Origin of the sequence: Bradyrhizobium sp. AUGA SZCCT0176, assembly GCF_018130145.1 — a bacterium.
Lineage (GTDB): Bacteria > Pseudomonadota > Alphaproteobacteria > Rhizobiales > Xanthobacteraceae > Bradyrhizobium.
On sequence record NZ_JAFCMB010000001.1, the window covers coordinates 908724 to 964798 of the forward strand.

At 63.6% G+C, this 56075-nt stretch carries 54 protein-coding genes (1 of these 54 only partly in view); 24 read left to right on the forward strand and 30 right to left on the reverse strand.

The features are described 5' to 3' along the window. Positions 1-76: 76 nt before the first annotated feature. The 5 genes from JQ600_RS04235 to JQ600_RS04255 all read left to right on the forward strand — a co-directional run bounded on the left by JQ600_RS04235 (position 77) and on the right by JQ600_RS04255 (position 8152). A complete protein-coding gene (locus JQ600_RS04235) occupies positions 77-1249 on the forward strand; it encodes a phosphoserine transaminase (protein WP_212207237.1) in 1173 nt (390 codons plus the stop codon). A 150-nt stretch (positions 1250-1399) separates the two neighbouring features. Beyond that, positions 1400-2989: a phosphoglycerate dehydrogenase gene (gene serA / locus JQ600_RS04240; protein WP_212269227.1), complete on the forward strand. Its 1590-nt coding sequence runs from the start codon at positions 1400-1402 to the stop codon at positions 2987-2989. A gap of 189 nt (positions 2990-3178) precedes the next feature. Then, positions 3179-5152, forward strand: coding sequence for a methyl-accepting chemotaxis protein (locus JQ600_RS04245; protein WP_212489698.1), 1974 nt, complete (start codon positions 3179-3181; stop codon positions 5150-5152). Between the two features lie 339 nt (positions 5153-5491). Continuing rightward, complete coding sequence (locus JQ600_RS04250; RefSeq protein ID WP_312011068.1) at positions 5492-7129, forward strand: mucoidy inhibitor MuiA family protein; 1638 nt, start codon at positions 5492-5494, stop codon at positions 7127-7129. Positions 7130-7315: 186 nt separating this feature from the next. Continuing rightward, on the forward strand, positions 7316-8152 hold the full coding sequence (locus JQ600_RS04255) for an enoyl-CoA hydratase-related protein (RefSeq protein ID WP_212489699.1): 837 nt from the start codon (positions 7316-7318) through the stop codon (positions 8150-8152). Positions 8153-8340: 188 nt separating this feature from the next. Here the strand turns inward: JQ600_RS04255 and JQ600_RS04260 are convergent, their stop codons facing one another. The 5 genes from JQ600_RS04260 to JQ600_RS36680 form a co-directional block, all read right to left on the reverse strand. Then, positions 8341-9696 carry an esterase-like activity of phytase family protein gene (locus tag JQ600_RS04260; RefSeq protein ID WP_212269224.1) on the reverse strand — a complete coding sequence of 452 codons (1356 nt, stop codon included), beginning with the start codon at positions 9694-9696 and terminating at the stop codon, positions 8341-8343. A gap of 141 nt (positions 9697-9837) precedes the next feature. Beyond that, positions 9838-10638, reverse strand: a complete 801-nt coding sequence (locus tag JQ600_RS04265) for a heme ABC transporter ATP-binding protein (protein ID WP_212390444.1) — start codon at positions 10636-10638, stop codon at positions 9838-9840. Further along, the gene (locus JQ600_RS04270) at positions 10635-11738 is read right to left on the reverse strand and encodes an iron ABC transporter permease (RefSeq protein ID WP_212390443.1); all 1104 of its coding nucleotides are present in this window, start codon (positions 11736-11738) and stop codon (positions 10635-10637) included. The genes JQ600_RS04265 and JQ600_RS04270 overlap by 4 nt, the downstream gene beginning before the upstream one ends. Beyond that, complete coding sequence (locus JQ600_RS04275) at positions 11735-12688, reverse strand: hemin ABC transporter substrate-binding protein (protein ID WP_212390442.1); 954 nt, start codon at positions 12686-12688, stop codon at positions 11735-11737. The genes JQ600_RS04270 and JQ600_RS04275 overlap by 4 nt, the downstream gene beginning before the upstream one ends. Positions 12689-12694: 6 nt before the next feature. Beyond that, positions 12695-12901, reverse strand: coding sequence for a hemin uptake protein HemP (locus tag JQ600_RS36680; protein ID WP_249133696.1), 207 nt, complete (start codon positions 12899-12901; stop codon positions 12695-12697). A gap of 261 nt (positions 12902-13162) precedes the next feature. Here JQ600_RS36680 and JQ600_RS04285 point away from each other — a divergent pair, with 261 nt between their 5' ends. The 6 genes from JQ600_RS04285 to JQ600_RS04310 all read left to right on the forward strand — a co-directional run bounded on the left by JQ600_RS04285 (position 13163) and on the right by JQ600_RS04310 (position 18659). Then, positions 13163-15538, forward strand: coding sequence for a TonB-dependent hemoglobin/transferrin/lactoferrin family receptor (locus JQ600_RS04285; RefSeq protein ID WP_212269220.1), 2376 nt, complete (start codon positions 13163-13165; stop codon positions 15536-15538). A gap of 146 nt (positions 15539-15684) precedes the next feature. Then, positions 15685-16020: an antibiotic biosynthesis monooxygenase gene (locus JQ600_RS04290; protein WP_212207247.1), complete on the forward strand. Its 336-nt coding sequence runs from the start codon at positions 15685-15687 to the stop codon at positions 16018-16020. Between the two features lie 13 nt (positions 16021-16033). Beyond that, positions 16034-16549, forward strand: a complete 516-nt coding sequence (gene hutX, locus JQ600_RS04295) for a heme utilization cystosolic carrier protein HutX (protein WP_212269219.1) — start codon at positions 16034-16036, stop codon at positions 16547-16549. A 32-nt stretch (positions 16550-16581) separates the two neighbouring features. Further along, on the forward strand, positions 16582-17376 hold the full coding sequence (exbB, locus tag JQ600_RS04300) for a tonB-system energizer ExbB (protein ID WP_212269218.1): 795 nt from the start codon (positions 16582-16584) through the stop codon (positions 17374-17376). A gap of 3 nt (positions 17377-17379) precedes the next feature. Next, the gene (gene exbD, locus JQ600_RS04305; protein WP_212269217.1) at positions 17380-17829 is read left to right on the forward strand and encodes a TonB system transport protein ExbD; all 450 of its coding nucleotides are present in this window, start codon (positions 17380-17382) and stop codon (positions 17827-17829) included. 5 nt (positions 17830-17834) lie between these two features. Beyond that, positions 17835-18659, forward strand: a complete 825-nt coding sequence (locus JQ600_RS04310; RefSeq protein ID WP_212390441.1) for an energy transducer TonB — start codon at positions 17835-17837, stop codon at positions 18657-18659. Positions 18660-18667: 8 nt separating this feature from the next. Here the strand turns inward: JQ600_RS04310 and JQ600_RS04315 are convergent, their stop codons facing one another. From JQ600_RS04315 to JQ600_RS04330, 4 genes are all read right to left on the reverse strand, one after another. Then, on the reverse strand, positions 18668-19570 hold the full coding sequence (locus tag JQ600_RS04315) for a carbohydrate ABC transporter permease (RefSeq protein ID WP_192737599.1): 903 nt from the start codon (positions 19568-19570) through the stop codon (positions 18668-18670). Beyond that, on the reverse strand, positions 19563-20528 hold the full coding sequence (locus JQ600_RS04320) for a carbohydrate ABC transporter permease (protein ID WP_192737598.1): 966 nt from the start codon (positions 20526-20528) through the stop codon (positions 19563-19565). The genes JQ600_RS04315 and JQ600_RS04320 overlap by 8 nt, the downstream gene beginning before the upstream one ends. 133 nt (positions 20529-20661) lie before the next feature. Further along, positions 20662-22002, reverse strand: a complete 1341-nt coding sequence (locus tag JQ600_RS04325; RefSeq protein ID WP_212269215.1) for an ABC transporter substrate-binding protein — start codon at positions 22000-22002, stop codon at positions 20662-20664. 158 nt (positions 22003-22160) lie between these two features. Next, positions 22161-23204 carry a C-terminal binding protein gene (locus JQ600_RS04330; protein WP_212390440.1) on the reverse strand — a complete coding sequence of 348 codons (1044 nt, stop codon included), beginning with the start codon at positions 23202-23204 and terminating at the stop codon, positions 22161-22163. Positions 23205-23446: 242 nt separating this feature from the next. On the opposite strand from JQ600_RS04330, the gene JQ600_RS04335 reads away from it, so the two are divergent. Together JQ600_RS04335 and JQ600_RS04340 are read left to right on the forward strand one after the other, a co-directional pair. Then, on the forward strand, positions 23447-25132 hold the full coding sequence (locus JQ600_RS04335; RefSeq protein WP_212390439.1) for a methyl-accepting chemotaxis protein: 1686 nt from the start codon (positions 23447-23449) through the stop codon (positions 25130-25132). Positions 25133-25268: 136 nt separating this feature from the next. Then, positions 25269-26615 carry an amidase gene (locus JQ600_RS04340; protein WP_212390438.1) on the forward strand — a complete coding sequence of 449 codons (1347 nt, stop codon included), beginning with the start codon at positions 25269-25271 and terminating at the stop codon, positions 26613-26615. A 100-nt stretch (positions 26616-26715) separates the two neighbouring features. Here the strand turns inward: JQ600_RS04340 and JQ600_RS04345 are convergent, their stop codons facing one another. Together JQ600_RS04345 and JQ600_RS04350 are read right to left on the reverse strand one after the other, a co-directional pair. Next, positions 26716-27693, reverse strand: coding sequence for a tripartite tricarboxylate transporter substrate binding protein (locus JQ600_RS04345; RefSeq protein WP_212390437.1), 978 nt, complete (start codon positions 27691-27693; stop codon positions 26716-26718). Between the two features lie 102 nt (positions 27694-27795). After that, the gene (locus JQ600_RS04350; protein WP_212269210.1) at positions 27796-28731 is read right to left on the reverse strand and encodes a DMT family transporter; all 936 of its coding nucleotides are present in this window, start codon (positions 28729-28731) and stop codon (positions 27796-27798) included. Positions 28732-28879: 148 nt separating this feature from the next. On the opposite strand from JQ600_RS04350, the gene JQ600_RS04355 reads away from it, so the two are divergent. Further along, complete coding sequence (locus JQ600_RS04355) at positions 28880-29302, forward strand: DUF1330 domain-containing protein (RefSeq protein ID WP_212390436.1); 423 nt, start codon at positions 28880-28882, stop codon at positions 29300-29302. 67 nt (positions 29303-29369) lie between these two features. On the opposite strand, the gene JQ600_RS04360 is transcribed toward JQ600_RS04355, so the two are convergent. The 10 genes from JQ600_RS04360 to JQ600_RS04405 all read right to left on the reverse strand — a co-directional run bounded on the left by JQ600_RS04360 (position 29370) and on the right by JQ600_RS04405 (position 38651). Further along, the gene (locus JQ600_RS04360; protein WP_212269208.1) at positions 29370-30347 is read right to left on the reverse strand and encodes a TRAP transporter substrate-binding protein; all 978 of its coding nucleotides are present in this window, start codon (positions 30345-30347) and stop codon (positions 29370-29372) included. A gap of 41 nt (positions 30348-30388) precedes the next feature. Continuing rightward, positions 30389-31696: a TRAP transporter large permease gene (locus JQ600_RS04365; RefSeq protein WP_212269207.1), complete on the reverse strand. Its 1308-nt coding sequence runs from the start codon at positions 31694-31696 to the stop codon at positions 30389-30391. A gap of 1 nt (position 31697) precedes the next feature. After that, the gene (locus JQ600_RS04370) at positions 31698-32243 is read right to left on the reverse strand and encodes a TRAP transporter small permease (protein ID WP_212269206.1); all 546 of its coding nucleotides are present in this window, start codon (positions 32241-32243) and stop codon (positions 31698-31700) included. A gap of 201 nt (positions 32244-32444) precedes the next feature. Continuing rightward, positions 32445-32741 carry an antibiotic biosynthesis monooxygenase gene (locus JQ600_RS04375; protein WP_192737587.1) on the reverse strand — a complete coding sequence of 99 codons (297 nt, stop codon included), beginning with the start codon at positions 32739-32741 and terminating at the stop codon, positions 32445-32447. 201 nt (positions 32742-32942) lie between these two features. Further along, a complete protein-coding gene (locus tag JQ600_RS04380; protein WP_212269205.1) occupies positions 32943-33938 on the reverse strand; it encodes an ABC transporter substrate-binding protein in 996 nt (331 codons plus the stop codon). Positions 33939-33978: 40 nt separating this feature from the next. Further along, positions 33979-35196 carry an alpha-hydroxy acid oxidase gene (locus JQ600_RS04385; protein WP_312011067.1) on the reverse strand — a complete coding sequence of 406 codons (1218 nt, stop codon included), beginning with the start codon at positions 35194-35196 and terminating at the stop codon, positions 33979-33981. A 42-nt stretch (positions 35197-35238) separates the two neighbouring features. Next, the gene (locus JQ600_RS04390; RefSeq protein ID WP_212269204.1) at positions 35239-36039 is read right to left on the reverse strand and encodes an MlaD family protein; all 801 of its coding nucleotides are present in this window, start codon (positions 36037-36039) and stop codon (positions 35239-35241) included. Between the two features lie 76 nt (positions 36040-36115). Continuing rightward, positions 36116-37045: a DMT family transporter gene (locus JQ600_RS04395; protein ID WP_212390435.1), complete on the reverse strand. Its 930-nt coding sequence runs from the start codon at positions 37043-37045 to the stop codon at positions 36116-36118. 163 nt (positions 37046-37208) lie between these two features. Further along, entirely contained in the window at positions 37209-37592 is a 384-nt protein-coding gene (locus JQ600_RS04400) for a hypothetical protein (RefSeq protein WP_212390434.1), read from the reverse strand. A 9-nt stretch (positions 37593-37601) separates the two neighbouring features. Next, positions 37602-38651 (reverse strand): LysR family transcriptional regulator, encoded by a 1050-nt coding sequence (locus JQ600_RS04405; protein ID WP_212390433.1) that lies wholly within the window; start codon positions 38649-38651, stop codon positions 37602-37604. Positions 38652-38848: 197 nt separating this feature from the next. Here JQ600_RS04405 and JQ600_RS36685 point away from each other — a divergent pair, with 197 nt between their 5' ends. From JQ600_RS36685 to JQ600_RS04425, 4 genes are read left to right on the forward strand one after another with little or no spacing between them, the layout of a single operon-like run. Then, entirely contained in the window at positions 38849-39985 is a 1137-nt protein-coding gene (locus tag JQ600_RS36685; protein ID WP_249135659.1) for a GNAT family N-acetyltransferase, read from the forward strand. Further along, the gene (locus JQ600_RS04415; RefSeq protein WP_212034333.1) at positions 39982-40587 is read left to right on the forward strand and encodes an isochorismatase family protein; all 606 of its coding nucleotides are present in this window, start codon (positions 39982-39984) and stop codon (positions 40585-40587) included. The genes JQ600_RS36685 and JQ600_RS04415 overlap by 4 nt, the downstream gene beginning before the upstream one ends. Continuing rightward, entirely contained in the window at positions 40580-40783 is a 204-nt protein-coding gene (locus JQ600_RS04420; RefSeq protein WP_212269200.1) for a hypothetical protein, read from the forward strand. Before JQ600_RS04415 ends, JQ600_RS04420 begins: the two co-directional genes overlap by 8 nt. A gap of 17 nt (positions 40784-40800) precedes the next feature. Beyond that, entirely contained in the window at positions 40801-42000 is a 1200-nt protein-coding gene (locus tag JQ600_RS04425) for an MFS transporter (RefSeq protein ID WP_212390432.1), read from the forward strand. 4 nt (positions 42001-42004) lie between these two features. Here JQ600_RS04425 and ybaK read toward each other — a convergent pair whose 3' ends face one another. After that, positions 42005-42478 (reverse strand): Cys-tRNA(Pro) deacylase, encoded by a 474-nt coding sequence (ybaK, locus tag JQ600_RS04430; protein WP_212390431.1) that lies wholly within the window; start codon positions 42476-42478, stop codon positions 42005-42007. Between the two features lie 276 nt (positions 42479-42754). On the opposite strand from ybaK, the gene JQ600_RS04435 reads away from it, so the two are divergent. The 4 genes from JQ600_RS04435 (at position 42755) to JQ600_RS04450 (ending at position 47613) form a co-directional block, all read left to right on the forward strand. Then, positions 42755-44047 carry an adenylosuccinate synthase gene (locus tag JQ600_RS04435; RefSeq protein WP_192737578.1) on the forward strand — a complete coding sequence of 431 codons (1293 nt, stop codon included), beginning with the start codon at positions 42755-42757 and terminating at the stop codon, positions 44045-44047. Between the two features lie 37 nt (positions 44048-44084). Next, the gene (locus JQ600_RS04440) at positions 44085-45692 is read left to right on the forward strand and encodes a hypothetical protein (RefSeq protein ID WP_212489700.1); all 1608 of its coding nucleotides are present in this window, start codon (positions 44085-44087) and stop codon (positions 45690-45692) included. A 111-nt stretch (positions 45693-45803) separates the two neighbouring features. Beyond that, positions 45804-46226, forward strand: a complete 423-nt coding sequence (locus tag JQ600_RS04445; protein ID WP_212390429.1) for a DUF5413 family protein — start codon at positions 45804-45806, stop codon at positions 46224-46226. 847 nt (positions 46227-47073) lie between these two features. Beyond that, positions 47074-47613: a DUF4112 domain-containing protein gene (locus JQ600_RS04450; protein ID WP_212468609.1), complete on the forward strand. Its 540-nt coding sequence runs from the start codon at positions 47074-47076 to the stop codon at positions 47611-47613. Between the two features lie 206 nt (positions 47614-47819). On the opposite strand, the gene JQ600_RS04455 is transcribed toward JQ600_RS04450, so the two are convergent. From JQ600_RS04455 to msrA, 5 genes are all read right to left on the reverse strand, one after another. Next, the gene (locus JQ600_RS04455) at positions 47820-48104 is read right to left on the reverse strand and encodes a hypothetical protein (RefSeq protein ID WP_212262784.1); all 285 of its coding nucleotides are present in this window, start codon (positions 48102-48104) and stop codon (positions 47820-47822) included. Positions 48105-48339: 235 nt separating this feature from the next. Beyond that, the gene (locus JQ600_RS04460) at positions 48340-48504 is read right to left on the reverse strand and encodes a DUF3309 family protein (protein WP_212034340.1); all 165 of its coding nucleotides are present in this window, start codon (positions 48502-48504) and stop codon (positions 48340-48342) included. A 233-nt stretch (positions 48505-48737) separates the two neighbouring features. Beyond that, complete coding sequence (locus JQ600_RS04465) at positions 48738-49112, reverse strand: hypothetical protein (RefSeq protein WP_249135660.1); 375 nt, start codon at positions 49110-49112, stop codon at positions 48738-48740. Between the two features lie 244 nt (positions 49113-49356). Then, positions 49357-49761, reverse strand: a complete 405-nt coding sequence (gene msrB, locus JQ600_RS04470) for a peptide-methionine (R)-S-oxide reductase MsrB (RefSeq protein WP_212262783.1) — start codon at positions 49759-49761, stop codon at positions 49357-49359. A 24-nt stretch (positions 49762-49785) separates the two neighbouring features. Next, complete coding sequence (gene msrA / locus JQ600_RS04475; protein ID WP_212390427.1) at positions 49786-50505, reverse strand: peptide-methionine (S)-S-oxide reductase MsrA; 720 nt, start codon at positions 50503-50505, stop codon at positions 49786-49788. Positions 50506-50768: 263 nt separating this feature from the next. On the opposite strand from msrA, the gene JQ600_RS04480 reads away from it, so the two are divergent. Further along, a complete protein-coding gene (locus JQ600_RS04480; RefSeq protein WP_249135661.1) occupies positions 50769-52445 on the forward strand; it encodes a caspase family protein in 1677 nt (558 codons plus the stop codon). A gap of 119 nt (positions 52446-52564) precedes the next feature. On the opposite strand, the gene JQ600_RS04485 is transcribed toward JQ600_RS04480, so the two are convergent. Continuing rightward, complete coding sequence (locus tag JQ600_RS04485; protein ID WP_212262780.1) at positions 52565-53674, reverse strand: ATP-dependent RecD-like DNA helicase; 1110 nt, start codon at positions 53672-53674, stop codon at positions 52565-52567. 184 nt (positions 53675-53858) lie between these two features. Between JQ600_RS04485 and JQ600_RS04490 the strand changes: the two genes are divergently transcribed. Beyond that, the gene (locus JQ600_RS04490; RefSeq protein ID WP_212390425.1) at positions 53859-55070 is read left to right on the forward strand and encodes an LLM class flavin-dependent oxidoreductase; all 1212 of its coding nucleotides are present in this window, start codon (positions 53859-53861) and stop codon (positions 55068-55070) included. 27 nt (positions 55071-55097) lie between these two features. Here JQ600_RS04490 and JQ600_RS04495 read toward each other — a convergent pair whose 3' ends face one another. Together JQ600_RS04495 and JQ600_RS04500 are read right to left on the reverse strand one after the other, a co-directional pair. Further along, complete coding sequence (locus JQ600_RS04495) at positions 55098-55340, reverse strand: hypothetical protein (protein ID WP_212390424.1); 243 nt, start codon at positions 55338-55340, stop codon at positions 55098-55100. Between the two features lie 365 nt (positions 55341-55705). Further along, positions 55706-56075, reverse strand: the end of a protein-coding gene (locus JQ600_RS04500; RefSeq protein WP_212390423.1) for an ABC transporter substrate-binding protein. 614 nt of this gene lie beyond the right edge of the window; 370 of the gene's 984 nt are visible here — the last part of the coding sequence; the start codon falls outside the window, past its right edge; the stop codon is at positions 55706-55708.

The window sequence follows — 56075 nt, forward strand, 5'->3', positions numbered from 1 at the left end:
TCGGGCACGATTCCCCTAATCACCGCCGCGGGACACCTCCCCCCAACGGGAGGCTTGCTATCTGGAAGGATAGAATATGACCGTAGCGAAGCCCGCTTCGCGGCCAAATGTGCCGCATTTCTCCTCCGGCCCCTGTGCCAAGCGCCCCGGCTGGAACCCCGCAAATCTCAAGGACGCAGCGCTCGGCCGTTCGCATCGCGCGAAGGTCGGCAAGGCCAAGCTCAAGCTCGCGATCGAATTGACGCGCGAAGTGCTTGAAGTGCCGGCCGGTTACAAGATCGGCATCGTGCCGGCGTCCGATACCGGCGCGGTCGAAATGGCGCTGTGGTCGTTACTCGGCGCGCGCCCCGTCACCACCATCGCCTGGGAATCCTTCGGCGAAGGCTGGGTCAGCGATATCGTCAAGGAACTGAAGCTCAAGGACGTCACCAAGCTGCACGCCGGCTATGGTGAAATCCCCGATCTTTCCAAGGCCGATCCCGCCTCCGACATCGTCTTCACCTGGAACGGCACCACTTCCGGCGTGCGCGTGCCCAATGCCGACTGGATCAAGGCCGACCGCGAAGGCCTCACCATCTGCGACGCAACGTCCGCCGCTTTCGCGCAGCCGCTCGATTTCGCAAAGCTCGATGTGGTGACGTTCTCCTGGCAGAAGGCGCTGGGCGGCGAGGCCGCGCACGGCATGCTGATCCTCTCGCCGCGTGCGGTGGAGCGGCTGGAGACCTACAAGCCGGCGTGGCCGCTGCCAAAAATCTTCCGCCTGACCAAGGGCGGCAAGCTCAATGAAGGCATCTTCGAAGGCGAGACCATCAACACGCCGTCGATGCTGTGCGTCGAGGATTATCTCGATGCGCTGAACTGGGCGAAATCGATCGGTGGCCTCAAGGCCCTGATCGCGCGCGCTGATGCCAACACCAAGGCGCTGGCCGACTGGAAGGCCAGGACGCCGTGGATCGACTTCCTGGCCAAGGATCCGGCGATCCGCTCCAACACTTCGGTGTGCCTGAAGTTCGTCGATCCCGCGATCACCTCGCTGACGGCGGACGCGCAGGCCGACTTCTCCAAGAAGCTGGTCGCGCTGGTGGAGAAGGAAGGCGCCGGCTACGACTTCGCCTACTACCGCGATGCGCCGGCGGGCCTGCGGATCTGGTGCGGCGCCACCGTGGAAGCGTCCGACGTCGCGCTGCTGACGCAGTGGATCGACTGGGCGTTCGCCGAGACCAAGGCCGCGTTGCCGAAGGCTGCTTAAGCTAGCGTCGTCTCACATCGTCATGGCCGGGCTTGACCCGGCCATCCATCGAAAAAGAAGATGGACCCGCGGATCTCAAGCGCGAAGACGCGCTTCGTGCTTTAGCCCGCGGGTGACGACATCAGTACATCGCCCATAGGGATCACACCAATGTCCAAACCCAAAGTCCTCATCTCCGACGCGCTGTCGCCCGCCGCCGTTCAGATCTTCAAGGACCGCGGCATCGATGTCGACTTCCAGCCCAATCTCGGCAAGGACAAGGACAAGCTCGCCGAGATCATCGGCAATTATGATGGGCTTGCGATCCGCTCCGCGACCAAGGCGACCGCCAAGATCATCGAGAAGGCCAAGAAGCTGAAGGTTATCGGCCGCGCCGGCATCGGCGTCGACAATGTCGAGATTCCCGCCGCGACCGCCAAGGGCATCATCGTGATGAACACGCCGTTCGGCAATTCGATCACGACCGCCGAACACGCGATTACCCTGATGCTGGCGCTGGCACGCGAGATTCCGCAGGCCGATGCCTCGACGCAGGCCGGCAAGTGGGAGAAGAACCGCTTCATGGGTGTCGAGATCACGGCCAAGACGCTCGGCGTGGTCGGCTGCGGCAATATCGGCGCGATCGTCGCCGACCGCGGGCTCGGCCTGCGCATGAAGGTGATCGCCTTCGATCCGTTCCTGTCGCCGGAGCGCGCCAAGGACATCGGCGTCGAAAAGGTCGAGCTCGACGATCTCTTGAAGCGCGCCGATTTCATCACGCTGCATACGCCGCTGACCGAGAAGACAAAAAACATCATCGACGCGGGAGCCATCGCCAAGATGAAGAAGGGCGTACGCATCATCAACTGCGCCCGCGGCGGCCTGGTCGACGAGCAGGCGCTGGTCGATGCCCTGAATTCCAAGCATGTCGCGGGCGCCGCCTTCGACGTTTTCATCGAGGAACCCGCTACCTCGAACGTGCTGTTCGGCCATCCCAACGTGATCTGCACGCCGCATCTCGGCGCCTCCACCACCGAAGCCCAGGAGAACGTCGCACTGCAGGTCGCCGAGCAGATGTCGGATTACCTGTTGACCGGCGCGATCTCCAACGCCGTCAATTTCCCCTCGATCACCGCCGAAGAGGCGCCGAAGCTGAAGCCGTTCATTGAACTGGCCGAGAAGCTCGGCTCGTTCGCGGGCCAGCTCACCGAGAGCGGCATCCTCAAGGTGCAGATCACCTATGAGGGCCATGTCGCCGAAATGAAGATCAAGGCGATCACCTCGGCGGTGCTGTCCGGCCTGCTGCGGCCGATGCTGGGCGACGTCAACGTGGTCTCGGCGCCGGTTGTCGCCAAGGAGCGCGGCATGGTGGTCGACGAGATCGTGCGCGCGGCGCAGAGCGATTACGAAAGCCTGATCACCGTCACCGTCGTCACCGAACGCCAGGAGCGTTCGGTGTCGGGTACCGTCTATCACGACGGCAAGCCGCGGCTGGTCGATATCAAGGGCATCCGCGTCGATGCCGAGTTCGGCAAGTCGATGATCTACGTCACCAACGAGGACAAGCCCGGCTTCATCGGCAGCTTTGCCGGTTTGCTCGGCGACGCCAAGATCAACATCGCGACCTTCCATCTCGGCCGCGTCAAGCAGGGCGGCGACGCCATCGCGCTGGTGGAAATCGACGGTGAAATCCCGGCCGACGTGCTCGCCAAGGTGCAGGCACTGCCGCAGGTGAAGCAGGCCAAGGCGTTGGTTTTCTGACGACGTCTTTGCACAGTAGCGTGCATATGTTTGAGGTGGCGGTCTCTTAGCCACCTCATATGCCCGCTACCAGACATTGCAGTACGTAATTTTACCTGCTCCGATATTTACAAAAGTTGCATTAGCCGGCGCTACAACTGCGTGAGCAGGCTTCCTGATTCTCGAAGCCGGCCTCATCAGGGGATCAGCATGCGGCCTTTTTCTCTACGTCTCGCGCACAAGATCACGGCGATCGGGGTTATCGGCGTTATCGGTGTCGTCCTGATCGGCGGCATCCATATGTATGGCGAAAAGGCCATGGCGGTATACCGCGATGCCGCCGACAACGCGCGCACCATCGCGGAGTTGAACAGCAAGATCGAAGTCGAATTGCTGGAAGGCCGCCGCGCCGAAAAGGATTTCCTGCTGCGCAATGACGCGAAGAAGGCGGACGGCCAGATCGAGATTGCCAAAGCCGTTGCTGCCGATATCGATACGCTGCACGGCAAGATCGTCGCCGTCGGCAAGCCCGAATTGGCCCGCCAGATCGAGGCCATGAGCGCCTCTCTGAAAAAATACCAGACTCATTTCACCGCGGTCGTCGAGCAGAAGCGCCAGCTTGGCCTCGACGAAAAATCCGGCCTTGAAGGGCGGCTGCGCGCGTCGGTGCATGGTATCGAATCGCAGGTCGAGCAGCTGAAAGAATCTGCGCTGCTGATCACCATGCTGACGATGCGCCGGCACGAGAAGGATTTCATGCTGCGGCGTGACCGCAAATATGGCGACGAGATGAAAAAGCGGAATGCGGAGTTCGTCGCTGGACTGGACGCTGCTAATATTCCGGAAGCCGCGAAGGTCGAGCTCAAGCAGAAGCTCGCCGACTATCAGCGCGATTTCCAGGCCTGGATGGAGCAGGCCTTGAAACTGGCCGAAGAGCTGAAGGCGATGTCTGAATCGTTCGCCGCGGTCGAACCCGTCATCGATGCGGTGTCGGCATCGGTCAACGGTATCAGGACCGAGGCCGACCGCTTGAACGTTGCGCAACGTGACAGCATTCAGAGGACGATCGAAATCGCCATCCTTCTGATCGCAGTTGTGGTGATGGGGGCGGGATTGTTCATCGGCCGGTCGGTTTCAAAACCGCTGTCGGCGATGAGGGCGGCCATGATTGAGCTTGCCAAGGGTAATTTCGCGATCGTGCTGCCGGGTCTTGGCCGCGCCGACGAGATCGGGGAAATCGCGCAAGCCGTGGAAACCTTCAAGGTCAACGCCGAGCAGAAGGCACGCGACGAGGCGGATGCCAAGATCAGGCAGGACCGGATCGCCGCCCAGGAGCGCAAGGCCGACATGATCAGAATGGCGGATGCGTTCGAAGGCGCGGTCGGCGAGATCGTCGAGACGGTGTCGTCCGCATCGACCGAGCTGGAAGCTTCGGCCGGCGTGTTGACATCGACCGCCACCCGTTCGCAGGAATTGACCACCATGGTCGAAGCCGCTTCTGAAGAAGCCTCCGCCAATGTGCAGTCGGTGGCTTCCGCCACCGAGGAGCTGACCTCCTCGGTCAACGAGATCAGCCGTCAGGTGCAGGAATCGGCGCGCATCGCCAATGAGGCCGTCGGCCAGGCGCACCAGACCAATGATCGCGTCGGCGAATTGTCCAAGGCCGCCGCGCGTATCGGCGACGTCGTCGAACTGATCAACACCATCGCGGGACAGACCAATTTGCTGGCGCTCAACGCGACGATCGAGGCGGCGCGCGCGGGCGAAGCGGGGCGTGGTTTTGCCGTGGTGGCATCGGAGGTCAAGGCGTTGGCCGAACAGACGGCGAAGGCGACCGGCGACATTGGCCGGCAGATCGCGGGCATCCAGTCTGCGACCGAGGATTCGGTAAACGCCATCAAGGACATCAGCGGCACGATCGAGCGGCTGTCGGAGATTTCGTCGACGATCGCTTCCGCCGTGGAAGAGCAGGGCGCGGCGACGCAGGAAATTTCGCGCAACGTGCAGCAGGCGGCACTGGGAACGAGCCAGGTCAGCGCCCACATCACCGACGTCCGGCAGGGCGCCAGCGAGACGGGGGCGGCCTCGGAGCAGGTGCACTCGGCGGCGCAATCGCTGTCGGGCGACAGCAACCGCCTGAAGCTCGAAGTCGGCAAATTCCTGAACTCGGTGCGGGCGGCCTGACACCGCCACCGATTTCAGCTGTGGACGATCGCTGCCGGCCCTGAACCGGCCGTTCGCGGCGATCGTCAGCCATATCGGCCGCGATCCCGCCGCGGCGCTGCCTCACCGAAACCCCAATCGAACCAGTTCCTCCGTCGCAACGTCTCATCACCAGGGGTGGTGGGATTTTTTTGCGTCGCCGTTCAGCAGGCGGCCTTTCGGAGAGGGAAACCAATGCGATTTTTAGCCAGTAGAGCGTTTTCCAGCGAAGTGGACGCCGGTTCGTGTCAAGAAAACGCATCAAAGCAAGAATCTAGATCCCCGTTCCGATTCAATCGGAGCGGAAAAGGCTCTAGGCTTGTGACGGCCAGCCTCGTCGTGGTTGCGGCGTTGGCCGCAGCTCCAGTGCGGGCGGCCGATGTATCAGCCAGTTCGGCCGTCGACGCCGTCACCGTCTATCCCGACGGCGCCAGCATCACCCGGGTCATCACCCTCGATCTTCCGGCCGGCGACCACTCGGCCGTGCTGAAGGATTTTCCGCTGACGCTGGATCCGTCCTCGCTGCGGGTCGAGGGCGAGGCGGGGGCAAAACTCACCATTGGCGCCATCGACGCCAAGCCGCCGCGCGCGGCGCCGCCGGTCAATCTGCCCGAACTCGACAAGCGTATCGAGGCGTTGAAGGACCAGCGCGCCGATCTGCAGGGCGCGATCAATTCAGCCGCGGCGCGGCGCAAGTTCGCCGAGCGCTTTGCCGAAGCCTCGCCGGCCGGGATCGGCGACAAGGGCGAGGCGCGCCCGATTGCCGAATGGCGCGCGGCCTTTGCTGCCGTGGCCGAGGAAGTCGCCACCGCCGACAGCGCGATCCGCGATGCCGAACGCAAGCAGCGCGAGCTCGACCGCGAAATCGCGCGGCTGGAAGCCGACCGGGCGCAGAAGCCGCCGAGCAAGCTCGAGGTCCGGATCGAACTCGCCGCCGGGGCCGCAACCAAGGCCACGCTGCGGGTGACCTATGCGGTGCGCAACGCGCGCTGGACGCCGCTCTATGATGCCCGTCTCGATACCGGCGCCAAGGACCGCAAGCCCGCGCTCGAACTGGTGCGCCGCGCCGAAATCACCCAGAACACCGGCGAGGACTGGTCGAATGTCGCGCTCGCCGTCTCCACCGTGCGGACCGCGCGCGGCGGCAAGGCGCCGGACCTGAATTCGCTGATCGTGCAATATCCGCCGCCGCCGCGGGCAGCCGCATCCATCAGCGGTGGCATGGATGCCAGCAAGCCATTGGTGCGAGCCGCCCCGGCGCAACGGGCGCCAGAGTCAATGTCCGAACGCGCCGACGAGCAGCAGGCCGCAGCCGAAGTCAGCGGCTTCCAGGTGGTGTTCAGGATTCCCGGCCGTGTCAGCCTCGGCGCCAGCGAGGGAGCAAAAAGCCTGCGCGTCTCCTCTGCGATCATCGCGCCCGATCTTGCGGTTCGCGCGGTGCCGGTGCTGGACCCGACCGCGTTCCTGGAAGCCAGTTTCAAGCAGACCGAGGACGCGCCCTTGCTGCCCGGCCGTGTCTCGATCTATCGCGACGGCGTGTTCGTCGGCCGCGGCCAGATGACCGCCGCCGGCAAGGACGAAACCGTGCGGCTCGGCTTCGGCGCCGACGACAAGATCAAGATCGAGCGCACGACCGTCAAGCGCAACGAGGGTTCGGCCGGCCTGATCGTGACGACGTCGAAGACCGATGAGCGCTCGTTCAAGACCACGGTCCGTAACGGCCACGACTTCCCGATCAGAATCGCGATCGAGGATCAACTGCCGGTCAGCGAAGCCGAGGACATCCAGGTCGAGATGCTGTCGTCCTCGACGCCGCCGACCACGACCAATCTGCGCGACAAGCGTGGTGTGCTGGAATGGGCGTTCGAGGCCAAGGCCGGCGAAGTCCGCGACATCGGCTTTGCCTGGCGCGTGCGCTGGCCCAAGGACAAGGGCATCGTGATGACCCCGGCCGGCTGAGCGGCTTGAAATGAAGCGAGGTCGCGGGGTGCTGGTCTGCATCCCGCGGCCTTGCTGTCCCTGCTGACTTCCTCTCTGATACCGGCATCAAGCCGAAGGACCGCCCAACACAGTTCATTCAGGGTCGACGGGCTCAGCCCGTCACCCCTGAATGAATTGGGGTCCGCGAACAGGGAGAAGCCGCCGATGCCTTACCAACACATTCTCGTCGATGATCCCCGGCCGCGGGTCCGCCGCGTCACGCTCAATCGCCCCGAAAAGCGCAACGCGCTGAACAACCGCCTGCGGGCGGAAGTGTTCGAGGTGCTGGAGCAGGCCGACGGCGATCCTGACATTTCGATCTCGATTGTTCGCGGCGCTGGTCCCTGTTTTTCCGCAGGGTATGATCTGTCGGCGGATAACCGCGTCGACCAGCCCTATCACTCGGCCGCCGGCCCCGGCCAATGGTCGCGGCACGTCGTCGAGGGCTGGTTCGGGATTTGGGATCTTGCAAAACCGGTGGTCGCGCAGGTGCACGGCTATTGTCTCGCCGGCGGCACGGAGCTGGCGACCGCCTGCGATATCGTCTACGTCGCCGACGATGCACAAATCGGCTATCCGCCGGTGCGGCTGATGAGCCCGCCCGACATGCAGTATCACCCGTGGCTGGTCGGCATGCGCCGCGCCATGGAGCTGATGTTGACCGGCGACGCGATGTCCGGCCGCGAGGCCGCCGAATGGGGGTTTGCGACGCGGTCGTTTCCGCTCGAAGAGCTCGATGCGCGCGCGCTGGATTTCGCCGAGCGCGCCGCCAAAGTGCCGATCGAATTGCAGCAGCTCAACAAGCGCTCGGTGCACCGCGCGATGGAGATCATGGGCGCCCGCGCCGCGATGCGCGCCGGCACCGAAATCCAGGCGCTGGCGTTCACGACGGAGGCTTCCCGGAACTACATGTCGACGTTCCGCCGCGACGGTGGAAGCGTGAAATCACAGCTCGACCAGCGCGACGCGACGTTTGGGGATTATCGGACAAGGAAGGAGTAGGGCCGCTTCTTACCTCGCCCCGCTTGCGGGGAGAGGTCGGATCACATCGCAGATGTGATCCGGGTGAGGGGGTACAGGTCCAACCTTTAACACTAACTGTGTCGAGAGAGCCCCTCACCCCGACCCTCTAAGAGCGAGCTTCGCTCGTCTCGACCCCGTGAAGGACGGGGAGAGGGAGGAGTCACGGCTCACTTCGCCTTCAAAAATTCACCCACTTCCAGCAGCACGAACTCGTTGTCGTCGGCCTTGTTGGGATCGCGGCTCGAGGAGAACGGCAGGTTGTTGTCGTTGCCGACGATGATGTGCGTGTCGTCGACGCGGTCGACGTTCTCGATGGTGAAAAACGGGAACGTTAGCACGCCGTCATTGAGCGGCTTCCTTGCCTTCTTGTCGGGATCGCGGATTTTCATCAGGTCGATATAGGCGATCTTGCGCACCGGCTTGCCGGCGTTGGCGTCGTTAAGCTCGACCTTGTAGACGCGCTTGAATTTGGCCAGGTCCGGGAAGCAGTTTTCACCGCGGGTGCCTTGCGGGCAGGCCTTGTCCGCGGTGCCTTCGCCATTGTCGCGCTCGATGATCAGGCCGGAGGAGGCATCGATCATGTTGAAATCGCCGATCGCGTGGCCGTTGGCCTCGAACACATAGTGCCAGTAGCGCCCGGTGAATTTTTCCGCCGCGACGTCGAATTCGAGGATTCGCGCGGCTTCCTTGCCGTCGACCTTTTCAACATCCTTTTTCTCGGCATCCCATAGCGGGCCTTCCAGCAGGCCGTAGAGGAACTTGCCGTCCTTCGATCCGCCAAAGCCTTCATAGCCCTTGGAGCGGCGCAGGTTGACAGTGGTGTAGCTGGCTCCGGGCGCGCCCGGCGACTGCACCGACCAGTGATCGGGCGACCGCACCGGCTTGCCGTCGGCGGTGGTGTCGAACACGGCGAGCACTTTCCCGGTCTTGTCGGCTTTCAGGATGTAGGGACCGAATTCATCGCCGATCCAGAAGGTGTCGCCGATGATCTGGAAACCTTCGGTGTCGAAGTCGGCGCCGGTGAGGTAGCGCTTGGCGGTGGCTTCGTGGACGATGCGGAACGGCACCTTCTTTTCGGGGTCATGCAGGAAGACGGTTTCCTGGCGGTCGATCTTGCCGGTCGTCCAGTCGATCTTGTGTCGATTGAGATACAGCATCGAGTCGGCGGAGTTATAGCGCGAGCCCATGCCGTTGTCGGTGAGCACCCAGAACGAACCATCTGCCATCACCTTGATGCCGGAATGGCCCTGCAGCGGCTGGCCCTTGAAGGGCAGCGAGACGCCGGTCGGGCGCTCATAGGATTTTCCCATCACGCTGCCGACGGCATCCACGCGGCGACCGGTGGTGTATTTGCCTGATGTCTTGAGATCATCAGGCGCGTCGGCGGGGGCCTCGACAAAGGATTGCGCGGGGAGGACGGCGTGGCCCTTCAGCGTGGCGGGAAACTCGCCTTCGCCTTGCGCAAACGCGGCACCTGTAGCCAGAAAGACAGAGGCGACGGAACAGAGCAGTGACATGCGCATGGTAAGATCTCCTGTGAGAAGCGATGCCGTGTTCTCGGAGGACCTTGCAACAGCCATCTGACAGTTTTGTGAAACGCCGGTGATGCCGTTGGATAATCGTGCGGCCTTACGCCGCCCGCGCGCACGAGGATCCTTGGGCGGCTACCGGGTCGCGACCGGTCGCATGGTTTGCGGCAGCAGGAACGGTACGCCATGGTCGGTATATTCGACCGTGACATCCACCTCGAAGATGCGGCGGATGGTTTCGGCCGTGATGGCGTCGGTGCGGCCGCCGTCGATCGCCAGCCTGCCGCGGTGCAAGAGCACGATCCGGTCGGCGAAACGCATCGCCAGGTTGAGGTCGTGCAGCACCGCGATCACGGCGGTGCCGCCCCGCGCGCGCAGCTTGGCGGTTTCCACCAGGTCGATCTGGTGGCGCATGTCGAGGCTCGAGGTCGGCTCATCCAGGAGCAGCAATCCCGGCCCGTGCTGCGCCTCGCCGCAGGCGAGTTGCACCAGCACGCGGGCAAAATGCGCGCGCTGTTGTTCGCCGCCGGACAAAGTCGGCAATTGCCGGTGGCTGAAGCGCTCCAGCCCGACCTCGTGCAGCGCCGTCCCGACCAGCCTTTGCGCGGCGGCGCGGCTGTTGTCGCCGGCCCCCATGGCGACGATCTCTTCGACCGTGAACGGGAAGGTGACGGTGACATGCTGCGACAGCATGGCGCGATGCTGAGCCAATTGGCGCGGTCTGTAGGCGTCAATGTCGCGCCCCTTGAGTTTGACATGGCCGCGGGTCGGGCGGAGGTCGCCGGACAGCATCCGCAACAGCGTTGATTTACCCGCGCCGTTGGGCCCGACGATCGCGACCATCTCGCCGGCAGCGACGCGAAGGTCGATGGCGTCGACCAGGGTCGCGTCGCCGATCCGCAGCGAGACCGAGCGCGCTTCGAGGATCGGGTTCATAGCCCGACCAGCCCGCGCTGGCGCAGCAGCATGGCGAGGAAGAACGGCGCGCCGACCGCCGCGGTCAGGATGCCGATCGGCATTTCCGCAGGCGCAACGATGGTGCGAGCCAGCGTATCGGCGCCGACCAGCAGGATCGCACCTGATAATACCGAGGCCGGCAGCAGCAGCCGGTGCGCCGGGCCGATCACCAGCCGCAACAGATGCGGCACCACGATGCCGACAAATCCGACGACGCCGCAGATCGACACCGCGACGCCGGTCATCGCCGACACCAGCACGATCGAAATCCGCTTCAGCCGCTCGACGTCGACGCCGCTGTGAAACGCTTCGGCCTCGCCGAGCACCAGCACGTCGAGCCCGCGGCCAATCCACAGGCAGGCGATCAGGGCGAACAGAAGTACCGGCGCCAGCGTGGCGACCTTGGGCCAGGTCGCGCCGCTCAGCGATCCCAGCAGCCAGAAGGTGATGTCGCGCAACTGGCGATCGTCGGCGATGAACACCAGAAGCCCGATGCCGGCATTGGCGATGGCGGCGATCGCCAGCCCCGCCAGCAGGAAGATCGCAATCGAGGTCCGGCCCGAACGGCTGGCGATGCCGTAGAGCACGATGGTGGTCGCCAGCGAGCCGAAGAAGGCCGCGAGCGGCAGCAACTGGTTCTGCATGAAGCGCAGGCTTTCGCCGAGATGGCTGTCGGTGAACACGATCGCGCAGGCCGCCGCAAAGGCGCCGCCGCTGGAGACGCCGACGAGGGCAGGATCGGCCAGCGGATTTCGAAACAGCCCCTGCATGATGGCGCCGGACGCGGCGAGCAGGCCGCCAACCATCGCCGCCGCCGCGATCCGCGGAATCCGGATCGACCACAGCACGAGCTGATCGCGCGCCGCCAGCGGATGCGGCGACGCATCGCTCCACAGGCCGAGGGCCGCCGGAAGCCGTGACAGCGGAATTCCCGCAGCACCCATCGTGAGCGCGATCAGCGCGGCACCGGCCAGCGCCAGCAGCAACCCAACCAGCGTCAGCGTGGCGGCGGGCCGCAGCGTGGTGCCGCTGCGACGCTGTTTCGCGCCGTCCGCCTCGGCCGGTGCCGCCGCGGTCATTGCCGGCAATTTGCCGTCAGCGCGGCCGGCGTGAAGCTCGCAGCCTGCGGCGCCAGCGCCGGATAAAGCTTGACCGAGAGATCGCGCGCAGCGGCGGCGGTGCGCGGGCCGAAGCCGAGCAGATAGAGGCCTTCCATCGAGATGAAGGCCTTGTTCGTCACCACGGGCGTCATCGCGAAGGCCGGATGGACGTAGACCGCTTCGGCTTCCAGCGAATCCTTGCTGCGCTGGATCGAGAGCACGACGTCGGGCCTGGCCGCGACGATCGCCTCGTCATTGATGATCTTGTAGCCCTCATAGCTGTCGATCGCATTGACGCCGCCGGCCAGCGCGATGATTTCATTGGCCGCGGTCTTCTGGCCCGCCGCCATGGCGCGGCCGTTGAGCAGCGACATCACGAACATCACGCGCACGGGTTTTGTCACTTTGGCGCGCAGCGCACGCAGCTGCGCCAGGTCGCCGGATACCGCCGCGGTCAGGCATTCCGCCCGCGCGTCGGCGCCCATGGCGTGGCCGACCAGCTTGATCTTGTCGAGCAGGCCCTGTTCGGAAAAGGTTTCGGGCACCAGCACCAGCGGCACCTTCGCCGCCTCCAGCACGTCCATGGTTTCCTTCGGCCCAGATCCCTGCACGGCGAGCACGAGCGAAGGGTTGAGCCCGAGCACGCCCTCGGCCGAGAGCTGGCGCATATAGCCGACATTGGGTTTGTCGCGCAGCGCCGACGTCGGATAGAGGCTGGTCGCATCGACACCGGCCAGCCGGTCCTCGAAGCCCAGCGCGTAGAGGATCTCGGTGATGGCGCCGCCGATCGAAACGATCCGCGCCGGATCCGAGATCGTGACGTCGAGGTTGCGCGCGTCATGCACCGTGATGCCCGCCGCAAGCGCGGCGCCGCCAATGGCGAAGGCGCAAGTGGTGGCGAGCAGAGCGAGTGTGCGACAGATTGCCATCAGGGATCACTTGGTCAGGATCAGCTTGTTTTGCGACGTCAGCCGCAAGCGGTAATTCTCTTCGCCGTGTGCAATGATGATCTCGCGTTCGGTTGCAAACAGCTCGCGGCTGTCGAGCCGGTTGCCGCTCATGACCACCGATCGCCCCGCAACAGGGGGATCCCCTGCTTTCCCAGTGGCGTCTCCGAGTTTGTCTCCGGAAGGTGCGGCCATCTAATTCTGTTGTGCCCCAAAGAAGTTCTTATGATCCAACCTTGTATAGTTGGGCCGAAGCGCAATCCAACCGTGGCAATTTACAATAGATATAAAGTGTGCCCTGCGGTCATTGACCGTCCCGACGCCACCGCTTAACCAATTATGACAGAATGCGGGCGGGGGAGCCCGCGTTCGAAAAGTGGTAGCCAGCAAGCAGCTCGCACGTCGCGTAGCGCCCGCCAGCCAGACCCGAGAAATAGATAACAGGTTGGGGTTGTTATGGCTGACGGGGCTAGGTATCCGCGCGCCCTTCTTTTGGGTGCGTCGGTGGTGTCATTTGCATTGCTGATGGGCGATGCCGCGGTTGCGCAGACCGCGGACACGCAGGAGACCGGTCGTCCATCGGAGCGGAAAAAACAGGCCAAGCGCAAGCCCGCCAAACCGCAAGCGGAGCAGCAGGCAAGCGCGCCGGTGTTGAATGCGTACGCGCAGGTCGGCCGCGCACCGGTGCAGTCGCTCGATACCATCACGGTTGCGGCATCGAAGACCGAAGAGCGCGCGATCGACGCGCTGGCGCCGGTCAGCGTCGTGACGCTCGAACAGATCCAGGGGCGTCAGGCCTCTACGGTCGGCGATCTCCTCTACAATATCCCCGGCGTCTGGGTACAGAATCGCGGCGATGAGCCGTCCACCGCAATCAACATTCGCGGCCTGCAGGATTTCGGCCGTGTCGCCGTGGTGGTCGACGGCGCCCGGCAGAATTATCAGCGCACCGGCCATTTTGCGAACGGCTCGTTCTTCCTCAATCCCGAACTGATCGCCGGAATCGATATCGTGCGCGGCCCGACCGCGAATATCTACGGCTCCGGTGCGATCGGCGGCGTGGCCTCGTTCCGCACCAAGGACATCGAAGACGTGGTGCGGCCGGGCGAGCGCTGGGGCGTGGATGCCAAGACGATTCTTGGAACCAACTACGGCCGTGCGATGGGTTCGATCTTCGGCGGCGTTCACGTCAACCCGAACGTTGATGTATTTGCCGGCGGCACCTACAGCACGCAGGAGAACTACAAGGACGGCACCGGCTATGAGGTTGCCAATACCGGAAACCGTCTCAACAGCGGTATCGGCAAGCTGACGGTGCGCCCGGCCGACGGGCACGAGGTCAAGCTCGGGGCGATATTCCAGGAGAATATCTACAGCGTCGGCCAGCCGCCGCGCCGCGCCGGTGATCCTAATTCGACCAATGCGAACGGCACCAACAACCTCAACGGAACGTCGATCTACGCGACCAACGTGAAGAACTACACCACCACGCTCGGCTGGAAATATTCGAAGCCTGAGGACAAGTGGTTCGATTGGGACGCGAAGGTCTACTGGAACCGCACCGACAACGACCAGATCAAGACGGGACATACGACCACGACGGCATCGACCTATTGCGGCGGAGTCCCCGGAAATGCGGTCTCCGGCTGTATCGGCAGCAACCGTGGATATCTGCTCGACACTGTCGGTGTCGACGTTCACAACACGACACGTTTCGAGACCTATGACTGGCGTCACGCCGTTACCTACGGGCTCGATGCGTTCCAGGACAAGGTATCGACCGAAGACCTTCGCGGAACCTCCGAGGTTACGACTCCGGGCGGCCGGCGCACGGTGTCCGGCGGCTTCGTGCAGTGGAAGGCCAACTACACCTCGATGCTCGAAGTGGTGGGCGCTCTGCGTTACGACAATTACAAGCTGGAATCGGGGACGACGTCCTCCAGCGGCGACCGCTTGTCGCCGAAGATCACGGTCGGCCTGATGCCCCTGGCCGTGGTGACGCCCTATGTCAGCTATGCTGAAGGCTACCGCGCGCCGTCGATCACCGAGACGCTCGTCAACGGCCCGCATGCCGGCGCCACCCCGCAAGACTCGTTCTTCCGCTGTCCGTCGGGCACGCCGGGTCCCGGCGCCGATTCGACATTCTGCTTCGTGCCCAATCCGAACCTGCGGCCCGAGGTCGGTAAGACCAAGGAAATCGGCTTCAATCTGAAGAAGAACGACGTGTGGGTTGCCGGCGACAGCATCCGCGGCAAGTTCAACTTCTTCCGCAACGATATTACCGACTACATCGATCAGGTTGCGTTCGGAACGCCGGTCGTCGTTCCGGGCTTTGGTAGTTTCTTCCCGTTCCTGCAGTACCAGAACGTTGCGAGGGCCAGGATCCATGGTTTCGAGGCCGAGGCCATGTATGACGCCCAACTCTGGTTCCTCGGGGTCGCCGGAACCTTCCAGGAAGGCAAGAATCTTCAGACGAATCTCGGTTTGTACAGCGTCCCGCCGCAGAAAATCACGACAACGGCTGGTTTAAGATTCCTCGAGAATAAGCTGGTGGTCTCCGTGATGTGGACGTCGGCGAAGGCAAACAGGGACATTCCGGTGACCTATACGCCGGCAACGTCGTACGATCTCGTCAACCTGTATCTTCAATACAAGCCGACGCCCGACCTAGTCCTCAACCTCTCTGCCGAGAATATCTTCAACACGTACTACCGGCCTTACGCCATCCCGGTCGGCAGCACCGGCGACACGCAGAACGACGTGAAATGGGCGAGTGCGGGTCCTGGAATGGTCTTCAAGGGCGGTCTCAAATATCATTTCGGAGGCACCTGATCGGAGTAAGAACAACCGGCGCTCTTGTTTAAGAGCCGCCATCAAGGCTCCGGACCGTGCTGATGTCCCAGCGCGGCCTCGGAGCATTTCTGCGTTACGATATGATCGGGGCCAAACCGGCTACGACGACAACCAAGGAGATTTCCATGTTTATCGCGATGAACAGGTTTCAGGTGAAGTTGGGCCAGGAGCAGGCTTTCGAGACGGTGTGGGCGACGCGGGAGTCCTATCTCGGCAACATGGCCGGCTTCGTCGAATTCCATCTGCTCAAGGGTCCGGTAGCCGACGACCACACGCTGTATTCGTCGCACACCACCTGGGTCGACAAGGCCGCATTCGAGGCCTGGACCCGCTCGGAAGAGTTCCGCCGCGCCCACGCCCGCGCCGACAACAAGACCGGCGAAAGCCTGTACCTCGGCCATCCCAAGTTCGAAGGCTTTGAGGTGATCCAGTCCGAGCGCAAAACCAGCGCCGCCGCCTGACCGGGAGGCCTGCATGTCGAGCACGCAGAACGCCGATCTCAAGGCGTATATGGCGGAAAATCCGGGCGCCGTGATCGAGGACGTTGCGCGCGAGCGCAACGTCACGCCGCGCGCGGTGATCGAGGCGCTGCCCGGGACGATGGTCCGCATCGGTGCCGGCAGCCATTTCGCCGCCGCGATGCAGGACATCGCGCAATGGGGCGACGTGACGCTGATCGTCCATACCAGCGATGCGATTTTCGAGTTCACCGGCGCCATCCCGGCGGGCGAGGTCGGCCGCGGCTATTTCAACCTGATGCAGCCGAAGGGATTGCACGGCCATCTCAGGCATGAACGCTGCGACGCGGTCGCCTTTGTCGAGCGCCCCTTCATGGGCAAGGCATCGGCCTTCGTCGCCTTCATCAATGTCGATGGCGGCATCATGTTCAAGGTGTTTGTCGGCCGCGACGAGACCCGCGCGTTGCGCGGCGATCAGCTGAAGCGTTTTCAGTCGCTCGCCGACAGCCTTGCTTCGGCAAAGGCGGCCTAGCCAACCGCGTTGTTGTCAGCCGGGAGGTAATCATGCAGCAGAATGTGCTCAGATCGGCGATCGGTAGGCTGGCGGCCTTGTTCGGCGCTGGCGTGGTAGCATGCCCGGGGGCGGCGCTTGCCGCAACTGATACCGCACTACTGCCGCGAAATCTTTCGCCATGGAACATGTTCGTCAACGCCGACATCGTGGTGCAAGCCGTGATGGTCGGACTGGCGTTTGCCTCGCTGGTGACCTGGACGATCTGGCTGGCGAAAACGCTCGAGGTCAGGCGCAAGACCGCGACCGCCAGGCGGCGGATCTCCCTGCTCGAGGCCGATACGGTGCTCGCCGACGTCGAGAAGCAGTGCCGTGGCGGCGGCGACGCGGTGGCGCAGATCGTGCAGTCCGCGGCGCGCGAAGCCAGCCTTTCCGGCGGCATCGCCGATGACGGTTTCAAGGAGCGGATCGCGCTGCGGCTGGAGCGGGTCGAGGCCGCGATGTCGCGGCAGATCGCGCGCGGCACCGGCGTGCTCGCGACCATCGGCGCCACCGCGCCGTTCGTCGGCCTGTTCGGCACGGTGTGGGGCATCATGAATGCCTTCATCGGCATTTCCGAAGCCCACACCACCAATCTCGCGGTGGTCGCGCCCGGCATCGCCGAGGCGCTGCTGGCGACCGCGCTGGGGCTGGTGGCGGCCATCCCCGCGGTGGTGATCTACAACCATCTGACGCGCACGATCTCGGCCCACCGTGCGCTGCTTGGCGACGCCTCTGTCATGGTCATGCTGCTGATCAGCCGCGAGGGCGATCGCGGCTCGTTCCGGCTGGCGCGCGCCGCGGAGTGAATCATGGGCGCTAGATTGGGCACACGCGCAAGCTTCGGCGGCCGGTCGCGCGGCGGCGACGACGATCTGGCCGAGAATCACGAGATCAATGTCACGCCGTTCATCGACGTGATGCTGGTGCTGCTGATCATCTTCATGGTCGCCGCGCCGCTTGCCACCGTCGACCTCGGCGTCGATCTGCCCGCCAGCGCGGTCGAACCGGCGCCGCGTCCGGACAAGCCGGTGTTCGTCACGGTGAAGCCGGACCTGTCGGTCGCGGTCGGCGAGGACATCATCGCGCGCGACACGCTGACCGCGACGCTCGATGGCGCCACCAGGGGCCGCAAGGACGAGCGGATCTATCTGCGCGCCGACAAGGCGGTCAGCTATGGCGACCTGATGGAGGTGATGAACCTGCTGCGCAACGCCGGCTATCTCAAGGTCGCGCTGGTCGGCCTCGACGGACGTACCTGACCGCCATGAATGCGTTCGCGCTGCATGACGCCACTGATCACGCCGGGGTGCGGCGCTGGGGCACGTCGAGCATTGCGATCCTCGCAGCGCATGCCGCGCTGATCGCGCTGTTCATGACCTGGTACACGCAGCGGCCGCCGCCGGGCGCTACCTTGCCTGCGATCATGGTGGACATGTCGCCGGTATCGGCGGCGCCGCAATCGACTGAGCTGGAGCGCGCCCCTGACCAGCTGATGGAGCAGGCCGACGCCTCGCCGCCGGAGCCGGTCAAGCAGCAGGAGGTGGTCGAGGAGCAGATCGCGCCGACCCCGCCGCAGGAGAAGCCCGAGGTGGTGGCGCCGCCCGAGCAGAAGGTGGAAATGAAGCCGGCGGCCGAGCCCGCCAAGCCCGTCCCGACCGCCACGCCGACACCGGTCAAGCCAAAGGTGGTCCGACCCGACGCGAAGAAGCCGAACCAGGCGACACCCGCGCCGCGCACCGCGGCGCCGCCCCGTGTTGAACGTCAGGCCCAGGCCGCCTCCGCGGCCAGCGCCGGTGCATCGGCCTCGGCGCTCGCATCCTATAATCAGCGCGTCCGCGCGCATCTGATGCGTTTCCACCAGTACCCGTCGGGCGCCAACGGCCAGCGCGGCGTCGCGCGGCTGTCCTTTACGGTGAGCCGGGGCGGACAGGTCAGCGGAGGCCGCCTCAGCGGATCGTCGGGCGTTGCCGCGCTCGACGCGCAGGCCTCGGCGATGATTCGTCAGGCTTCCCCATTTCCCCCGATCCCGCCCGAAATCCAGCAGGGATCGATCAGCTTCACGATCCCTGTGGCGTTTACGGTCAGATAATCGGTCGTCTATTCCTTCACCGCGCCGGTCAGCGACGAGACGTAATAGTCGACGAACAGCGAGTAGAACAGCGCGACCGGCAGCGAGCCGAGCAGCGAGCCCGCCATCAGCGCGCCCCACTGATAGACGTCGCCGGTGACGAGTTCGGTCAGGATCGCGACGGGAACGGTCTTGTTGGCGCCGCTCTGGATGAAGGCCAGCGCGTAGATGAACTCGTTCCAGGACAGCGTGAACGAGAAGATGCCGGCCGAGATCAGGCCGGGCACCGCCAGCGGCAGCGTGATCCGCCGCAGGATCTGCAGCCGCGTCGCGCCATCGACCAGCGCGCATTCCTCCAGCTCATAGGGGATCGACTTGAAGTAGCCGATCAGGAGCCAGGTGCAGAACGGCACCAGGAAGGTCGGATACACCAGGATCAGCGCCATCGGCGAGTCGAACAGGCCGAATTGCACGATCACGGTGGCCAGCGGAATGAACAGGATCGAGGGCGGCACCAGATAGGCGAGGTAGATGCCAAGGCCCACGTAAGGGCTGCCGCGGAAGCGCAGCCGTTCGATCGCATAAGCGGCCAGCGTCGAGGCGAACAGCGACAGGAAGGTCGAACCAACCGCCACGAACATCGTGGTCTTCAGCCAGGTCGGATACGCGGTATTGAACAGCAAATGCTTGATGTGGGCGATCGTCGGCGAGGTGATCCAGAACGGGTTGTGCTCCTTGTAGTTCAGAAGTTCCGCGTTCGGTTTGAACGAGGTGATCGCCATCCAGTAGAACGGGAACAGCAGGATCAGCACGAAGCAGGACAGCGGCAGATAGATCATCATCACCCGCCGCGCCCGCGAATCCCACGACATCGTATCCGGCGTGGCGCTGGCGACATTGCTGTTGCCCGGTGAGGCGGCTACGTCAGTCATTGGCTTCTCCTTGCTGCCATTTGCGGCGGGCGAGGCCGAAGTAGCTGAACAACGTCGCGAAAACCAGGAACGGGATCATCGACACCGCGATTGCCGCACCCTCGCCGAGCTCGCCGCCGGCGATGCCGCGCTGGAACGCCAGCGTTGCCAAGAGATGCGTCGAATTGACCGGCCCGCCACGGGTAATGGCGTAGACCAGCTGGAAGTCGGTGAAGGTGAAGATGATCGAGAAGGTCATCACGATGGCTAGAATGGGCATCATCATCGGCAGCGTGATGAAGCGGAAGCGCTGCCAGGCGGTGGCGCCGTCCAGCATCGCCGCCTCATAGAGCGAGGGCGAGATGGTCTGCAGGCCCGCCAGCAGCGAGATCGCCACGAACGGAATGCCGCGCCAGATGTTGGCGACGATCAGCGAGAACCGCGCCGGCCACGGCGTGCCGAGGAAGTCGATGTTTGTGGTGCGGACGTGCAGCACGTCGACCAGCAAATAGGAAATGATCGAGAATTGCGGGTCGTAGATCCACCAGAACGCCAGCGCCGACAGCACCGTCGGCACGATCCACGGCAGCAGGATGATGGCGCGGAGCAGGCTCTTGAGCGGGAAGTGGTTGTTGAGCAGCAGCGCCAGCCAGAAGCCGAGCGCAAATTTTCCGATGGTCGCGACCGCGGTGTAGAACACGCTGTAGAACACCGCGTTCCACCACAAGGGATCCTTCAGCAAATACTGGAAGTTCTCCAGACCGATGAAGACGCCGCGCTGGCCGATGGTGGTGTCGGTGAAGGCGAGCCAGACGCCGAGGCCGAGCGGGTAGGTGAGGAACACCGCCAAGAGGCCGATCGCCGGCGCAAGGCACATCACGATCAGGAACGGCTTGTAGTCGAACAGGCGCACGATCCAGCCCGGTTGCCGCTGCTCAATGATGCGTCGAGGTCGAGAAGGTAGGGTCGTCACAGACATTAGATGGTTGTCCCGACTTGGTCAGTGTCATTCCGGGGCGATGCGAAGCATCGAACCCGGAATCTCGAGATTCCGGGTCTGGTGCTCGCGCACCATCCCGGAATGACGGAATTTTACTTCTGCAGCGACGGCGTTACCGCTCCTGGCGCCGGAAGTAACGCTTCGCACGCTGCTCCGCCTCAGCGGCGGCGGTTTCCGGCGTCGAGGCGCCGGTCGCAACCGCTGCGCACATCTGCACCAGCACGTAATCGGCGTTGACAGCACCCGTTGCGGTCGTGATCGGGCCCTTGTAGCCGTCGTAATACGTGCTCTGCATGGTGTTCTTGAAGATCGCGACCTTGGGATCCTCGGACCAGACCTTGGCTTCGGCGTAGGCGGCCAGCGGTTGCGACCAGTAGCCGGAGTTGGCGTTGAGCCACGGTTCGTACTGGTCCTTTTCCAGCATGAATGTCAGGAAGGCCTTGGCGGCGTTGGGGTACTGGCTGTGCTTGAACAGCATCGCGTTCAGTGTCAGGCCCGCCATCGGCGAAATCTTGGCATTGCCCTTCGGCAGCAATTGATGCTCGCTGTCCTCGGCGATCGCCTTGGTCGCCGGATCGTTCTTCAGCGAGAAATACAGCGAGACGCCGTTGGCGGTCAGCGAGATTTCCTGCGCGGAGTAGGCGCGGTTGTTGCTCACGTCGTTCCACGACGGCGTGCCGGCGATGAAGGTCGCGTACAGTTCCTTGACCCATTTCAGCGCCGCGATGGTCTCCTTGCTGTTGATGACGATGTTACCGGATTCATCGAGCAGGGCAGCGTTATGCGACCACAGTACCCAGTTGGCAAAGCCGTTGCCGTCGCCCTTGGCGTTGCCGAGCGCGAAGCCGGCCGGCTTGCCGGCCTTCTGCAGCTTCTGGCACAGTTCGAGAATTCCGGCGTGATCTTCCGGGACTGTGTCGTACCCGACCGACTTCAGGATCGACTTGCGGTAGATCAGGGGGCCGGCGGTCGCGCCGAACGGCAATCCGATCCAGGCACTGCTCTTGCTGCGCTTGCCGTACGTCTGCGCCAGCGGCAGCCAGCCGCCGTAGCGCTTGCCGAGGTAATCGGCGACGTCGCTCAGTTCGACCAGTTTGTCGACGTAAATGTGCGGCGCGTCGGAGAAGCCGATGATCATGTCCGGACCGGCGCCGGAATTCGAGGTCACCGCGGTCTGCTGATTGATGTCTTCCCAACCGACGAAGTCGACCTTGACCTCGACCCCGGTCTCCTTGGTGAACTTGGCGGCATTGGCGCGGAACACGTCCTCGTCGGCCTGCACGAAGCGAACCGGGCGCAGCATGCGCAAGGAGGCGCCTTTTTCGATCGCAAACTTGGGCACCGGAACATCGGCGGCCTTGATGGGCGATTGCGCCGATGCGCCGGTTGCGGCGAGCGCGGCGGCGGAAACGCCCAATACCAGCGCGTCGCGGCGGGTAATATCGTTCTTCATTATAATCGTCTCCCTGTTTTTCCTGCTCCCGGCGTTGATCGCCGATGAACTTCGCGGCCTTCGGTTCCCAGCGGAACCGAAGGGTAGTGTTTTCTTCCCGGTGCGTTTTCCCGGGCGCGGACCGTTCTCCGCTTCGCCCGACGACGCGTTCGGCCGTCCTAGCTGTTGGGACCGCGATCCATGCTGACGGGCTGCCAGCGACGAAGCGAGGTGTTTTGCAGCACCGACGGATTGACGCAGCTTACCGGCCACATTCCGGACAGCACCAGTGACAATTCGTAGCCCACACGGCGCTTGCGCGCTTCGTCGAAACGTGCCGATGCCGAGGCGACATGCGCCGTCAGCGTGACGTTTTCCATCGAGAGCATCGGGTTGTTGTGCGACGGCGGCTCGGTTTCCAGCACGTCGAGGGCGGCATGCGCGATCCAGCCCTCCTGCAGCGCCTTGATCAGCGCTTCCTCGTTCACGGTGGCGCCGCGGCCGGTATTGATGAAGATTGCGCTCTTCTTCATCTGCTTGAAGTGCTTCTCGCCCAGCATGTGATGCACCTCCGGCCGTGCCGGTGCGTGCATCGACAGGAAATCCGACTGCGACAGCACCTCCGACAGGGTCGCCGGGAGCACGCCATGGTCGGAAATCAGGGTTTCCTGGATGAAGGGGTCATAGGCGATCATCCGCAGGCCAAACGGGGCTGCGCGCTTGGCGACCGCGCGGGCCACCCGGCCGAACGAGATGAAGCCGAGCGTCTGCCCCATCAGCCGCGGAATCTTCAAAAGCTGGGGCCGACCTTCGGACCAGCGGCCGGTGCGGACCATCTTGTCCTGCTCGACCAGGCGGCGGAAGCCCGAGAGCAGCAGCATCATGGCGTGGTCGGCGACCTCCTCAATGAAGGTGTCGGGGATGTTGGTGACGGGGATGCCGCGGGCGGTAGCGGCTTTGACGTCGACGCTGTCGACCCCGACGCTGCCGAGCGTGATGACCTTGCAATTATCGAGCGCGTCGATGACCGTTTTCGAGATCCGCATGCCCTTGGCGTAGATGGCATCGGCGGTGCGGGCGGCAGCGATGAATTCCGCCTCGTTGGCCGGCGCCTCGATGATTTCGGCCCCGATCGGGTCCAGCGCCTCCATTTCATAGTCGTAGCCGCCGCCGGCGACCGTGAAACTCGCGCCTTTCGGCGTCAGCACCCTGAATTTTGACATTTCCTGCTCCCGATTTGACCGTTCGGTGTTGATTATGGCCGCGGCAGCTCGCCGTTGCCTCCCGAATTTTACGCGCCCTGATCAGTTTCTCGCACAATCCCGGCGCATAGAGACCAATGTTTTTTGCATGTCGGGGCTTCTACGGAGAGGCTTCGTAACAAAGCGCTAAAGGCTCTCACTATAACGTGCGGCGAATCAATTCGCCAACCGCGTCCCGTGCGCAAATGTCCGGAGATCCTCCCGTGAAGCTGTCAAATCTGAAGATCACCCCCAAACTCGGTATCTTGGTGGGTGTGACGCTGCTCGGCCTGTGCGCCGCCGGCGTGCTCGCGGGCTACCTGATGCAGCGCGAGATGCTGAACGCGCGCATCGACCAGACCAGGGCGATCGTCGAAATGGCGCGCAACATGGCGCTAGGGCTGCAAAAGCAGGTTGAAGCGGGACAGCTCACCAAGGAAGCCGCGATCGCCGAATTCGGCCGCCGCGGCGTTACGCTTACCTTCGACAAGGGCTCCGGCTACGTGTTCGCCTATACGATGGATGGCGTCGCGGTGGTGACGCCCGATCCCAAGCAGATCGGTCAGAACCGCCTCGACGTCGAAACCAACGGCAGAAGGCTCGCGCGCGAGTTGCGCGACGGCGTCGCGGCCAAGGGCGAAGTCACCTTGCCCTACGAATATATGAAACCCGGCCAGGAGACACTGATCCGCAAGGTTTCCTACGCGGTCGGAATCCCCGGCTGGAACATGTTTGTCGGCACCGGCGCCTATCTCGACGATCTCGACGCCAAGATGAAGCCGATCGCGTGGCTGCTGGGGCTCGCCATTCTCGGTATCGGCGTGATCGCGGGCAGCATCGCCTGGATGATCGGTCGCAGCATCTCAAAGCCGCTCGGCGAACTCGGCGCGCGCATGCAGGCGCTGGCCGACGGCAAGCTCGACGGTGAAATTCCCGGGCTCGGGCGCGGCGACGAGGTCGGTGCGATGGCGGCAACCGTGCAGATCTTCAAGGACAACGCGGTGCGGATCCGCGGCCTCGAACAGGCCGAAGCGGCGACACAGGCGCGCGCTGCAGCCGAACGCCGCAACGCGATGGAGAACATCGCCAGCGATTTCGAGCGCAGCGTCAACGGCATCGTCCGCTCGGTATCGACGGCCGCCACCGGCATGCAGAGCACGGCGCAATCGATGACGGCGACCGCCAGCGACGCCAGTGCGCGCGCTGCCACGGTTGGCGCGGCATCGGAAAGTTCGTCGAACAATGTCGGCACGGTCGCGGCCGCAGCCGAAGAGCTGTCGAGCTCGGTGGCCGAGATCGCCCGCCAGGTGGCGCGTTCCAGCGACATCGCCAGCAAGGCGGTCGGCGATGCCGAGCGCACCAACTCCACCGTCCAGGCGCTCTCCACGGGTGCCGAGAAGATCGGCGAGGTCGTCAAACTGATCCACTCGATCGCTGCTCAAACCAATCTGCTGGCGCTCAATGCGACGATCGAAGCGGCGCGCGCCGGTGACTCCGGCCGCGGCTTTGCGGTCGTCGCCTCCGAAGTGAAGGCTTTGGCCAACCAGACCGCGAAGGCGACCGAGGAAATCTCGGCCCAGGTCGCGGCGATGCAGGCTTCCACCAGCGAGGCGGTCTCCTCGATCGGCGGCATCACCGAAACCATCGCGCAGATGAGCGAGATCACCGTGAGCATCTCGACGTCGATCGAACAGCAGGGCGACGCGACACGCGAGATCGCGCGCAACATCCAGTCAGTGGCGGCGGGATCGAGCGAGATCAGCGCCCATATCGGCGGCGTCACCACGGCGGCGGCAGCCACCGGCAAGGCGGCGTCCGACGTGCTCTCGAACGCGCGCGAGCTCGACAATCAATCCGGCATGCTGCGCAACGCGGTCGACGAATTCCTCATCAAGGTCCGGGCGGCGTAACCAGTTCTCGGCGCTAATCTCTTCATGCCCGGGATTTCGCGAAGCGCGCCTTCGCGATGTCCCGGGCATGATGCTTTTGGACCGGGGGCGGGCCTGCTATTCTGCCGTCTTGAGCTAATTCTTCCCGGAAGCCGGCATGACCGATCGACGCGCGCGTCCCGTATCCAATTCGGAAGCAGGGGTTCTTGAGCTTCTGCGTCTATTTGGCGACAGCCAGCCAATGGCGGACGAATATGCGGCCGGGTGCCTGCAGAAGGCGAAAGCCCTCGAGCCCGCGCTGAGAGCGTTTGAATACCTGCCTGTCGATACCGCGCGGCGGCCAGGCCCGCTCTCGGGCATTCCGGTGGCGATCAAGGATATCATCGCCACATCGGATATGCCGACGACGAACGGTTCGCCCGTCTATGCCGGTCAGGTTCCAGCCGCAAATGCCTGGGTGGTCGAGCGGTTGCGCAATCTCGGTGCGACGATCTTCGGCAAGACGGTATCTACCGAATTCGCCTGGCGACATCCGGGACCGACGGTCAACCCCTGGAATCGCGAGCATACGCCGGGCGGATCATCGTCAGGTTCTGCGGCCGCCGTTGCCGCGGGACTGGTGCCGCTGGCGCTCGGCACCCAGACCCTCGGTTCGATCATCCGGCCTGCCGCGTTCAACGGCATCGTCGGATTCAAGCCGAGTTTCGGCGCCATCCCTCGCATCGGCGTGCATCCGCTCAGCCCGTCGCTTGACCATGTCGGCTTCTTTGCCCGGCGGGTCGATGATGTCGCGTTCGCATTGTCGCATCTGGCCGGTTCGAGCGATCGCGATCTCCATGGCCGGCCGTTGCCTGCCTTTACCGTCGAGATCGACACCGGTCTGCCGCCGCTGAACAAGCCGCGCCTTGCCGTCGTGCGTTTTGCGAAATGGCCGCGCGTTGAAGGCGAACAACAGAAGGTGTTCGACGCCGCAATCGACAAATTGCGTGGCGAGGGCGCCATTCTGGAGGAACTTGAATTATCCGAACTCGACGACGCGAACTGGACGACGATCAATTGCATCCTGTCGAGCGAGGCTGCCCTGATGTTCGCCGATCTCGTCGCAAATTATCCGGACCGTACCAGTGATCATCTGAAGTCGCTCGTCGAGAGCGGCAAGACTCATTCGGCGACCGGCTACCTTGCGGCCAAGGCGTTCCAGGACGCCTGGCGCCACAGGCTGACTTCGGAAATGTCGGGCTATGATGCCGTGCTGACATTGCCGGCGTTTGGCGAAGCCCCGCGCGGCCTGCACTATACCGGCGACGCGGAATATTGCGCGCCGTGGACCTTGCTCGGCGTGCCGGCCGTCACCCTTCCGGCCGGATTCGGCAAGAATGGTCTTCCGCTCGGCCTTCAAATCGTCGGCCCGTATCTGAATGATCATCGTATGCTGCGGGTCGCGAAATGGATTGAAGGCGCTTTGGGCTTCGAGCCAGGTATTCCGACCGGCCTCGCTTCGTAGGGTGGGCAAAGCGCAAGCGTGCCCACCAATCCAGATCACGGTCCGTCGGTAGATGGTGGGCACGGCGCGATGCGCCTTTGCCCACCCTACGATCTACCCCCTACTGCTTCTCGATCCCCGCGTCGGCGATCAGCTTTTCCCACAGCACCAGCTGCTCCTTCAGGAACGCGTCGAACTCTTCCGGCGTGCTCGAGAAGGCCTCCATGCCGCGCTCGGCGAGCTGGCTCTTGGTGTCCGGCCGCTCGACGATCTTGCGGATTTCCGCGTTCAGCCTGGTGACCATGTCCTTCGGCATATTGGCCGGGCCGAAATAGCCCTGCCATGAGCTGATGTCGAAACCCTTCACCGTGGCGTCCATGGTGGGCAGGTGCGGCAGCAGGGCGGAGGGTTTTTTGGTGGTGACGGCCAGCGACTTCAGTGCCTTGCCGTTGACATGCGGCAATCCGGTCAGGACGTCGATGAACATCATCGAGACGCGGCCGGCGATCACGTCGGTCAGCGCCGGCGGCGAACTCTTGTAGGGGACGTGCAGCAGGTCGATGCCGGCGAGGCGGGCAAACGTCGCGCCGGAGACGATCGCCGACGAACTGCCGCTGGCGTAGGAGTATTTGCCCGGCTCCTTCTTCGCCAGCGCAATCAGTTCGGCGACCGAATTGGCGGGAATGTCGGGATGGATCACCAGCATGAAGGGCAGGTCGCCGGTCCGCGCGATCGGCGTGAAATCCTTGATCGGATCGTAGCTCATGGTCTTCAGCAGATACGGATTGGCCGAATGCGTGGTGTTGGTCGTCACGAACAGTGTGTAGCCGTCCGGTGCCGAACGGGCGACATAGCTCGCCGCGATCGAACCATTGGCGCCCGCCTTGTTCTCGATCACCATGCCGACGCCGAGCGCGGTGCCGAGTTCCTTGGAGATGATCCGCGTCGTGGTGTCGGTGCCGCTGCCGGCGGCGAACGGCAGCACCAGCGTGATGTTGCGGTTCGGATAGGGGGCCTGCGCGGAAGCCGCTGATGCCAGCGCCAGCATCAAAGGCGTTAGCACTGCAATGCGCCGGTATCGTTGCAAAAAAGCGATCATAAGGTCGTTTCCTCGGTGGGTTTATTGACGGTTGGCGGGCAAGCTAGCCTGCCCGGAGCGAAAGCGGAAGGCGGCTAGGCGCTACATCCGGCCGCAAGGGTTTCATGCCCGGCTCGAAGCCCGCCGCGATGCGATCACGACGCCGGCCAGCACCAGCGCATAGCCGACCAGGTGAAACAGCCGCAACTGCTCGCCGAGCAGCAGGATCGCCATCGCCGAGCCGAACACCGGCACCAGATGGAAGAACGGCGCGGCGCGGTTCGGCCCGATCAGCGCGATGCCGCGGTTGAAGAACGTGTAGGCCAGCGTCGAAGGAAAAATCAGGACATAGGCCAGCGTCGCCAGCGTCAGGAAATCGAATTTCAGCACGGCACCGGTCGAAAACTCCCAGACCGAGAACGGCACCAGCATCATCGCGCCGCAGCAGGTGGTGAAGGAGATCAGCGACAATTGATGCGTCACCGGGCGGCGCAGCATCAGTGCCGAGTAAAGCCCGAACGACACCAGCGATGAGCCAAACATCACGTCGCCCTTGTTGAAGCTGATGCTGGCGAGCGCTCCGAAATCGCCGCGCAGGATGATGGTCAGGACGCCGATCAGCGAAAGCGCAATGCCGGCCAGCTGCGCGCCGGTCAGCCGCACCCCGAACAGGACCAGCGACCACATCGCCACGAACAGCGGGCCGGACGACTGGATCAGCAGCGCGTTCAGCGCCTGGGTGTATTGCATCGCCCACCAGGAAATCGCGTTGTTGTAGGCAAAGCCGATCAGCGAGAGGAACAGCATCAGCGGCAGATGGGCGCGCAAAACCTTCCAGTCGCGCTTGAGATGCGGCCAGGCGAACGGCAGCAGGATCAGGAAGACGCCGAACCAGCGGATGGTGGTCAGCGTGATCGGCGGCACGTGGTCGCCGACATGCCGCGCCAGCACGATGTTACCCGCCCAGAACAACGAAGTCAGGGTCAGCAGGACGTAAGGCTGGTTGTTGAGCCAGCCGACGGGATCGCGGGCGGGCGGCAGTGGCGCGGGGCTGGTCATGGTCTCGCGGGAGTTGTGCCGGATTTTCGCCGCGCGACAAGTCCCGAGTCTGCAATGCTACTATGGCTGCAATGCTACTATGGCTGCAATGCTACAATGTCCTGAATTCGTCTGAGCTGGCCGGGAGCAAGTCATTTAGGAGCAAGTTATGGGCGTCGATCTGTTGAATGTCAGGGGTCTCAAGGAGCTGGCGCATCAGGGGCCGGTCGTGATGGTCAATCTGATGCGGTTCCGTGAGCGCTCGCTCGACGGTGACGGGTCAGGGTGGGATGCCTATTTGCGCTACAGCGCGCTTACCGTGCCGATGATCAAGGCGCGCGGCGGCACGCTGCTATGGACCGGCAACGCCAAGGCGGTCGCGCTCGGCGCGCAGGAGGGCAATCAGTGGGATTACCTGGCGCTGGTGTACTATCCCGACGTCCCGGCCTTCATCGACATGATGACGTCGGCGGATTACGAAAACCGCTGCGATCCGCACCGCCACAATGGCTGCGCCGAGCATGTGATCATCTGTACGAATGAGGCGTACAGCAAGTTCGGGATTGGGGCGTCTCCATCCCCGAGAGTCTGAGCGAAGAACGTAAAATGCCCGGCACAAGGCCGGGCATGACGGCGTTCGCTATCAAGCGCTATTCGTCCTACTTCTTATAGGCGGCGACCACGGCTTCACCGTCGGCGCCGGCCTTCTTCGACCAGTCGGCCGTCAGCTGCTCGCCGATTTTCTCGAGCCCGGACTTCAGCGCGGCAGGCGGCGGCAGCACCTTCATCTTGTTCGCCTGAAGCTGCTCGAGATACCACTTCGCCTTTTCTTCGGCGAGCTTCCAGCCGCGCTCTTCGGCGACCGCGGCCGCCTTGAGGATCGCTTCCTGCGTCGGCTTGTCGAGCGCGTCGAACGCCGCCTTGTTCACGAAGGTGACGTTCTTCGGAATCCAGGCCTGCGTATCGTAGAAGTGCGTCATGGTTTCCCAGGCCTTGCTGTCGTAGCCGGTCGAGCCCGAGGTCATGAACGCGTTGACGACGCCGGTCGCCAGCGCCTGCGGCAATTCCGCTGCCTGGATGGTGATGGGCTGCGCGCCGACCAGTTCGGCGATGCGCGAGGTCCCGACATTATAGGCGCGCCACTTCAGGCCTTTCATATCCTCGACGGTGTTGAGGTCCTTCTTGGCATAGATGCCCTGCGGACCCCACGGCACCGCGAACAGCAGCATCAGCCCCTGCGACGCGAGCTTCTTTTCGACAGCGGGTTTCGACGCCAGCCACAGCTTCTTGGCCGCCGGATAGCTCGTCGCCAGGAACGGGACGACATCGACGCCGAACAGCGGGTCCTCGTTCTCATGCAGCGAGATCAGTACTTCGCCCGCCTGCGCCTGACCGGTTGCGACCGCGCGCTTGATTTCCGGCGCCTTGAACAGCGACGCTGCCGCATGCACGGTGATCTGCAGCTTGCCGCCGGTGGCGTCGCCGACGTCCTTGGCAAACGCGATCAGATTGACCGAATGCGGATTGTCCGCCGGATAGGCCGCCGGAAGATTCCATTTCGTCTGCGCCATTGCGGGAGTGATAAGCGCGGGAACGAGCGTTGCGGAAATCGCAAGCGCCGCGACGCCGGCAGCCATTGCGCACGTCTTAACAAGCCTCAACATGACAATACCTTTCTCTAGCCAGGGAACGCTATCCGCGGCAGCAGCATCACGATATCAGGAAACACCGTGATGATGGCAACCGCCAGAACGAGCAAAAAGAAGAACGGCAGGGCCGCCTTGGCGACGGTGTTGGAATCCTTGCCGCTCATGGTCTGCAACACGAACAGGTTGAAGCCGACGGGCGGAGAGACTTCAGCCATTTCCACCACCAGCACCAGGAAAATGCCGAACCAGATGAGATCGAAGCCGGCCTGCTTCACCATCGGAATGACGATGGCGGTGGTTAGCACGATCATGGAAATGCCGTCGAGGGCCGTGCCGAGCACGATGTACATCACGGTGAGCGCCGCGATCAGCGCATAGGGACTGAGCTGGAGACCGTTCACCCAGTTCGCCAGCGCCAGCGGGATGCCGGTATAGGCCATCGACGTGCCCATGTAGGAGGCGCCCGCCAGGATCAGCAGGATCATGCAATTGACCCGCGTTGCGCCCATGACGCTGGCCCAGAACGCCTGCCAGGTCAGCGCGCCCTGCCACCACGCGATCGCGAGCGATCCCAGGACGCCCCAGGCCGCACATTCCGTCGCCGTCGCCCAGCCCATCAGCAACGACAGAAAGACGAAAGCGATCAGCAGCAGACAAGGGAACAGATTGAGTGATTCCGAGATGCGCTTGCGAAAGCTCATCGGCGGGTCGGCCGGCGGCGTGCGCTTCGGATTGGCAAGCGACCAGACGGCGATGTAGCCGGAGTAAAGCGCCATCACCAGCAAGCCCGGCAGAAAGCCGGCGAGGAAGACCTGGATGATGGAGACGTTGGCCTGCACGGCGTAGACCACCATGGTGATCGACGGCGGGATCAGAATGCCGAGCGTGCCGGCGCCGGCCAGCGAGCCGAGGCTCAGGCCTTCGTCATAGCCGCGCTTCTTCAGCTCGGGCAGCGCGATCTTGGCCACCGTGGCGCAGGTCGCGGCCGATGATCCGGAGACGGAACCGAACACGCCGCAGGCGAGCACGTTGACGTGCATCAGCCGGCCCGGCAGCCAGTTCAGCCACGGCGCAAATCCACGAAACATTTCTTCCGAGAGCCGCGTGCGAAAGAGAATTTCGCCCATCCAGATGAAGAGCGGCAAGGCTGCCAGCGACCACGACGCGCTGTTGCCCCACACCGTTGTCGCCAGCACGCTGCCCGCCGGAATGGCGCCGCCGGCGAATTGCATGCCGGCCCATCCCGTCGCCATCAAGGCGACGCCGATCCAGACGCCGGCACCGAGCAGCAGCGCAAGAAATCCCAGCAGGATGGCGGCGATCGAGAGCAGCTCCATGTCAGACCCCGCTCTGCATGGCGCGCTCGACGATCTCTTCGGCGCTCTTTGGTTTCGGCAATTCGTAGCGCGGCGGAAAACCGCGCAGGACGTGGATCAGCTCATCGACAAAGGCGATGAAGAGAATCACGAGGCCGCCGCTGTAGCCGAGCTGCGGGATCCACAGCGGCACCGCGATGACGCCTTGCGAAATGTCGAAAAATTTCCACGACTGCCACGTCATGACCGAAGCGTGCCAGGCGAAAAAGCCGATGAAGCCGGTGCCGACGAAGAGCGCGGCGATCTCCACATAGTGGCGGACGCTGTCGCTGAGGCGGTCGATCAAAAGACCGACGCGGATCATCTCGCCGTGCTTGAACGTATGGGCGAGCCCGAGGAAGGCCGTCGCCGCCATGCACCAGGAGATGAAATCATCGCCCGCCGGAATGTTGATGCCGAGCGGCCGGCCGGCCGACAGCAGCATCATCAGCACGAAAATCGCAATCAGGAAAAGTCCGGCGAGATAGCCGGAGAAAAGATAGAGCCGATCGAGAAGCAGGCGGATCATCGTGTGTTCTTTCCCCTCACGCGCAGATTGCCCGGAAGCAATAGACGTACCATTTCAGCCAACCGTCCCGGCCGGAAATGCCCGTCAGCCGTGCTCGAAACGGGCGACTGAAGTCAATCCCGAAAAGCGCGGGCAGGGTTTCCGAGTTGTTCAGAGCCGTCAATGGGACGTTCTGGGAATGCCGAAGAGGACCGCCACGAACTATTTCAGCGCCAGCACGACCTCACCCGCCGCCGGATCGGTGACGCCGAGACCGCCGCCGAGGTCTTCGAGCGTATCGCGAAAGGAATTGAGGGTCGCGATCATGTTCGGCCGCGCCGCGACGCACGCGTCCATGTCTTTCCACTCGGCGATAATGCAGTAGGAGCGGTCGCCGGTCTTGATGATGTTGGCGTGCGTCAGGCCCGGCCACGTCGCTTCAACGTTCTTGTGGGCATCCAGAAACTCCTGATCGCGTCCTGGTTTCACTCGGAAACGCACCGTATTGAAAGCGGTCATCGGCCTTCTCCCCTCGCCTTTGAGGGTGCCGAGGATACCCAGCCTGCACACGGTTGCGCAATACAATAGGGTCCCTGACCCGCCGCCGCGAGCAGTCCTATGCCTGCAATGCGAGAATGTCCTGAACTCGTCTGACCTGCTGACCTTGCGCCTCTTTGGTTGGTCTCGCGGCCGATTGCTCGGGACGGCGCTTCTCAACTCTCATTCAATCACCTCGTCGGCGCGCACAAGGATCGATGGAGGAATGCTCAGACCGAGCGCCTTTGCGGTCTTCAGGTTGACCCCAAGCTCAAACTTTGTCGGTTGTTGGACCGGAAGATCGGCGGGCTTCGCGCCCTTCACGATCCTGTCGACGTAGCTGGCGGCGCGCCGAAGCATGTCCGGCGTGTTGGCGCCGTAGGCCAGCAGCGCACCTGCGCTGGCAAGTCCGAACGGCGGTGCAGCAAACACCGCCGGCAGCCGGTGCCTGGCGGCTGCCTCGATGATCTGGACGCGGTTCACGAAGAACATGCCCTCGATCGTCGACACCAGGAGCCCGTTGGCTTGTTCCCGCGCTTGCGCGACGGCGCCTTCGAGGTCGTTGGGCTGGCGCGCCTCCACCGGGTGGACGGTGAAGCCCAGGGCCGGGGCCGCCGCCTGCACCTCCTTCAACACGAGCGTCGCATCGAGGACTGCCGGGTTTACGAGTACAGCAAGCCGGGACAGGCCGGGAATGGCCTCCTTGCACAATTCGACGTTCTTGCCGACTTGCTCGACCATCAGGTTGGAAAAGCCGGTGATGGTTCCGCCAGGCCGCTGAAGGCTCGCGACGAACCCGAACCCAACAGGATCGGACACGTTCGCCATCACGATGGGGATCGTCGTGGTCGCCTGCTTCAGGAGCCGCACGACCGTCGCGGAGGGCGCCACGATGACATCGACCTTGAGCCGCACCAGCTCTTCGGCAATGCCGGGCGCAAGCTCGACCTTTCCCTCCGCGAAGCGTGCCTCGATTGCGATCGTCTCGCCCTCGACATAGCCCAGCTCACGCAGCCCCTGGCGGAACGCCTCCTGAAACGGCGCTACCTCCGATCGGGAAGCAATCCAGACAATGCCAACGCGCGGAATTACCGACTTCTGCCCATGTGCTGCGAGCGGCCACAGCGCCGATCCGGCCAAAGCCCTGGCGAAGTCCCGCCGATGCAATAACGCCGCCATCGAACTCTCCGTCATGAGCGAGCACGTCTCAGAACCGGCCCTAGAACTTTCGTACCAGATCCGGCGTGATCTCGCTGATGCTGCGGATGCCGAGCAGCGCGAGGTCGCGGTCGATCTCGGCATGGAGCAGACTGATGGCGCGCTGCACGCCGGCCTCGCCGCCGGCGATCGCAGCATAGAGGAAGGGACGGCCGACCCAGACGAAATGGGCGCCGAGCGCTAAGGCCTTGATCACGTCGGTGCCGCGGCGGATGCCGCCGTCGACCATAACCGTCATGCCTTTCGCCTCGGCCGCAATCTCCGGCAGCGTGCGCAGGCCCGACATCGTGTAGTCGAGCTGGCGACCGCCATGGTTGGAGAGCATCACGCCATCGACGCCGCTCTCGCGCGCGATCCGGGCGTCGGTGGGCGAGACCAGTCCCTTGACGACGAGCTTGCCCTTCCAGCGCTTGCGGATCAGTTCGACATGCTTCCAGGCGAGCTGGTCGCGGGCGCCGATGTTGCGCATCAGATTCTTGGCCAGCACCGGCGGGCCACGCTGCGCGTCCATGTTCTCGAAATGCGGCATGCCGTGGTTCTTCACGGTGCGCAGCCACGTGCCGAACAGCCAGTGCGGATGGGTTACCGTGTCCCAGGCGACGCGCGGCGTGATCGCCAGCGGCACCTGAAAGCCGTTGCGGATGTTGTTCTCGCGGTTGGGCGGCACCGGCACGTCGGCGGTGACGACGAACGTGTCGTAGCCGGCCGCGGCGACGCGGTCGACCAGCGGCTCGATACGGGCGGGCAGGCCCGCCAGATAGGCCTGGTACCAGGCGGCCGGATTTTCCCGGCGCACGTCCTCCAGCGTGATCAGCGAGGAGGCGGAGAGAATCATAGGCACGTTTTCGGCGGCGGCCGCACGCGTCAGCACGATGTCGCCGCGATAGGCGCACAGTGCCGAGGAGCCCATCGGCGGAATGCCGAACGGCGAGGCGTAGCTCTTGCCGAACAGCGTCGTGGTCTGGTCGCGGCCGGAGACGTCGTTGAGCACGCGCGGCACGAAGCCATATTCGTCAAAGGCTGTGCGGTTGTCGCGGACCGCGGCGTCGGTCTCGGCGCCGCCGGCAATATAGCCGTAGAGGAATTTCGGAATCCGCCGCCGCGCCGTAGCTTCGAAATCGTCGAGCGAGAGATAGCGTTTCAAGGCGCGCGGCACCTCGCTCGTGGCGCGGGTCACGGTCGGCGGCGGAGCGGTCAGGCCAGCGGATTTATCGAGCACGGCGGAGCAGTCCCTGTTCTTGGTTTATTATCGGGCAATACGCTATCGCCTGGCGGGGGGCGCGGCAAACTTGCTATTGTTGATGGACTGGCTGAGATCGATCAGCATTTTTCGGGCTTCTTTCAGCGCCGTGTCGGACTTCTTGTCGAAGCTTACGATCAGTTCGCGCATCGAAATCACGGTCGGCAGCAGTTCGCCGCCATATTTGTCGCTGCCGAGCCCGCCGAGGAAATCCGTGGTCTTGGTCAGGGCGCTGTCGACGGAACTGATACCTGCATCGGCGGTGCCGATGATGCTGCTGATCCGCTCGCCACTGCCAGAGAGCGAAGCCGTGAATGTTTCGAAATTGCGCAGCGTGTCTTTCACCGCGACTTCATTGTCGGCGATCACCTTGTCGACGTTGCGCAGCGCCACGCGGATCCTTTCCTGCATGTCCAGCAGTCCTTCGGGATCCGCGGTCAGTTCGGGAATGCCGTCGGCGCCGAGCGGCGGCGGATCGACCGTGCCGCCGGTAAAGGAGATCGCGGCGATGCCGGTCAGACCCTGGAATTCGAGGCCGACCTGGGTGTCCCTGCGTACCGGGGTGTTGCCGTCGATCATGGTGAGCACGACGACGCGGCGCGGATGGTCCAGCTGCATCGACACCACTTCGCCGACCCGGACCCCTGCGAAATTCACGCTGCCGCCCTGGCGCAGGCCGGAGGCGGAGCCCTCGAAGATCACCCGGAACGGCGTCTTCTGCTTATTGCTGGCGAATTTCTGATAGCCAAGGAACGAGCCGAGCGACCCGGCGATCAGCGCCAGGGTCAAGGTCCCGATCATCAGATTGCTGGCGCGCGCCATCAGCGGAATCCTGCGAAGCAGGTCCGAGTGATAGCGGATTTGGCGCGGCAAGTCACCGCAACCAGGCTGTCCAAAACTAGCTGGTCGCGGGCCTTCGCGACGCCACAAAAACCCCGGTCAGGACCAGCGCAAACCCTAAGAAGTGGAACGGCTGCGGGTGCTCGCCGAGGAAGGCGATCGACATCACGGTTCCGAACACCGGCACCACGTGAAAGAAGGGCGCGGCGCGGTTGGCGCCGATCAGCTGCACCCCGCGATTGAAGCAGAGATAGGCCAGCGTCGAGGGAAACAGCGCCACATAAAACAGCGTCAGCAGGTTGGCGGTGTCGATCCGCATCAGGGGCCGCGCGAACAGTTCCCAGATGAACAGCGGGATCAGGCACGCCGCGCCGGCGCCGAAAGTAAAGGCGACGAACGACAGGCCGTGGATGGCGGGGCGTTTCAGCGACAGCACCGAATAAAGCCCGAAGATCGCCAGCGCCACGATGAAGATGAGGTCGCCTTTGTTGAACTCGATGTTCTTGAGCGTGGTGAGATCGCCGTGCAGCAGGATCACGAGCACGCCGGCCAGCGACAGCAGAACCCCGCCGGCCTGAGCCAGCGTCAGCCGCATGCCGAACAGGACCAGCGACCACACTGCGACGATCAGCGGCCCGGCCGACTGCAGCAGCAGCGTGTTGAGCGCCTGGGTGTGTTCGAGCGCCCAATATTGCAGGGTGTTGAAGGCGCCGATGCCGGTGATCGACAGAAAGATCATGATGCCGAGGCGGCCGCGGATCGCGGCCCAGTCATGCACCAGATGTTTCCAGGCAAACGGAAGAATGATGAGGAAGGCGAACGACCAGCGCAGGAACGACAGCGTCACCGGTGGGATATGCCCGGCGGCGAGGCGGCCGACGATGGCGTTGCCGGCCCAGCACAGCGCGGTGATGCTGAGCAACAAATAGGGCTGGTTGGCGATCCAGGTCGCGGGCTGCGCGGGCGCGTTGGGATCGGAAGCAGACATTCGCAAAAACAAGGCCCGGTTCATGACGCCGCGGCCCGCCCGGCGATGCAAGCCGGGCCGGAGAAGGTCGCCCGGCCTGTGTCACAGACACCGATTTGCCGCGTTCATCAATGGGGCAGATGCATCGCGACCATGCGCGGAGGGAGATGCGCGGGCGTTCCGGTTAACCCGCTTGGTCGGGGCCCGCGGCCTGACGCTTGACGATCTGCTCGGCGAGCTGGATCAGCATCCGCTTGGTATTGGCGTCCTGCAGCTCGCGGAACACGCGCAGCAAACGCAGTTCGAGCAGCGCCTGCATCGTGTCGGAATTGGCGATGCCGGATTGCGGCTTGGTCGACGGCGACAGGCCTTCGAACAGATCGTGGGAAACACCGAGCGCGTCCGCCACCTGCATCAGGCGGCCGACGCTCACGCGGCCCGACCCGTTGTTGGTTTTCGGAGTCGGCTGGCCAGCGAGTACTTCCGCAAGATCGTTCTGCGAAAGCCCGAGCGCGAGCCATCGCGCCTTCACCAGTTGATCGATTTGCCCGTCGGTCGACTTGCTCATTTGTCTCGCTCAGCCAATCTTTGACCGTGATTCTTTCATGAAACCAGCGAACAGATTCACCAGCGGCTCACCCTTGTAGGTTTTCTGCAAATCGTCGGGATGGACAAACTCATCCCGAAACCACGGATATTTGCGGCCGTCGAACGCCTGGATGGTCCAGTCGATCAATTGCTTGACGCGTGGAATCCGCTTCGCATCGGGATGGTAGGTGAGCCAGATGTCGAGCGGAAACTGGACGCCGAGATCGAGCGGAATCAAGGGCCCGGCGATCGCCGGTATGTAGGTCGGCAACCAGCCGATGCCGGCGCCTTTGGAGACGGCCCAGACATGCGCGCTGGAGACGTTGTTGCGCATCGCGACAAAGCCGAGCTGTTCGCGTCCGGCATGCCGTTCGTACATCTCCTTGCCTTTGGTCTGCTCTGCGTCCTGAATCACCATGCGATGATTTTGCTGCAGGTCCTTCAGGTCTGTCGGCATGCCGTAGATTTCGACATAGGATGGACTGACGAACGGCATGATGTGAAGCCGGCCGATCTTGACCCGCTTCAGGTTGGGATTAGCGGGCTCCTCGAGTTGCACGGCGACATCGGCTTCGAGCCGGAGCACGTCCGCCGATCGCATTTCGCATTTCAGATCGACCAGCAGTCCGGAGTAGACCCGCTGGAATTCGACCAGCCGGGGCGCCAGCCAGAAAGTGCCGAGCCCCTCGGTCACAGCAAGCCGGACCTCGCCGGTGAGCGCCGGCGTCGCCCGGCTTAGCGCGCGGTCGAGCCCGAAGGACGCCTCTTCCATCCGCTTGGCGGCGTCCAGAACCGCCTCGCCTTCCGGCGTCAGCCTGATGCCGTCGACGTGGCGGGTCATCAGCGGCGTCTTGTAGGTATTCTCCAGGACTGAAATGCGCTTGCTGAGGAAATTGGCGGACATGTTCAGCTCCGCAGCCGCGGCGCGGAAACTTCCGGTTCGGGCGACGGCCAGGAAAATCCGGACCAGATCCCAGTTCGCCATTCGTCCCGGCATGTGCGCGCCGCTGTGCGCGCCCCTGCGCTCACCTGAGTGCATACAAATCGCCTCGTTTGTCGCCTTCTAATTTAAGGGAACCATATTTCTATTATTGGCAGAAAACCAAGTTTTACACAATCAAGAGACGATCAATGAACGCGCTCGACATCGATCTGATCAGAAAATCCGCCCGGGAGCACGCTCGCGCCAACCGCTCGGCTCCCGCCAGCCGGTCTACGGCCCATTCTCTGGAGCGAATGACCAATCTTCAAGTGGCCAGACGCACGGTGATTTTCACCGTCGGGGCCGCCGGCATCGCCTCGCTGGTTGACAGGGCCCGCGCCGACATACCGGGATTAACCAAGAACGAAGTCCTCCAGGCGGCGGCACGCCACAACCCCGATATTTTCTGGGCAATCGCGCGAAGCGACCGGTTCGATATCAGCGACCCCAAGGGCGACGGCTTCCTTGCGGTGTTGCCGCTAACCCACGAGGGCATGCGCCAGCTGCTCGACGGCCGGCTCAACACCAAGGATCCCGAGCTGTGCTACGTCGCGCGGCAATCGGAGCGTCCGGCCGGCATCTATGTCTGGGCGATCCACGCCAAGGGTACGCTCGCGGCAGCGATCCCGCTGGTGCTGCAGAAAATCTCCTCGCCGCTCTACCAGGGCGTCAACCTCTATTCGCGTCCCATCACCAAGGGCGGCCTGCGGGTGCTGGAGCCGCTCGGCTTCCAGCCGGGCGCAAGTTACGAGGAATTGTTCGCGCCGCATCTGCAGATGTTCGACCGCTCGAAGGATCTTCCGCGGGTCAAGGCAATGCTGCCCGAGCCGGTCACCGTCGAGGTCGTCCGCTCGATGGACGAGATGGCGCGCGTCATTGCGATCCGCGGAGCGGTCTACATGGGCGAACAGCATTGCCCGTTTGAAGAGGAATTCGACGGCAACGATTTCTCCGCCACCCATCTGATCTGCCACAAGGATGGCGAGCCGGTCGGCTGCATGCGGATCCGCTATTTTGCGGATTTCGCCAAGCTCGAGCGGCTGGCCGTCCGCAACGAAAGTCGCAACGCCGGCCTGGCCGGCCAGATCGTGGACACGGCCATCGAGCTGTGCCGGAAGAAAGGCTACCGCGTGCTGTACGCGCATGCGCAGGCCCGGCTGCTCGGCTTCTGGCAGCAACGTGGCTTCAAGCGCGCGCCCGGCCGCAAGTTCGTGTTTTCCGACTTTGACTATGTCGAGGTCAAACTCGAGACCGAGAAGCATCCGCAATGTATCACCATCAACGACGATCCCTACGTGCTCATTCGTCCCGAAGGCCGCTGGGATAGACCGGGCATCCTCGAAAAATCCACCAGCCGGGGAATTTGCGAAGCGGCGGATGTCGTCCAATGAGTTCAGTCATCGATCTGCGAACCTATGTCGGCGCATCGCGTGGCCGCCTGCTGATCATGGTCGACCTGCAGGAGAAGAACTACGCCGCGTTGGCCAGGGACAACGCGCGCGACATCCAGCGGTCGCTGAACAACTGCATGGCCGCGATCCGGCATGCGCGCGAGTTCGCCATACCGATCGCGTTCACGCGGCAAGCCGAGGGTCGGGGCGATGGCCCGGGCATACTCGAACGCTCGAGCCAGTCGGCCTGGATTTCCGGTCTCGAGCCGCGGCGGTCGGACATGGTGTTCGAGCGCCAGCAGCCGTCCTGCTACAGCAATCATCTGTTCGAAAGCGTGGTCTCGCAGGCCGGAAGCTTCGCCATTGCCGGTCTCGTCGCCGAGGAAACCTGCCTTGCAACGGCGATGGATGCCGCGCGCAGGGAGCACAGTGTTACCTTCCTGAGCGATGCATCCGTGAGCCGGTCGCGGCCCAATACCGATGCTGCCGCCGTGCATGTGCTCGCCACAAGGGCGATCGAACTTTTCGCCGACGTCGCCACCACGGGCCAGTGGCTGGTCGCGACGTCACAGCGACCTCTCAAAGGGCACCGCTATGGATGAGTTGAGTGCGCGTCGTTTGCGTAATGTGCTTCCGGTGCTGGTAGAGCAGCGCAATTTGCTGGTTTCCGGCGGCGTCTCCTTTGCCGGCCATCTGGTCGATCTCGCGATCATGCAATTGCGCTTGACTCTGCACGAGATCTCCGAGGATGAATTATCCGAGTTCTCCAACGTGCTCAGCGGCGAACGAACGGATTGATCCCCAGGAGTATCGGTATGCCGGGACGCAGGTGGATCATCCTTGCGGTGTTGTTCGCGACGCGCGCGGCCATCGGATTCCAGTTTCAATCGATCGGGTCGGCGGCCAATCTTCTGATGGCCGATCTCGGCATCGGCTATTCGGAAATCGGCATGCTGCTCGGCGCCTATATGCTGCCAGGTGTCATCGTCGCATTCCCGGCCGGATTGCTTGGAAGCCGGGGCCGCGAAAAGACGCTCGGGATCGTGGGCCTGGTGCTGATGGCGGTTTCCGGCCTGGCATTGAGTTATTCCGGCGATCTCGCTTTCGCACTGGCGGCGCGCACGATTGGCGGGATCGGGGGCACGATCGTGGGGCTGGTCGCGACCAAGATGGTGGCGGACTGGTTCGATGCCCGCGAGATGGTGCTGGCGATGTCGTTCCTGCAGATGAGCTGGCCGTTCGGCGCCATGATTGCGCTGCCGATCCAGACTTACATCGCCCATTCGCTCGGCTGGCACGCGGTGATGGTGTCGGGCGCGGTCTGTTCGGTGGCGGTGCTGCTTGCGTTTGCGATGATTCCGCGCGCGGCGCAGCTGGCCGAGGCGGAGGCCGCCGGCCGCGGACGGCTGCCGCGTGCGGCGCTGGTCCCGGTGGTGATATCGGGCGCCATCTGGGGCGCGATGAATCTCGCCTGCGTTTTGTTCTTCAGCTACGCACCGCTGTTGCTGGTGGCGCAGGGATCGTCGCCGACGGTTGCGGCGTCGCTGACGAGTCTGGCGATCTGGTTCACCATTCTCGCCATTCCGACCGGTGGCTATCTCGTGCACCGCGCCGGCCGGCCGATCACCGCAATCATCGCCTGCAGCTTGATCGCAGCCTGTGCGCTGATGCTGTTCGTGGAGAATTTTCATCCGACGATCGCCTGTCTGATTTTTGGCGTCGCGATCGGTCCGATGTCGGGTGCGATCCTGTCGATGCCTGCCAGGGTGCTCGAGCCGGCCGACCGGTCGATGGGCTTCGGCCTGTTCTATACCTGCTTCTACGTCCTGATGGCGGCCGGACCCACCGCCGCCGGAAGCCTGCAGGACGCCTGGGGATCGCCGTCGGCGGCGCTGGTCGCCAGCGCCGCGCTGCTGGCATCGATGGTGCCGCTTGTCCTGCTGTTCCTGGTCGTCGCCAAGCGCTGCGATTTCGCGCAGCCGAACGACGAAGCAAAACTGCGCGCGGCGTCTTGAACCCTCACACCGTCAGCGCCGGCGCGATCGCGGCCAGCGCCTGCATCGCGTCATCAGGATCGAGCTCGACCTGCAATCCGCGCTGCCCGCCATTGAGGAACACGGTCGCGTGCCCGAGCGCGGCGGCCTCGATCGCGACCGGCACGCGCTTCTTCTGCCCGAACGGCGAGATGCCGCCGACATGATAGCCGGTGAGCCGTTCGGCATCCGCCGGGCGCATCATCTTCGCGGCCTTGCCGCCGAACGCGCTGGCGAGCTTCTTCATGCTGACTTCGCCGTCCGACCGCACCACGACGCAGACCGGCTTGCCGTCGACCTCGGCCATCAGCGTCTTCAGCATCCGGCAGGGCTCGACGCCGAGCGCCTCGGCCGCCTGCAGGCCGATGCTGTCGGCGCTGGAATCGTAGACGTAGCTGTGCAGCACAAACTTCACGCCGAGCTTTTCCAGCGCCTTTGTCGCAGGAGTGGTTTTAGACATTTGCCAGATTACTCCGCGTTCATGCCGCCGCCTTCCCGCCGCCACAAATTTTTGGGGGATATCAAAGGGTTGTCCTCCTTTTTGACGACCCCCAAAGCTCCCTTCTTGCTTGCCTAGACGGGCCGCTTCCTTTATCCGGTTGGGCTGCCTCGCATGCGAACGGCCTTAAGGTCGTGATTTGGGCTGGGCGATCTAAAGCATGATCCGGAAAGTCGGGCAGTAGTTTTCCGGGGAGGTCATGCTGAAACCACGTGAGTCGCAGGGAAACGCTTAGAAATGGCCAATGTTGTCGTCGTCGGCGCCCAATGGGGTGACGAGGGGAAGGGCAAGATCGTCGACTGGTTGTCGGAGCAGGCTGACATCGTCGTGCGCTTCCAGGGCGGCCACAATGCCGGCCACACGCTCGTCATCAATGGCGAGACCTACAAGCTGGCGCTGCTGCCGTCGGGCGTGCTGCGGCCCTCGAAACTCGGCGTCATCGGCAATGGCGTGGTGTTCGATCCGCAGGCCTTTCTCGACGAGGTCACCCGGCTGAGGGGCCAGGGCGTCGCCATCAGCCCGGAAAATCTCCGTATCGCGGAGAACGTCACGCTGATCCTGCCGCTGCACCGCGAGCTCGACGCTTTGCGCGAATCATCCAACGCCGGCACCGCGATCGGCACCACCCGCCGCGGCATCGGCCCGGCCTATGAGGACAAGGTCGGCCGCCGCGCCATCCGCCTGATGGATCTGGCCGACCTCGACACCCTGCCGCACAAGATCGACCGCCTGCTGGCGCACCACAACGCGCTGCGCCGCGGCCTCGGGCTGGAGGAGTTCGACGGCCGCGTCATCCTGAAGGACCTCACCGCGCTGGCGCCGCAATTGTTGCCCTACACCGAGACCGTGTGGCGGCTGCTCGATCTCAAGCGCCGCGAGGGCAAGCGCATCCTGTTCGAAGGCGCGCAGGGCGCACTGCTCGACGTCGACCACGGCACCTACCCCTATGTCACCTCGTCCAACACGGTGGCGGCGCAGGCCGCGACCGGCAGCGGCCTGGGGCCGAGCGCGGTCGGCTATGTGCTCGGGATCTGCAAGGCCTATACGACGAGGGTCGGCCAGGGCCCGTTCCCGACCGAATTGGACAATGAGATCGGCCGCAAGATCGGCGAGCGGGGCCGCGAGTTCGGCACCAATACCGGCCGGCCGCGGCGTTGCGGCTGGTTCGACGCCGTATTGGTTCGACAAGCCGCAAGAACCTGCGGCATCACGGGCCTGGCTTTGACCAAGCTCGATATTCTCGACGGCTTCGACACGATCGAGGTCTGCACCGGCTACATGCTGGACGGCAAGGAAATCGACCATCTGCCGGCCGGCGAGGGCGCCCAGGCCCGGGTGGTGCCGATCTACGAGACCATCGAAGGCTGGAAGGAGCCGACCGCCAATGCCCGTTCCTGGGCGGATCTGCCGGCCCAGGCCATTAAATATGTGCGCCGGGTCGAGGAATTGGTGGGCTGTCCGATCGCCTTGCTTTCCACCAGCCCGGAACGCGAGGATACTATTCTCGTTCAAAACCCGTTCGAGGCTTAACGAGTTGTTACCCATAAGTCCGCATTGTTGAGTCGTTATGGCTGACTACTACCCGCTGATCGCCCGCGCCATTGCCGGACTGGACCCCAGTGCTCCCGGCGAGAGCCGCCGTGCGCTCTATGAGCGGGCTCGCTCGGCGCTGATCGCGCAGCTGCGCAGCGTGCAGCCGCCGCTGAGCGAATCGGAAATCACCCGGGAGCGGCTGTCGCTGGAAGAGGCCGTCCGCAAGGTCGAGTCCGAGGCCGCCCAGCGCGCCCGCGACGCCTCGCGGCCCGGCGGCGCCGGGGCTGCGCGCGGCGGCGACGCCTTCCGCCGCGCCAATGCGCGCCCGCCGGAATCCGGCGCGCCAGCAGTTAACCCACCCCGTCCGCGCCCGGCTTCGCCGCCGCCCGCGCGCGAGGGCCGTCCGCCGCTTGGTGACGGCGACCAGCAACGCCCGCCGCGCAACCTGCGGCCCGATTTGCCGCCCCCGCCGCCACGTCCGCCGCAGCTGCCGGCGCAGGAACCGACGCTGCCGCCGACCCGTGAACGCACGGGCGCGGCGCGCCGCGGCCCCGACAATTCAGCGCCGCAGATGCCGCAGCCCCCGGGCATGCGCGGCTTCCGCGACATCGCCGCCGACGCCGACGATCTCGGCCGCGCCGCCGCCCAGGCCAACCGCTCGGCGCGCAAGACCTACGCCAACGTGCCCTCGCCCACGCCGGAGTTCGACCGGCTCGAGCCGAGCATGGAGAACCGCGGCGCCGATCCGGAAGCGCCGTATTCCTATGAAGAGTCGCTCGAGGAGGCCGACCGCTATTCGCCGCAGGCTTCCCCGATGCAGCCGCCGCCGCAGCGTTCGCGGCTGTCGCAGGATCGCGAGCGCGAGCCGAAAAAGGCACGCCGGGTCGGCGCGGCTTTCCCGTTCAAGAGCGCGATCGCGGTCGGCATCGTGCTTGTTGTGATCGGCGCTGCGATGGTAGGGGGCAAGTCCGCCATCAACGTGGTGAGCAGCCTGTTCAAATCCTCGCCCGTCGTCGAAGCGCCGAAGGATCCGTCAGCGCCGCAGTCGAAGCCGAAGATCCCCGATCGCGTCGGCCAGCCGTCGTCGGACCAGGTGGCGCCGGTGGCGCAGCGCGTGGTGCTGTATGACGAGGACCCGTCCGATCCCAAGGGCAAGCAATATGTCGGCTCGGTGATCTGGCGTACCGAACCGATCAAGGCGAGCGGCAACCAGAAGCCTGACATCAGCGTGCGCGCCGACATCGAAATTCCCGACCGCAAGTTCAAGATGACGATGTCGTTCCGCCGCAACACCGACACATCGCTCCCCGCCAGCCACACCGCGGAGCTCACCTTCATCCTGCCGCAGGATTTCTCCGGCGGCGGCGTCGGCAACGTGCCGGGCATCTTGATGAAGTCCAATGAGCAGGCGCGCGGCACGCCGCTGGCGGGCCTCGCCGTGAAGGTCACCGACGGCTTCTTCCTGGTCGGCCTCTCCAACGTCGACGCCGACCGCGCCCGCAACCTGCAGCTCCTGAAGGAGCGTTCCTGGTTCGACGTGCCGCTGGTCTACGTCAACCAGCGCCGCGCCATCATCGCAATCGAAAAGGGCGCGCCGGGCGAACGGGCGTTCAACGAGGCGTTCGCGGCCTGGGGCGAGTAGCGGGCGGCGGCGGATTGTTTCGCAACGCTTCCGTCAAGCCTGTCGAATTTTTCGCAAGATCGTCGTAAGACTGAAACCGCATCTGATCCCGCGATTGGAAGAGGACGGTCCATGAAACGCTATCTGATCTTCGGAGCTATCGGCCCGTTCGTCGGCGGGCTGCTGATGCTGTTCGCGATCACGATGGCGTCCGGCTACTGGGCCCAGACCGATTGGAAGGAGGTCGGGAAATTCTTCGGCACCTTCGCCAAGACGCTGCAATACAGCTATTTGTTCGGCGTCGTGCCGGCGCTGATGATCGGCGCCATCGACGACATCCTGTATCACGTGCGGCGGCTTCCCTGGTGGGTGCGCATATGCATCGTGGGCGCGATCGGGTTCACGGTCACGGAACTGCTCTATGGCTCGCGCGGCCCGGACACCGGCGTGACGCAGTTCATCCTTTACGGGCTGGTCGGCGGCGTGCCCGCGGTGCTGTCGTCATGGCTGGCGCACAAATATGCCGACGAACAGGCACCGGTGCATTCGACGTAAAAGCGCGACAATTTGGCACGACGGGCAAATCAGTTCTGATTGCCAGAAATCGTGTCAAGTTCTAAATTTCTGAAAATCAAAAATATTTCCCTTTCCTTCGACCCCAAATCACCTGCACATCTATGCCCATCCCGTCCCACTCAGAGGGGCGTCGGCCGTCGTCACGACGAGGGGCGGGTTGCGGTGGACGTTGAGGTTGCGATTGACGGTCGTGACTGACGCGTACGGCGAAAGCGTGTGGTCCTGGCGCCCGTAACGGCGTCAAGTCTTTCGGGAGCTAACGCTTTCGAGGGGCGACGGTGGCAATAGAGGCCGTCTCACCGGGGAGAGCGCGTTATAAGCCGTAAAGCCATTGCGCAGGGAATGTCGGATGTTCGCACGCGAGACCGCGGGTGCAGCGCGCATCCGGCATTCCCTGCGCCCTCTGATTTTTTCGAGGGCGCGAACGACACGCACACCCCGGGCGCTTTGCGCCGCGGGAAGGCGAAGGTGTATCCCCGTCGTCCCGGCGCAGGCTGGGCCCCATACGCCGCGGCCCTTATTGTTGAAGGTGGAAGATAACGACCTGCGTGCAAAAGCAATCATTGCCGGTGGCTACGGGTCCCGGCCTGCGCCGGGACGACATTGCTGTTTGAAATTTGAATCTGAATTCCGCGTGATTGCGAAGAGCGAGCGACGAAGCAATCCATTCTTGCTTTGCGGCCCGATGGATTGCTTCGCTTCGCTCGCAATGACGGAAGCGGTTCCTGCGCGGTTGGGACGGACTTCGACGGCCGCACGGGTGATAACTCAGCAAGTTCAGCGATAATTTGACGCAACTTGCGCGCGCCTTTTGCGTTACCATCTGATGGCCATGACAAACGACGATATTTTTGTGCCGAACCGCGCCCGCACCGAACGTCCCTCGCAGGCACGGGCGAAGGGCCGTGGGCCTGTGATCGACCAGGAGGGGCGCGAAATCCCCGACCCCAGCCTGCGCGGGCAATTCGAGGGTTTCCGGATCGACTTCGGGAATTCCAGCGCCAACCCGTTCGGCAATCTCACCCGCGAGCAGCGGCTGGCGCGGCTGGAAGCGCTGTCGAAACTGCTCGACGTCGCCTTCATCGTGCCGGGCACCAATATCCGCTACGGCATCGACGGCCTGATCGGGCTGATCCCTGTCGTCGGCGACATCATCACGACAGCGATCTCGCTGTGGGTGGTGCGCGAGGCGCGCGCGCTCGGCGCGCCCTGGCACATCACGACGCGGATGCTGGCCAATGTCGCGCTCGATGGCGTGGTCGGCCTGGTGCCGGTCGCAGGCGACGCCTTCGACGTCATGTTTCGCGCCAACGTCCGCAACGTGCGGATGCTCAAGCGCTGGCTCGACAAGCAACCGCGCTTGTGACCACCGCTCTACCGTCATGCCCGGCCTTGTGCCGGGCATCCACGACTTCCTTTACGTAGCCAAGAAAGACGTGGATGGCCGGGCATAGGCGAGCGTAAGCGATGCCGTCCTTCAGACGGCTAGGCCCGGCCATGACGGAGACTAAAGAACACGCGAAAAAATGCCCCCGGACATCGTCCGAGGGCAGACAGCTCGAAAGCTTACTGTTACGCAGCGTCGGCGCTGGTTTCGGTCGCGGCGGGCGCGCGGGGACGGCGCGTCAGCGGGAAGGCCTCGCTCTCATAGAGCGTGCGGATGCCGCTCTGGTCGAAGCGGGCTTCCTCGACCTGCAGATAGGCGCCGTTCAGCGAGTCCGCCGGCAGCTCCTCGATCGCGAAGCGAACCGCTTCGGCCGCGGTGCCAAAACGCCGATATGCAAAGCCGGCCCGCTTCTTCTTGCGGATCGCGGCAGGAAACAGTTCGGCAGCGGTATCGTAGCTGAATGGACGCATGGTTTGTGACCTCAATCTTTTTGGCTCGTTCGTCGAGCGAGTGGGGATTGGATGACGGTGGGCCGCTATCCCGGGCGGCGCGCCGTGCACGTCATTTCGACCCCCAATATAAGCCTGTTTGACAGAAATGCGACTCCTGATGCGCAGATCGGGGGTGATGCTGAATCCGCGCATGGCTGGCTTTTGGTCCGTTTCGGACCGAAATAAGCCCTGTTATTTCAATGGGCTATGACGCCTAAAGTTTGCGCAGCAGGACCAGGATGAGCAGCACGATCAGGATCACCCCGATAAGCCCCATGCCGGAATGGCCGAGACCATAGCCGTAGCCGCCAAAACGGCCGGAGAAGCCGCCCAAGAGGAAAATAATCAGGATGATGATCAGTATCGTGCCAAGCGACATGGCGACCTCCTGAAAGCGTGGCCGGCGTCAGGTGAAAACGCCCCGCGGCCCGGAGCAAAGCATACTCCAGGCCGCGAGTCCTCGCTCCGCCGAAAGGGGGAATTGTCATTCCGGGGCGCATCGGAGATGCGAACCTCAGATGCGCAATTGCGCATCGGGGAATCTCGAGATCCCCGGTGCGCAATTGCGCACCTGAGGTCCGCTTCGCGCCCCGGGATGACGCGCTTAGCGCGTCATTTTTTGCTCTCGTCGATCGGCAGCACCTTCAGCGGCGTCGCATAGGGCTCGACGCGCAGCGAGTCCGAGGCGAGCAGGCCGATCTTGTGCAGCGGCGCCTGTTCGAGGTCGCCCGAGGCGGATTTGTGCACGGCGTATCGCCAGACGCTCATCGAGCCCTTGGCCACCAGCATCTTGGCGATGCCGCCGGCGTTCTTGCCGTCCATCTGCGCCAGATCGTCCTCGGCGATGCCGATGACGATTTCATCTTTCGCGGTAATGACCTTGAACAAGGAGACCTTGTCGGCGGCAAAAGCGGGCTGGATCACAACGCTCTCCATGATGAGGGTGGCTGCGCCGAGACCGAGCAGCAGACGTTTCGATATTTGCATTGAACTTTCCTTGATTTGCGCGCCGGGCAAATCGGAGAAGCCCCCCTGAAAATGAAAAACCCCGCGCGACCAGCTCTTGGTCGCACGGGGTGGGAAATGAGTTCGAATGATTGGTGTGATTATTATCCATCCTGTCGTCATGGCCGGGCTTGTCCCGGCCATCCACGTCTTATTGGCGGCACGAAGAACGTGGATGCCCGGGTCAAGCCCGGGCATGACGAGTGAGGGGCGACGGCGGCTGACGCTATTTCGGCTGCAGCTTCAGCGCGGCCGAATTGATGCAGTAGCGCAGGCCGGTCGGTCCCGGGCCGTCCTCGAAGACGTGGCCGAGATGGCCGTTGCATTTCGAGCACAAGACCTCGGTGCGGATCATGCCGTGGCTGATGTCGCGTTCCTCGTCGACATGGCCATCCGCGGCGGGTGTGGTGAAGCTCGGCCAGCCGCAGCCGGAATCGAACTTGGCGTCGGATTCGAACAGCGTCTGCCCGCAGCCGGCGCAGGTATAGGTGCCCTTGCGGTGCTCATGCTCGTATTCGCCGGAGAACGGCCGCTCGGTCGCCTTTTCGCGCAGCACCGCATACTGCATCGGCGTCAGCTCGCGGCGCCATTCGGCCTCGCTCTTCTCGACCTTGGTCTTGGTGTCGGACATGGAGTCTCCTTTGAATTTGGTCCCTCAGTTGCTGGCCTTCGCACTGCTCACCAACGTCGGCTTGTCGAGGTAGTCGCTCGCAAAGATCTTCTTGAGGTTATGGACCTTCGGGATGTCGTTGAAGGCAATATAGGGCTGGTTCGGGTGCAGCGTCATGTAGTCCTGGTGATAGGCCTCCGCCGCGTAAAACGCCTCCAGCGCGCCGACCTTGGTCACGATCGGCTTCTTGTAGACCTTGGCGGCGTTGAGCTGGGCGATATAGGCCTCCGCGACCTTTTTCTGCTCGTCGCTGGTGGTGAAGATCGCCGAGCGATATTGCGTGCCGGTGTCCGGGCCCTGGCGGTTCAGCTGGGTTGGGTCGTGCACGACCGAGAAGAATATCTGCAGGATCTTGCCGTAGCTGATCTTGTTCGGGTCGTATTTGACCTCGACCACTTCCGCATGCGCAGTGGTTCCCATCGAGACCAGATTGTAGTCGGCGGTCGCCTTGGTGCCGCCGGCGTAACCGGACACGGCATTGACCACGCCCGCGGTGTGCTGGAACACGCCCTGGACGCCCCAAAAGCAACCGCCGGCAAGGACCGCGGTCTGGAGGCCGCTGGCCGGCTGCACGTCGGCGGCGGGCGGGGGGATGATCACGGCTTCTTCCGCGGCGCGCGAGGGGGTGACGGCGAACGCGGCAATGGCGAGCGCGCCGATGGCGGCGGCGCACAGCGAAAGGCGGCTGGATCGGCGAGGGGACATGGTTTCCTCTTGGGGCTGTTGGAAGGCAGTTTAGAGCGGGAGCCGCGTTTCGCAATCGGCGCAGCTTCCTCAGATACGCAGAGATACGGGCCTGGGCTCATTTTGTTACGGCCGGCGACACACGAGTTCGTGAATAAAACCGCGCCGGCGCAACACGTTAGGCGCGATGTTTGGCCACGCTTGACCGGACCTCGCACAGCTTCCCACAATGAACCGCCGGCAGCCTCCGGCGACCAAAATTCATGCGCCGGAGCGTTTCACTGATGTTGCGCGCCTTCTTCCTGGTCATCGTCACCCTTGTCGCCGCCGGCCCCGCGCGGGCGGCGGGCGAAATCGACACCTGCCGGAACAAGGATGCGGAACCGGTCGCAAGGCTGGCCGCCTGCGATACCGTCATTGCCGACAACAAGATGCCTGCCAAGGCCAGGGCGGGCGCTTTCGGAGTTCGCGGCGATGCGCTGATCAAGAAGCGCGACTATGACGGCGCGATAACGGCCTTCAACGCGGCGATCGAACTCGTTCCCGATAACGCCGGATACATCAATTCGCGCGGCCTCGCCTATAGCAGCAAGGGCGACGACGAGCGGGCCCTGGCCGACTATGCGCAGAGCTCGAAACTGCAGCCGAATTTTTCCAGCCCCTACAACAACCGCGCCCTTATTTTCATGCGTCAGGGCGACCTGCAACGCGCCCTCACCGAACTCGATTCCGCCGTCAGGCTCGCGAACAACGACGGCAGCCGCTACAATCACCGCTTCAACCGGGGACGCGTGCAGACCTACCGCAAGCAATACGACGCGGCGCTCGCCGATTTCGCCGAGGCGAAAAAGATCAATCCCGACGCCCCGCAGGTCACGGCCTACCGTTGCATCACCTACACCGAGATCAGGAAGTTCGACGAAGCGATCGCGGATTGCAACGTGGCGTTGGCCCACACGCCGAATTCGGTCTATGCGATGACCAGCCGCGGCAATGTCCATCTGGCGAAGGGCGATCTCGACGCCGCGCTGAAGGACTACAACGAGGCGCTCAAGATCAACCCGAACAATATCCGCGCCCGTGCCAACCGCGGCAAAGTGTTCGAAAAGCGCGGCGACGTCGTGGGTGCGCGCAGCGAATACCGTTCGGCGAGCGCGGCCCTGACCAAGTTCGATGATATCGATGCGGCTATTGCCCGCCGCTTCGCCAAGGAGCGCCTGGCGGCGCTGACGACCGCAGCCCCCGCGTCATCAGGTCCGCGCAAGGTCGCCTTGATTGTCGGCAACAGCGCCTACAAGAACGTGCAGCCGCTCGCCAATCCGGCGCGCGACGCCAAATTGATCGCGTCCACGCTTCGCGAGCTCGGCTTTGCGACCGTCACGCTGGCGCCGGACCTCACCCGCGACAAGTTTTTCGCTGCCCTGCACGAGTTCGGCACGCAAGCCGAGAAGGCCGATTGGGCGGTGGTCTATTATGCCGGTCACGGCATGGAGATCGGCGGCGTCAACTATCTGATCCCGACCGACGCCAAGCTCGCCGCCGACCGCGATGCGGAGACGCAGGCGGTGGCGCTCGAGCAATTGATCGCCGCGGTTTCCGGCGCGCGCAAGCTGCGGCTGGTGATACTCGATGCCTGCCGCGACAATCCGTTCGAAAAGAACATGCAGCGGACCATTGCGCTGAAGCTGGTCAACAAGGGCTTTTCCAACATCGAGCCGGAGGCCGGCTTCATGGTGGTCTACGCCGCCAAGCACGGCGAGACGGCGCTCGATGGCGATTCCGTCAACAGCCCGTTCGCAACCGTGCTGGCGCGTGAACTCAAGACGCCTAAGGTCGAGGTACGGAAACTGTTCGATATTGTCCGCGACGACGTCTGGAAGATGACCAAGCGCGCGCAACAGCCGTTCACCTACGGCTCGCCGCCGGGAAGGGAGGATTTTTATTTTGTCGCGGAGAAGTGACGCCCTGGCGTCATTCCGGGATGGTGCGCTAGCACCAGACCCGGAATCTCGAGATTCCCCGATGCGCAATTGCGCATCTGAGGTTCGATGCTTCGCATCGCCCCGGAATGACCGTTTCCCTACACCACCACGCTCAGCCGCTTCGCGGCGCGCGTGATGCCGGTGTAGAGCCAGCGCGCGCGGCTGTCCTGGAACGCAAAACTTTCGTCGAACAGCACCACGTCGTCCCATTGCGAGCCTTGCGACTTGTGCACGGTCAGCACATAGCCATAGTCGAACTCGTCATAGGGCTTGCGCTGCTCCCACGGGATGGTCTCGATGGCGCCGCCAAAGCAATCGCCGCGCACCGAGACCTTGGTCACCTTGTGGCCGAAATCCTCATCGGGCGACAGCCGCATGGTGATGATCTTCGATTTCGACTGCGCGCGCGACTTGACCCGCCACAGGCCGCCGTTGAACAGGCCCTTCTTGCGGTTGTTGCGCAGGCAGACCAGCTTGTCGCCAGCGACCGGCAAGGGATCCTCGATGTTCTGTTTCTGCCGCACCCGCATGTTGTAGGCGCGGCGCGTGTTGTTGCGCCCGACCAGTACCTGATCGGCCTTCATCACCCGGTCCGGGTCGAGTTCGTTGCGCGACACCACCTCGCTCTCGCCATGGCGGCCGATCTCGAGTTCGCGGCCCTCGCGGATATCCATCGACATCCGCACGATCGGATCGTCCTGGGCCTGGCGATGCACCTCGGTCAGCATCGCGTCGGGCTCGCAATCGGTGAAGAACCCGCCGCCCTGAATCGGCGGCAGCTGCGCGGGATCGCCGAGCACCAGCAACGGACAGTCGAACGACATCAGATCGCGGCCGAGCTCGGCGTCCACCATCGAGCATTCGTCGATCACGATCAATTTGGCCTTCGAGGCCGGCGCGTCGTCCCACAGTTCAAAACTCGGCTGCTCGACGCCGGATTCGCGCGCGCGGTAGATCAGCGAATGGATCGTGGAGGCGTTGTCGCAGCCCTTGTTGCGCATCACCAGCGCGGCCTTGCCGGTGAAGGCCGCGAATTTCACCTCGCCGTCGACGCCGTCGGCGATGTGCCGCGCCAGCGTGGTCTTGCCGGTTCCGGCATAGCCGAACAGCCGGAATACCGGCGGCGTGCCGTTCTTGCCGGGCTTTGCCTTCATCCAGTCGGCAACGGCCTTCAGCGCGGAATCCTGATGCGGCGTAAACGTGGTCATTTGGTCTCGGCGGAGGGGCGAGCGGGCCGTGATCGGCCGCGACTCAGGCAGACCCTCAAGCTAACCATTCGCGCGTTCCATGCAAGCCGGCTTCCGCGGCGCGGAATTGGAGTTTCACGGCCGAGGCTAGACTTGCTCCCTGCCGCGAATACACTGCAACAAAACAACAATCGGGAGCGACGTCATGAAGTTCGGCATCTTTTATGAGCTGCAACTGCCGCGCCCGTGGGAAGAGGGCGATGAGCTGCGGCTCTACCAGAATGCCCTGACGCAGCTCGAGACCGCCGACCGGCTCGGCTACGACCACGCCTGGGTCGTGGAGCACCATTTCCTGGAAGAATATTCGCATTCGCCGTCGCCGGAATCGTTCCTCGCCGCCGCCTCCCAGCGCACCAAAAGAATCCGGCTCGGCCACGGCATTTTCCAGCTCACCACCAACCATCCCGCCCGCGTCGCCGAACGCGTCGCGGTGCTCGATCTGCTCAGCAACGGCCGCTGCGAATTCGGCATGGGCGAGAGCGCCTCGATCACCGAACTGACGCCGTTCGGCCGCGACATGGAAACCAAGCGCGAGGTGTTCGAGGAAGCGGTGCAGGCGATCTTTCCGATGTTCACCAAAGTCGGCACCGAGCATCACGGCAAATATTTCGACATCCCCTTGCGTAACGTGGTGCCGAAGCCGGTACAGAAGCCGCATCCGCCACTGTGGATGGCGTGCTCGCAATTGCAGACCATCGAACGCGCCGGCGAGAACGGCTTTGGCGCGCTGGGCTTTCAGTTCGTCAGCGCGGAAGCGGCGCACGCCTGGGTGCACGCCTATTACAACGCGATCACCAAGCGGCTGAAGAAACTCGCCGACTACGAGATCAACCCGAACATGGCGCTGGTGTCATTCTTCATGTGCGCCAAGACCGACGAGGAGGCGCGGGCGCGCGCCGATGGCGCGACCTTCTTCCAGTTCGCGCTGCGCTATTACGGCGCGTCGCAGAACCGGCAGCGCCCCGATCCCGGCACCGTCAACATGTGGGACGAATACAACAAGTGGAAGCGCGAAAATCCGGAGGCGCAGGAGGCCGCCCTTCGCGGCGGCCTGATCGGCTCGCCGGAAACCATCCGCAAGAAGTTGCGGCGGTTTCGTTCCTCGCACATCGACCAGGTGATCCTGCTCAACCAGGCCGGCAAGAACAGCCATGAGCACATCTGCGATTCGCTGGAATTGTTCGCCAGGGAAGTGATGCCGGAATTCCAGCACGATCCCGAGCACGAAGCCTGGAAGGCCGGCGTGATGGGCGGCGCGATCCAGCTCGAGGAAATCGACACCGAGGCGTTCAGGGATCGCTACGGCAAGCTGGCGGTCAGCGTCGCGCCGACGCCGAAAGTTGCGGCGGCGGGATAACCGGCAGGTCTTGCGAAGGTGTCTCGATCAGGAGGCGTCGAACAGCGCGATAGCCCGTTCCTTGACAGCTCCGCCGCTGCCATCCTCGCGCGCGATCAGGACGTAGTCCGTGCACGGCACTCCCGATTTTGCGGTGGTCAAGCGCCTGTGGACTTTCGCGCCGTGAACAATATTGAAGTACAGCGCCGCGCATTCATCCTCCAGCTGTCGGAAGCATGAGAGCTCTTCGCGCGCGCCGGCGAGATGCCGGATGGTGTAATGCGGGATCATGTCTGATGCGGCCCAGTACGTTTCGTTGAGTAGCCATCCGCCGGAAAGTTCAGAATTCTAGTGAAATCCCCAGACGATCATGGCCAGCAGTGCCGCTTGGCAGATGATCGCTGCCGCCATTTTGATTGGATAGATCGTGCTGCGTTGAATCATCGGTGACCTTTGCGCTCGCTCGCGTGGCCGTGACGAGTCATCTCGAACGAGGTCGATTATTCCCTCGGGGCGTTGCTTTTTGAATTCCAAAGCTACGCAGGTTCCCCGCACAACATTCTCCGGATGCAGCCAACCACAGAAGAAACTTCAACGGCCGAGGCCAGGGGGCGGCACCGGATGCCGACCCTTGTCCGTTTCATCTGAGTGGTGAGTTAGTTCGATCCGGCGGCCGCCGCCGTAAAGCTGCGATCGACGGCCTTGCTGACATCGAGCGTCTTGGAGAGGATGCCGTAGCGTGTGGCGCGGTCGGATGCCGCCTGAACTTCCTTGACGATACCGGTATCGATCACGATCGGGCTGGTTTTTTGCGCGGTGTAGGCGCTGAGCAGCACGTCTTCCGGCAGCTTGGTCAGCTCGGACGTGTTCCTGGCATATTCGGGCAGATGATCCAGCGACCACAGCCGCGCCTTGTTGAGCCGCTGCACGAGATCCTGCACCGCCGCGCGCTTGGTGGCGATGGCGGAATCGGATGCCACGATGAAGGTGATGGTGGGCGTCAGGCCTTCGCCGTTGGCGACGACG

Excerpts from the sequence above, each read along its gene's own strand:
- JQ600_RS04235 (WP_212207237.1), top strand. The coding sequence starts at position 77 with ATGACCGTAGCGAAGCCCGCTTCGCGGCCAAATGTGCCGCATTTCTCC.
- serA (WP_212269227.1), top strand. The coding sequence starts at position 1,400 with ATGTCCAAACCCAAAGTCCTCATCTCCGACGCGCTGTCGCCCGCCGCC.
- JQ600_RS04245 (WP_212489698.1), top strand. The coding sequence starts at position 3,179 with ATGCGGCCTTTTTCTCTACGTCTCGCGCACAAGATCACGGCGATCGGG.
- JQ600_RS04255 (WP_212489699.1), top strand. The coding sequence starts at position 7,316 with ATGCCTTACCAACACATTCTCGTCGATGATCCCCGGCCGCGGGTCCGC.
- JQ600_RS04260 (WP_212269224.1), bottom strand. The coding sequence starts at position 9,696 with ATGCGCATGTCACTGCTCTGTTCCGTCGCCTCTGTCTTTCTGGCTACA.
- JQ600_RS04265 (WP_212390444.1), bottom strand. The coding sequence starts at position 10,638 with ATGAACCCGATCCTCGAAGCGCGCTCGGTCTCGCTGCGGATCGGCGAC.
- JQ600_RS04270 (WP_212390443.1), bottom strand. The coding sequence starts at position 11,738 with ATGACCGCGGCGGCACCGGCCGAGGCGGACGGCGCGAAACAGCGTCGC.
- JQ600_RS04275 (WP_212390442.1), bottom strand. The coding sequence starts at position 12,688 with ATGGCAATCTGTCGCACACTCGCTCTGCTCGCCACCACTTGCGCCTTC.
- JQ600_RS36680 (WP_249133696.1), bottom strand. The coding sequence starts at position 12,901 with ATGGCCGCACCTTCCGGAGACAAACTCGGAGACGCCACTGGGAAAGCA.
- JQ600_RS04285 (WP_212269220.1), top strand. The coding sequence starts at position 13,163 with ATGGCTGACGGGGCTAGGTATCCGCGCGCCCTTCTTTTGGGTGCGTCG.
- JQ600_RS04290 (WP_212207247.1), top strand. The coding sequence starts at position 15,685 with ATGTTTATCGCGATGAACAGGTTTCAGGTGAAGTTGGGCCAGGAGCAG.
- hutX (WP_212269219.1), top strand. The coding sequence starts at position 16,034 with ATGTCGAGCACGCAGAACGCCGATCTCAAGGCGTATATGGCGGAAAAT.
- exbB (WP_212269218.1), top strand. The coding sequence starts at position 16,582 with ATGCAGCAGAATGTGCTCAGATCGGCGATCGGTAGGCTGGCGGCCTTG.
- exbD (WP_212269217.1), top strand. The coding sequence starts at position 17,380 with ATGGGCGCTAGATTGGGCACACGCGCAAGCTTCGGCGGCCGGTCGCGC.
- JQ600_RS04310 (WP_212390441.1), top strand. The coding sequence starts at position 17,835 with ATGAATGCGTTCGCGCTGCATGACGCCACTGATCACGCCGGGGTGCGG.
- JQ600_RS04315 (WP_192737599.1), bottom strand. The coding sequence starts at position 19,570 with ATGACTGACGTAGCCGCCTCACCGGGCAACAGCAATGTCGCCAGCGCC.
- JQ600_RS04320 (WP_192737598.1), bottom strand. The coding sequence starts at position 20,528 with ATGTCTGTGACGACCCTACCTTCTCGACCTCGACGCATCATTGAGCAG.
- JQ600_RS04325 (WP_212269215.1), bottom strand. The coding sequence starts at position 22,002 with ATGAAGAACGATATTACCCGCCGCGACGCGCTGGTATTGGGCGTTTCC.
- JQ600_RS04330 (WP_212390440.1), bottom strand. The coding sequence starts at position 23,204 with ATGTCAAAATTCAGGGTGCTGACGCCGAAAGGCGCGAGTTTCACGGTC.
- JQ600_RS04340 (WP_212390438.1), top strand. The coding sequence starts at position 25,269 with ATGACCGATCGACGCGCGCGTCCCGTATCCAATTCGGAAGCAGGGGTT.
- JQ600_RS04345 (WP_212390437.1), bottom strand. The coding sequence starts at position 27,693 with ATGATCGCTTTTTTGCAACGATACCGGCGCATTGCAGTGCTAACGCCT.
- JQ600_RS04350 (WP_212269210.1), bottom strand. The coding sequence starts at position 28,731 with ATGACCAGCCCCGCGCCACTGCCGCCCGCCCGCGATCCCGTCGGCTGG.
- JQ600_RS04355 (WP_212390436.1), top strand. The coding sequence starts at position 28,880 with ATGGGCGTCGATCTGTTGAATGTCAGGGGTCTCAAGGAGCTGGCGCAT.
- JQ600_RS04360 (WP_212269208.1), bottom strand. The coding sequence starts at position 30,347 with ATGGCTGCCGGCGTCGCGGCGCTTGCGATTTCCGCAACGCTCGTTCCC.
- JQ600_RS04365 (WP_212269207.1), bottom strand. The coding sequence starts at position 31,696 with ATGGAGCTGCTCTCGATCGCCGCCATCCTGCTGGGATTTCTTGCGCTG.
- JQ600_RS04370 (WP_212269206.1), bottom strand. The coding sequence starts at position 32,243 with ATGATCCGCCTGCTTCTCGATCGGCTCTATCTTTTCTCCGGCTATCTC.
- JQ600_RS04375 (WP_192737587.1), bottom strand. The coding sequence starts at position 32,741 with ATGACCGCTTTCAATACGGTGCGTTTCCGAGTGAAACCAGGACGCGAT.
- JQ600_RS04380 (WP_212269205.1), bottom strand. The coding sequence starts at position 33,938 with ATGGCGGCGTTATTGCATCGGCGGGACTTCGCCAGGGCTTTGGCCGGA.
- JQ600_RS04390 (WP_212269204.1), bottom strand. The coding sequence starts at position 36,039 with ATGGCGCGCGCCAGCAATCTGATGATCGGGACCTTGACCCTGGCGCTG.
- JQ600_RS04395 (WP_212390435.1), bottom strand. The coding sequence starts at position 37,045 with ATGTCTGCTTCCGATCCCAACGCGCCCGCGCAGCCCGCGACCTGGATC.
- JQ600_RS04400 (WP_212390434.1), bottom strand. The coding sequence starts at position 37,592 with ATGAGCAAGTCGACCGACGGGCAAATCGATCAACTGGTGAAGGCGCGA.
- JQ600_RS04405 (WP_212390433.1), bottom strand. The coding sequence starts at position 38,651 with ATGCACTCAGGTGAGCGCAGGGGCGCGCACAGCGGCGCGCACATGCCG.
- JQ600_RS36685 (WP_249135659.1), top strand. The coding sequence starts at position 38,849 with ATGACCAATCTTCAAGTGGCCAGACGCACGGTGATTTTCACCGTCGGG.
- JQ600_RS04415 (WP_212034333.1), top strand. The coding sequence starts at position 39,982 with ATGAGTTCAGTCATCGATCTGCGAACCTATGTCGGCGCATCGCGTGGC.
- JQ600_RS04420 (WP_212269200.1), top strand. The coding sequence starts at position 40,580 with ATGGATGAGTTGAGTGCGCGTCGTTTGCGTAATGTGCTTCCGGTGCTG.
- JQ600_RS04425 (WP_212390432.1), top strand. The coding sequence starts at position 40,801 with ATGCCGGGACGCAGGTGGATCATCCTTGCGGTGTTGTTCGCGACGCGC.
- ybaK (WP_212390431.1), bottom strand. The coding sequence starts at position 42,478 with ATGTCTAAAACCACTCCTGCGACAAAGGCGCTGGAAAAGCTCGGCGTG.
- JQ600_RS04435 (WP_192737578.1), top strand. The coding sequence starts at position 42,755 with ATGGCCAATGTTGTCGTCGTCGGCGCCCAATGGGGTGACGAGGGGAAG.
- JQ600_RS04440 (WP_212489700.1), top strand. The coding sequence starts at position 44,085 with ATGGCTGACTACTACCCGCTGATCGCCCGCGCCATTGCCGGACTGGAC.
- JQ600_RS04445 (WP_212390429.1), top strand. The coding sequence starts at position 45,804 with ATGAAACGCTATCTGATCTTCGGAGCTATCGGCCCGTTCGTCGGCGGG.
- JQ600_RS04450 (WP_212468609.1), top strand. The coding sequence starts at position 47,074 with ATGGCCATGACAAACGACGATATTTTTGTGCCGAACCGCGCCCGCACC.
- JQ600_RS04455 (WP_212262784.1), bottom strand. The coding sequence starts at position 48,104 with ATGCGTCCATTCAGCTACGATACCGCTGCCGAACTGTTTCCTGCCGCG.
- JQ600_RS04460 (WP_212034340.1), bottom strand. The coding sequence starts at position 48,504 with ATGTCGCTTGGCACGATACTGATCATCATCCTGATTATTTTCCTCTTG.
- JQ600_RS04465 (WP_249135660.1), bottom strand. The coding sequence starts at position 49,112 with ATGCAAATATCGAAACGTCTGCTGCTCGGTCTCGGCGCAGCCACCCTC.
- msrB (WP_212262783.1), bottom strand. The coding sequence starts at position 49,761 with ATGTCCGACACCAAGACCAAGGTCGAGAAGAGCGAGGCCGAATGGCGC.
- msrA (WP_212390427.1), bottom strand. The coding sequence starts at position 50,505 with ATGTCCCCTCGCCGATCCAGCCGCCTTTCGCTGTGCGCCGCCGCCATC.
- JQ600_RS04480 (WP_249135661.1), top strand. The coding sequence starts at position 50,769 with ATGTTGCGCGCCTTCTTCCTGGTCATCGTCACCCTTGTCGCCGCCGGC.
- JQ600_RS04485 (WP_212262780.1), bottom strand. The coding sequence starts at position 53,674 with ATGACCACGTTTACGCCGCATCAGGATTCCGCGCTGAAGGCCGTTGCC.
- JQ600_RS04490 (WP_212390425.1), top strand. The coding sequence starts at position 53,859 with ATGAAGTTCGGCATCTTTTATGAGCTGCAACTGCCGCGCCCGTGGGAA.
- JQ600_RS04495 (WP_212390424.1), bottom strand. The coding sequence starts at position 55,340 with ATGATCCCGCATTACACCATCCGGCATCTCGCCGGCGCGCGCGAAGAG.